Consider the following 57671-nt stretch of genomic DNA (forward strand, 5'->3'; position numbering starts at 1 on the left):
TTGCATTGAATGATTTCAGCTAAGTTCACACCCTCAAAGCCGTCACTGAAGCAGTAAAATACATCATGGGTTGCGGTATTAAAGTGAAGAATAGTGCCTGAACGATCAACAACAATCAGCGCATCGTTTACGGCTTCAACCACCTCACTTATAAAAGATTTGTCTTCTTCTAACTTATCTAACTTGTAGATAACCTGCTTTTCTCTTTTCATTTGACGAACACGCATTTCATTAACAACGCCCGCCAAAGCGCCTATCTCATCATTCGAGGTGGACGAAACATTCAAGTCGTACTGCTTTTGATTGTTAAAAGACTGCATGCCTAGACTTAGGCGATGTAAAGGTTCCAAAATAATCTTATCGATCATGATGTAAAGCACACTCACCGCTACAATAAGAAGGACTAAGAAAAGCAGACTGTTATACAAGGCGGTGTGATAATTCACCTGAAATGAAGCATTGAATGGCGCGGCAAATAGCGCATAGCCCTGCGCCAAAACAAACATTCCTACGCTTACAACAACGATCGGAAGTATAAGCTTGCTCTTAAGTGATAGGTTTTTGAGAAGCTTCATGTTTGACTCCCACTGCGCCAGCTACTGCTAAAAAACACTGAAATAAAATAGAATTCTGATATATGCCGTCATTGGCTGGATTATAAGCGTGACCGACACTCCCCTTCGACCCAAACCCGCCGTTATTGAATAGTCCATCGCAGATTCAATAAATTGCACGTGATAGAACTATCGATTTGATTTCGAAAAAGAGATCGAATAGTCGTGCGCTGTGTAGAGAGTCTTGAATGTGCCTGTGTTCAAAAACTGGGGACTTTCAGCGCTAATTGGCATGAATTCGACTAAATTTTGATTAGAAAAAATAAGAAATGCGTTTGGGCAGTGATGAAAAAACCTAGAGCATTCGTACATCCCTCCATCGAGCGATACAAAAAATTGATACTATCCAGCTTATCGAGCAAGTAATTGATTAAAAAATGAAATTGATCACTGTTTGGAACCTGATTTTACAACATCGTTATAACACAGCGGTACAAGGAAAATGAAACCATGAAGAGTAATCCGATTAGCTTAAATTGCGATATGGGAGAAAGCTACGGCCATTGGAAAATGGGTAACGATGAAAAAGTGATGCCATTTGTCGATCAATCTAGCATTGCTTGCGGATTTCACGCATCGGATCCCGTTATTATGAGTAGGACGATTAGGCTAGCGTTGAAATACGACGTTCAAATTGGTGCTCATCCTAGTTACCCAGACATGCAAGGTTTTGGTAGACGAAGTATCCCAATGACGATAGAAGAAATTACGAGCATGGTTATCTATCAAGTTGGTGCTTTAAAAGCCCTGTGTGAAAGCGTTAACGCGGAGATAAGTTACATTAAGCCTCATGGCGCGTTGTATAACGACATGCTTAAAGACATTCAAATTTTCGAAGCCGTGGTTGATGCTGCCTCGTGTTTTAACGTTCCGCTGATGATGCTGGCGATTCATGATAAACAAGACTGGCTGGATGTGGCGGATAACTATGACGTACCGCTTCTATTCGAAGCCTTTGCCGACAGACGCTACTTGGCGACAGGTCAGCTAGCACCGAGAACGATGCCTGGCTCAGTGATGACTGACGAAGATGAGATCTTAAATCAGGTCACTCAAATCGCACGCTACGGTAAAGTCAGAACACTGGACGGATACACAATTTCATTGGAAGCAGACACGATTTGCGTTCATGGTGACAACGATGACGCAATCAATATGATTGAAAAAATTCGACAAACATTAAAAATGGAGGGATCGTAGTGGACATTGAAACAACCATAGACCCTGTCGCGGAATGTTCTGTATTAATTCGCTTTGAGGCAGAGCCAAGCCATCAACTGTCATGGGTAATTGGTGAAATCAGCCAATATTTGAGGAACCAACTCGGTCATTGGGTTATGAATGTAACTCCCTCATTCAACACCATTCTTATTGATTATCTTCCCCATCGGGTCTCCATTTTCGAATTTGTCCCCTATTTAGAGAAAATCGTCACCGAAGCACTCTTACATTTGCCCGACAAACCAGAATTCGAGTGCGTTGAGCTTCCTGTCTATTACCACCCTGACGTAGGGCCTGATCTACAGCTTTACTACGATAGAGGGTTGACGTTGGAACAAGTGATCGACTTTCACAGCAGTAAGACATATACCGTAGGTGCCATTGGGTTTACTGCGGGTTTTGCCTTTCTTTCGGAGGTAGATGACAATCTGCATCTCGCACGCAAATCATCACCAAGATTAAAGGTAGTGAAAGGCAGTGTTGGTGTTGCGAATAATCAAACCGCCATCTACCCAAGTGAATCTCCCGGTGGATGGAACATCATCGGCAATTGTCCCGTTGATATTTACAACCCTAACTCTTCCAACATTTTGCCTTTCAGAATTGGAACGCAGATAAAATTTAAACCCGTCGATTTAGAATCATTTTTGCAACTTGGTGGACAGATTACCGGGGGATGGCAATGAAAAAAACAAGCTTAATAAAAGTCATAAAGCCCGGACAGCAGACACTACTGCAAGACTTTGGTCGATATGGTTTATCCCACTTAGGAATTACGCAAGGTGGACCACTGGACGATTATGCTTACAGTTGGGCCAATCACCTCTTGGGGAACTCAACGCACTCCCCAGCACTTGAAATTACATTAGGACAAGCAGAGTTTTTGGTCGAAAACGACTGTGAACTCGCTATCGCAGGGGGGGATTTGAATGCGAAATTGGATGGAAAACTGCTAACTAATTGGTCAACATTCCCCGCATTTCAAGGTCAAAGACTCACATTCGGCTTACCTCGGAATGGTCTAAGAAGTTACTTAGCTGTCAAAGGAGGATTTATCGCGAAACCTCAACTTGGTAGCTGTGCCACCGTGTGCCGAGATCAACTCGGCGGCCTCCATGCGGGTTTGCCTCTAAGCGCAGACGATGAACTCCATTTTGAATCCCACAAGGTCAGAACCAAACCCATACAAATGACCTTCCGATACAAGCCAGATTACGACCTAACGCTTGAGCTAAGAGTGATTGAAGGATATCAAGTTGATGATTTCGCTAAATCAGAGCTAGAAGCCTTTTACTCTCAAGAGTTTGTTGTTAGCCAATTTATTGATCGAATGGGTTACCGTCTTAATCAAGGACAAGTCAAACCGCCGAGCAAAGAGTACCTAAGTGAAGGCATTGCACTAGGTACAATTCAAGTGCCACCCAATGGCGAGCCTATTGTTCTCTTCAATGATCGCCAAACTATTGGTGGATACGCGAAACTAGGATGCGTGGCTAGAATTGATCTGCCAAGACTGGCACAAGCGAAACCGGGGCAAAAAGTTCGGTTCGTGAAAGGAGACCTACTAGGCCTGCAAGAAGCTTGGTGTAAATGGGCGAACTATTTCGGTTATTAACTAGTTTAGCTATTAACCGTATTAGTTCTGAACGACTTTGATGGCTGCAACCACTATCCCAGTTCGTACATATAGGCTGGGATAGTGTTAAACGCAGGTTACTCGCCGTAATACTGAGCAAGTTCCGGTGGGTAATCTCTATTTAATGCCATGTCCTTTGCTTTCTCTTCCACCTGCTTCGAATCTAAAGACATACTTACCGGGTGCAGCTCTTCAATTGTTCGAGACTGATAGTCATATAAGTGCCATTGTTCGACCAATTTTCTGGCCGCTTCAAGCGCTGATGAGCCCTTAACCACCTCTATTCGAGCATAATGTTTACCTTCAAAGGTGACATCCGCCGCACGCAGAGTTTCGTCATTTCCTGGAATCTGTTGCGCACCAAATAATGGCGTTCCATATTCGACTGCGTGTTGATAGTCAGGAACAAAGCGTGCCATATGTTCAATTGCGCGACGTGAACGCTCTGCGACGACCTGTTTATCCCACCCTGATGTGATTTTGCTCTTTAATCGCCCAGGTAGTTTAGGCTGCGACGAACGCTCGCAAGACGAGACTAATCCATCATCAAACAAAGTAATGTCTTTTGTCATGCCGTGAAGCTGGAACACACCATTCGCATAAGGAGTCAGCTGAGCCATTCCTTGAGGCGTGCCGCGTGGGCCGTGGAAAATCACCTCTGGCCATAACTCATTGTGTTGAGGCCATTTGGTGACGTAAGCGGCTTTAAACTCAACCAAACGATTCCGGGGCTTGTCTGCAAGATCATCAATGGTGCCTGTCTCATATCCACATGCGTTCACCAAATAGTCGATGTCGATAGTGTATGACGCACCTGCTGAGTTCTGGCAACGCAATGTCCATCCGTTTTCATTTTCTACCAGATCCGTCACTTCCGTATTGAGCATCAACTGGCAATTTTGAATTTTCTCGAGCGCTAATTCTGCAGCCGCACCAATTCTGAACACACTCCAACCTGGCTCTTGAACGACGGCGATTGGGAATCGTAGCGTTTCAAGGTTGGTATACTTTGCGAACGGAATAAGCCAGTCATCAAAGCTTTTTGGGTGTTCGGGTTGGGTTTTCTCTTTCAGAGCTTCTATTTCATCACGCGAATAGAAACGATAGTACTCTTCGGGCTCACCCAGCACCTTGTTCGCAGGGTCTTGCACAACAAGAGCTTGATAAGCGCTTTGGACTGAGATGAGTCGCTCGTACAACTCTTCAGGCGTTCCACCATCTAAGTAAGGGACAGCAATAATCGTTGGTCGATTGTTTACGGTATTAGGATATAAGCGAGCCGTATCGATAGACTGCTTTAGAAGGACTAGACACTGCTCGGTTGAGATTTCACGGTACAGATTACCACCTGCGTGCAAATGGCAAATTGGCGGACCAGAAATCAATCCGTCTTTCTTTTCGATAAGAGTTACGTTGAGACCGAGTTCAGCAAGGTGAACCGCTGCGGTAGCGCCAGCAATACCACCGCCAATAATAGCAATGGAAGGTGCACTTTTATGGGGAAAATCAGGCTGCATTTATATGGTTAATCCATTCATTCTAAGTGCATTTTACTGTTTATAGGCTTATAAGAAAAACACAATTTTTTCAGGGAGAAGTAAAATGAATTTGACGACAAAAAAGTAAAAAAAATCTTGACTCAAATTCTGGGAAATCCGATTTTTTAGCCAGTGTTAATAACAAACACGCCCAACACATTCATAATACAAGGGCTAGACGACTTTCATAGTTATCTACAGGCTGAGTTATCCCAAACTTTATCCACTGTTTTTGTGGATAAGTGAATAACTCAGCGCTATAGAGTTTAGCTAAATGCTTTATTTATAGGGATTAGCAGTCTTTTTATCATACTGTTAACAACTAATGCTAAAGTCAGGAAAGTCAGTATTGGTAACGCCAACCAAATCGAATAATGCAGTGTTGGTGAGAGATCAAAACCAAACTTCATTAAGGCCCCAACCACCAACTCTGCACCTAAGGCCGCGATAATGCCTGCGATAAGAGCCATAAGACCATACTCAGCCCAAATCGTTTGTGTGACTCGTTTCTTACTCGCACCCAGCGTTCGGTAGAGTTGTATTTCCGATTGACGCTGTCCTAGGCTGAGTCTTAACAACGTAAATATCAGCATTACCCCTGCTACAACACCTAACGCTGCAAGGACGGTGATCGACCACACAATCTGAGTGAGCAACTGCTGGATCTTAGCCCCCATACTGCGAATATCCATCAAACTCACTGTCGGATATGAGCGCGAAAGCTGGTTTATTAAGCCGTTATCTTTGTCTTGCAGTCTAAAGCTAACTAAGTAAGTCGCAGGAATATTAACTAACACATCCGGCGTAAAGATAAAGTAGAAGTTCGGTTTCATATCCCGCCACTCCACTTTACGAATCGAATTGACGCGTGCACTGACTTGTTGGCTATTGATAACAAATGTTAAATCATCACCAATTTCTAAACCCAGATCGCTCGCAACATCGGATTCCACAGAGACACCATTACTGTCAGTCCACGCCCCATCTAGCACCTCGTTATACGATGGGATAGCGCTGGCAAAGGTAAAGTTGATCTCTCGCCTTAGAGCATCAGTCCCTTCTCCGCCTTGCGCGTGTTCCTTAGCATCCTCACCATTAATTTCTGCTAAGCGCCCACGGATAATTGGGTAATCGTTGGAGCGCGCTATCCCGTTTTGATCGAGTGCTGACAAATACGCGTCTCGTTCATAAGGCGCAATATTGAGTGCAAACGCATTCGGTGCATCTGCAGGTAACGTTCGTTTCCAGTCAGTAAGAAGATCGGTTCTGACTAACCACATTACCGCCAATAACATCAAGGAAAGTGCCAACGCGCCAAACTGTATTCCTGTCGCGACCGTCGATCGGTTAATACGGCTAAGCGCGAGTTTAACAGCAGGTTTAAGGGGCATTTTTGCAATTGAACGGGTAATCAATAAACTTAAAACAGCAAGGACAAAAAACAGTACGAGCATGCCACCCAAAACAATCCAAACCATGGTGTTTTGATAATACGCAACAAGCATTGGCAGTAAAGGAACCACCACCAGCCAACGATAGGATTTACCACTCTCATAGTCCGAAGAAGACTGCATAACGTTTGCCGCACTCACATTCAATAGACCAAGAAGCGGGATACCCAAAGCGGGGACAGCGATCAATACGCTTGTCATAATCGCTATGACTGCTGGGCTTATACCGTAAGTGGGAAGTGGATTAGGCAACAAATCAACCAGTGGTATTCGTAGCACGACCTCCAGCCCTATCCCAATCGCAACACCAAAAACCGCCGCTACGCCCAACAAGATAAGCACTTGAATTGATAGCCATCGCCCAATCCAAGCACGGCTCGCACCCAAGCTTTTCAGCATCGCGATGGTCTTTTTTCGGGTACTAACATAATGCTGGCAAGTTAACACCAGTGTCGTTGCGGCCATAATTACAACAATGGCAACCGTCAAAGATAAATACTGCCCTGTTCGCTGGAATACTTCGTTTGTTCTGCTTGCGCTGTTTTGGTCTCGCCATCGCTCACTCGGTGTAAGCGTCACTTGCTCCTTTACTGCGTTAATCGCCGTATCCTCACCGTTGATAAACAAGGCGAAACGAACCCGACTACCTAACTGTACTGCCCCTGTTTTTTCAAGGTCTGATTCGTGGATAAACGCCGACGGAATTTGACGAAAAGGATTGAAGCTCAGTCCAGGCTCTTCAACGATACGACCTGAAACGATAAAATCCGCATCACCCAGTGTGACGCTGTCACCCACCTTCACGTCTAATTGAGCAAATAGACGTTCATCCAGCCAAAGCTCACCAGGGTTTACATGCGTCACGGTGTCGCTGCCATTAGAAAGCAGCAGTTCACCACGCAAGGGGTATTGGCTATCAATCGAGTTGACCATAACGAGCTTCATTGACGTGTCGCTAAATGCCATGGTCGCAAAGCGAGTTTGCTTAGAAGTAACTAACCCCTGCTGCTCGGTTGCTATGATCAAAGACTCGGGAATTGGATTTGAAGATATAAAAACGGTATCCGCCGTCAGCGCGTCTTTTCCCTGTTTGACGACGACTTGCTCCATTCTTTCTGCCAACGCGGTTAACGCGAAAATACACGCAATGATTAATGTCAAAGCAATGGAAACTGGCCACAACTGTCCGTGTCTGATTTCACTTAAGCTCCATCTAAATAGACGCTTATTGAGGGAAGAAGCTGTCTTCATATTCATCACTGCTCCTCTAATCTTCCTGCATGCATACTGATTCGGCGGTCACAAAGCTCTGCAAGCTGCATATCGTGGGTAACCAGAATCAATGTCGTGCCATGCTGCTTATTTAAATCAAACAGCAATTCAACGACTTTTTCTGCCGTGTGCTGATCTAAGTTTCCCGTTGGCTCGTCAGCAAACAATATTTTGGGTTGGATCATAAAGGCTCGGGCCAAAGCGACGCGTTGTTGCTCACCACCGGATAACTGCGCTGGTGAGTGCTCCATACGATGCTCCAGACCAACGGCTTTCAGCAATGATTTTGCACGTTCGATATCTTCGTCATCGCCTTTGAGTAAACAAGGCAGCGTCACATTATCCAATGCACTTAAACTTGGAATCAGCAAAAAGCTTTGAAAGACAAATCCGACAAACTCACTACGGATAGCCGCGCGCTCTTCATCACCCAGCGCGGTTAACTCCTTTCCTAAAAGCTCAATTTGTCCGCCGCTTGGCGTATCCAAGCCAGCTAACAAAGTCATCAAGGTCGACTTCCCTGCCCCAGAGCTGCCGACAATAGCGACACTCTCTCCGCTTTTGATATCAAGGTTTATCTCTTCAAGGATTGTTAATTGCTCTTGTTTAGTAGAGACTACTTTGGACACAGAGTTTGCTTTAATCACGGATGTTTGCATGTTTCGTTTACTTTCCCTTGCCATTATTGTTGTTTTTGCTTTCCCAGTTAACGCGAGTAAATTGTTGATTCTGGGTGATAGTCTTAGTGCAGGCTACCAAATGCCTATCGAAAAAGCATGGCCAACTTTATTACCGGATGTGTTATCACAAAAAGGTAAAGCCGTTAATGTTATTAATGCCAGTATTTCAGGCGACACGACTGGTAACGGAATCGCGCGCTTACCCCAATTGCTGACACAGCACCAACCGGACTATGTGCTCATTGAACTGGGTGCAAACGATGGTCTTCGTGGCTTTCCGCCAGCACTGATTCAAAACAATCTTGTACAACTGATCGATATGGTTCGCGTCTCTAATTCTACGCCAATTCTTATGCAGATTAGAGTGTTACCCAACTACGGTAAACGTTACACCGAAGCATTTGCCGCGCTTTATCCGACTGTGGCAACACAAAGCAACGTCCCTCTTCTTCCCTTTTTCCTGGAAGGCGTGATCTCCAAACCCGATTGGATGATGGATGACGGACTTCATCCAAGGTCCGAAGCTCAGCCTTGGATTGCAGAATTTGTTGCTAATGAACTAATTAATCACCTCTAATTGGTCTAGCTCAATAAAATTTACTCAGTTTTACGTTAACTTGTTCCAATCCCTTGAAGTAAAGGACTGAAACATGATTATTGAGCCTGTTATCAACGGCGTAGTCGCACGTACGGCACATCCTCTAGGTTGTGAAGAATCGGTACTTAGACAAATTAACTACGTAAAGCACGCAAAGCCTATCACTCTAGGACCTAAACGCGTTCTTATCATTGGAGGCTCGTCGGGCTTTGGATTAGCTGCCAGAATTGCTCTAGCATTTGGCGGCTCTAAAAGTGACACAATCAGCGTTTCTTTTGAGCGAGGCCCATCAGAAAAAGGCGTTGGCACAGCGGGCTACTACAACAATATTTTCTTTAAAAAGTACGCAGAAGCAGAAGGTCGGATAGCAGTAAATATTCACGGTGACGCTTTTTCCAAAGAATGCAAGGCAGAAGTGGTTGAAGCTATTGAGACTTACTTCGAAGGTGAAGTAGATTTAGTTATCTACAGCGTTGCTGCGGGTGTTCGTCCGAACTCTGAAACTGGAGAAATGCTGCGCACCGCAATAAAGCCAACTGGAGAATCTGTTTCAGGAGCGATCATTTCACTCGAAGATGATACTTGGCATGAAGTGACACTCACACCAGCAACAGAGCAAGAATCTGAAGACACGATCAAAATTATGGGTGGCGAAGACTGGGAAAACTGGGTCGATGCGCTCATCAACGTTGAATCTATCGCAAACGGATGTAAAACCATTGCTTTTTCTTATGTTGGTCCAGAGATAACCCACCCTATTTATTTAGATGGCACTCTCGGGCGCGCAAAGATCGACTTACATCAAACCAGTCACTCACTTAATTTAAAACTGGCTAACTTTGGTGGCGGTGCGTATGCGACGGTTTGTAAAGCATTAGTGACGAAAGCCAGCGTGTTTATACCTGGGTTAAGCCCCTATTTGATCGCGCTATACAAAGTAATGAAAGCGCAAGGCAAACACGAAGGCTGTATAGAGCAAATGCAGCGCCTGTTTAGTGATAAGTTGTACGGCAATCAACGTATTCCAGTCGACTTCGAACGCCTAATTCGCATGGACGATTGGGAACTTGATGCCTCTACCCAACAAGAAGTCTCTGCATTGCTGGATCAGATGAACAGCGACAACTTTAAACAACTTGGGGATTATCAAGGTTTCAAGAAAGCATTCATGCAACTCAATGGTTTTGGTTACGAGTCCATCGATTACACTCAGCCCTTCAATCTCGAAGATTTTATACCTGAAGAATCAGATTAGCACTTGGGATCAGACACACATCAAAAAAGCCCTTATTCACGTGAGGGCTTCTCATTAGTTGGACATTAGACGTATTTGGCACCACAACCATGTGAGTCGATAGGATAAGTTAATTCAAACGTAGCTATATTAGTAATGTGTCGGGATTGCGCTGGATAATATAAACGCTATGTAGGGATTACGTATGTCAAAACTGAACACTGCCGATATCTGTATTCCACACGAAATGCTTGATAGTTGGCAGATCATTGCGAACCTATTGGCAGAGACAGTGTCTGTGCCTGCTGCATTGATCATGCGTATTCACGAAGAACACATTGAAGTCTTTACCGCCAATAACAATGTGGCTCATCCCTACCACCCTGGAGAGAAAGAACCGCTTAATCAAAGGTTATACTGTGAAACAGTCATAGAGACGGGTCAAAAACTCCACATCCCCAATGCAATCATCGACCCAGAATGGAAAAATAACCCCGACGCTGAGTTGGGCTTTATAGCCTATTACGGATTGCCGATCTATTGGCCAAATGGTGAGCCTTTTGGCACGATCTGTGTCTTGGACAAAAAAGAAAATCATTTCTTACAGACCTATCAAGTACTGTTAGAGTCTTTCCGCGACACCATAGAAGCGCAGTTGAAAACACTGTATCAAAACAAGCGTTTGCAACAGTTAAATACCGCACTCAAGTCGAGAATTCAAACACGTACACAAGATCTTGTTGAACTGAACTACTCACTTAACATTGAAATGGACAAACGGCGCGCTGCTGAGCAGAAAATTGTTTTTCAGCAGAACCATGATTTGGCCACGGGGTTTTTAAATCGGGCTGCCCTCGAAAGCGAATCCAAAATACTGCTAAGAAGTACGACAGACCAAAATGAGAAACACGTTGCGCTCTTGCATGTGGGATTTGCGAATGGCCGGCGCATTCAGTCAAAATATGGTTATAGCGCTTGGGATGAGGTACTGATTGAATACCGGCAAAGACTCGGAGATTTAAGCGCATACGACATTGTCACTGCCAGACCCACCTCCACTGACCTCGCCTTTCTTCTGTATTCCAACAACCTTGATGAAGACATTCAGCAGCTTTGCGATCACTTAGTGGAAACCAGCCACTCCGAATTTTCAGTTGAAGGTGAGCAACTCCACCTACACAGTTTTATTGGTATCGCGACCTCTAAAGACACCATCAGTAGCAGTAAACTATCAAAGTTCGCCTTTGAAGCCATGCTTTCTTGCAAAGACTCGGGACATAAATTTAGCTTCTACTCACAAGATTTATCAGACATCCACAAGCACCTCAACCAGTTAGAAAGTTACCTTTTACAAGCAATAAGAAACGATGATCTGCTGCTCTATTTCCAGCCTAAAGTTTCGCCTGTTACGCACAAATGGATCGGTGCAGAAGCCTTACTCCGTTGGAGACACCCCGTTTTAGGCGATATTTCTAACGAACCGCTTATTCACCTTGCAGAACAAAATGGACTTATCTTTGAACTGGGTAATTTTGTCCTGCGCTCTGCTATTGAAAAAGCCAGTGAGTGGGTAGGAAAAGTCGATAACTTTAAACTGGGTGTAAACATTTCGGCAGTGCAACTCCAAAGCCCTCACTTTGTCGACCAAGTACAAAACCTTCTGACCACTTATCAGTTGCCCGCTCAATTTCTAGAGCTGGAAGTGACAGAAACGGGGCTAATTGCCGATGAACAAATCGCACAAAAGACATTAACCTCGTTAAGCCAACTTGGCGTGACATTGTCACTAGATGACTTCGGAACTGGCTATGCCTCTTTTAATTACCTCAAAAAATTTCCCTTCGACGCAATTAAAGTCGACAAAAGCTTTATTAATCAGCTGGAAGATAATGAGGAAGATCAGGAAATCGTTCGCTCCATCATCAATATCGCGAAAAAACTTGGCTACAGAGTGACAGCAGAAGGTGTAGAGACACAAAAGCATGAAGCATTCATCGTCGCAGAAGGTTGCGATGCTGGGCAAGGTTACTTATATGGCAAGCCCATGCCCTGTGATGAATTTGAAGCCAGTTTAATGCTTAAACGCACTGATGTTTAAATGATAAGCCGATTAGCTGTTGTTGAGCTCGCATAACCGCTACAGTTAGGTATATAATTCCGCCCTTTATTTTATCTGGCTTGTGAAGGTCTTATGGATCAGTTAACCGCAACACTTAAGAAAATCGAAAAACAAAACTATCGTGCTTATCAACAAATCAAAGGTCAGTACGACTTCAGCGATTACACGTTTTATATTGACTACGTACAAGCCGACCCATACGCCTCCGCTTCTCGTGTTCGTGCTGTAAGACCATGGTCGGTAACAGGCCTAGACTGGCTGAGAACAAAATCTGAAGCTTACCAAATCGCAGCGCGTGATTTTATCGCTCGCCGCTTCGCGGAACTTTCGAAACAAGAAGGCAGCTTGAGTATCGCATTAACAGGTCAGGCTGTAATGGATAACACCGCTGTTCTGTTCACAGAAGAAGGTATCGAGCTACGTTTTAGAGTGAGCTTGCCTGCTGAGGGACGCTCCGTTCTAGGAAAAAAAACCGACAACCTTCTTACGTTTTATTTGCCTAAATTCATTCGCCGCGCAACATTAGAGCGCGAGTTAGATAAAGACGCATTGATCCATCACTGTGAAGTTGTGGAAGACCAAGAGTACATGCGTTCACAACTCGATCAACTCGGCTTATTGGCCTTTGTGGGTAACGGCTCTATCCTACCTCGTATTGCGGGTAACTGTGACCTACCGATGAAAGAAGCCGTTTCGTTTAACGCCCCAGCGTCATTGGAAGTAACCATCAACACGCCAAACCAAGGGCCAGTGACAGGCTTAGGGATTCGTAAGGGGATCACGCTGATTGTCGGCGGTGGTTTCCATGGTAAGTCAACGCTGCTCAATGCAATAGAACGCTCTATCTACAACCATATTCCAGGTGATGGTCGAGAGCATATTGTAACGAACCACAATTCGATGAAGATTCGTGCGGAAGATGGTCGCAGCGTTCACAACTTGAACCTGTCTAACTACATTAACCATTTGCCTATGGGTAAGAATACGGCGGACTTTTCTACCCAGGATGCGTCTGGCTCAACCTCACAAGCGGCTTGGCTTCAAGAGTCAATCGAAGCGGGTGCAACTGGGCTACTCATCGACGAAGATACTTCGGCAACCAACTTCATGATTCGTGATGAGAGAATGCAAGCACTTGTCAGTAAAGGCGATGAACCGATTACCCCGTTGGTGGATCGTATTGGGCAACTTCGCGATGAGTTAGAGATTTCTACGGTTATCGTTATGGGTGGTTCGGGTGACTACCTAGATGTGGCGGACACGGTTATCCAGATGCACGACTACCAAGCGGTTGATGTTTCTGAAAAAGCCAAAGAGGTGATTCTTCAGCACCCTACTGAGCGCCATAATGAGAGCGAATCACCACTTGAAACATTCAGACCTCGCGCGTTGAACCGCGCCGCTCTGCAAAAAATTCTTGCTGATGGTAAATTCAGAGTATCAGCAAAAGGGGTCGACTCGCTAAGATTCGGTAAAGAGTTCACGGACTTGAGCGCACTTGAGCAATTAGAATCCAGCTCCGAGGTCAATGCAATTGGCTGGTTGTGGTTCCAATTAGCCCAACTTCCAGGTTGGTCTTCTAACCCAGCGAAAGAGATCGAGCAGATGCTTGAAGGTGACTGGTCAAAACAAATGCCAAACCAAGGTGATCTTGCTAAACCTAGAACACTGGATGCGATGGCAGCATTAAATAGAATGCGCAAGTCTCAATTTAAAGCATCAAACTAATCGCTTAATAAATCATCATGGATAAAAGCGTCACATTGTGGCGCTTTTCTTCAAACATCAATGCTTTAAACATCACATCAACAGTGGAATACGACTGTCCTCTCCACGCTCGCGTCAGAGTTAGATGGTTGAAGAGTTAACTCTCAGTACATTCCATGCTTCGCACAAAAGACGAAATTGCTCGCTGTCGCCGCCTTCTCTGTCGGGATGCCACCTAAGCGCAAGCTTTCGCCATTTTCTCCGAATCTCTATAGCGCACGCGTTTTCTGGTAACTCAAACAAATTTAACGCTTGAGCCCTGTCGAGATCAGTATGCTTTCTTGAGCCGACAAAATCCTGATAACGGTTCCAAAAATCGTTCAGTAGCCGTTTTACCTCTCCCTCATCCGCCTCATAGTTATTCCAATCGAGGTAGTAATCTCTTAACGGATCTTGGTGGTCAATTTGATTAGTATACGAATGGCCACTTGCAAACAGGACAATATCCATCGCTTGGACTTGAAGCCAATTGTCTGGGTAGAGTGTTTCCTGCAACTGATAAAGCGCGTTCATAATGAGAAAATTACGCTTAAACAGATCTTTTTCAGCAGAGCGGTCCAGATCAAGGATAAACCCCAACTCACTTAGGTGGGAGGATAACGTATGCACTTTCCATCCTGATGGTACTTTGCGTAGTACCTCAAGTACCGGCCACAGTAACGGATTTTCCATGTACTGCTGATATTGTTCAGTAATTTCCTGACTCATGCGCTCCCCTAGTTCCAATCCACTTCAAATACTAAACTAGCCGAGTAAGAACCTGATACCTATAAAAAAGGCCAGCATTTGCTGACCTTCTAACACTTTCTATTGCGCTTAGATTACGCCTAATTCACGTAAGCGTTCCATTAGGTAGCTATCCGCTGTGTAACGTTCTGATAGCACAACTTCAGGCTTGGGATGCAAGAACAGAGGCAGAGAAATTCGAGACTGCTCCTGACGCTCACCTGTAGGGTTAATAACGCGGTGAGTGGTTGACGGGAAGTAACCACCAGACGCTTCTTGAAGCATATCACCGATGTTGATGATCAAGTTGCCAAAGTCACAAGGCACATCAATCCAATTTCCGTCTTTACCTTTCACCTGCAAACCAGGTTCATTCGCCGCTGGCAGAACAGTCAGCAGGTTGATGTCTTCATGCGCTGCCGCACGAATCGCGCCTGGTTCTTCATCACCCGTCATTGGTGGGTAATGCAGGATACGTAGTAACGTTTTTTGACTGCCGTTTATCATTTCTGACAGCGCAATAGAGAACTTTTGCTGAACTTCTTTCGGAGCGTAAGCCTCAACCCAGCCAAGTAACTCTTCTGCAAACGCGTTCGCGCGATCATAGTAATCTAGGATTTGCTCTTTCAATTCTTCTGGGATTTGTCCCCAAGGGTAAACGTGAAAATACTCTTTAATATCTTTAACAGAATGTCCCTTAGCAACTTCAGAGATTGTTGGTGGGAAGTAGCCATCCTGAGTATCTACATTGAAAGTAAACTCGTTTTTTCTCTCTGACATAAAAAACTTGTACCAATTTTCATAAATTGACTCTACAAGCTCTTTTGGAATAGGGTGATTTTTAAGCACGCCAAAGCCCGTTTCACGTAATGATGTAACAAATAGCTCGGCTGCATTGTCTGCAAGGTAATCGACAGTTTCCAGTTTCATGACTTTACTTTGAATAGTTATAAATTCGTTCGCAAATTCTATGTGCGATGCGTACCCAAATCAAACTTTCATGTAACGAAATTGCACGTTTGTTGCTTAAATGTGCGATACAAAAACGTTTCAACACATTTTGTTATCTCTTTTCATTGCCCTAACACAAAGATAATTGAACAGTGTTTTATTAAGTGGCATGATAAATAGGCTGAAACTAAGGAACTCTATAATAATGCCCAACTCTAAGTCTCCGTTACTTACATCGCTTACTGCGCTCTACATGGCTGTATTTATATTTTCAGCCATTGAACCAGCTTCTCGTGCTGTTTGGGTTGCTGAAATTATTCCAGCAGTAGGAATACTGTCTGTCATTTGGTGGATTTCTTGCTCTTACCGCTTTTCAAACACCGCTTATACTTTGATGTTCATTTGGCTAATACTGCACACCGTTGGGGCGAAATACACCTTTGCAGAAGTGCCGTTTGATTGGTTCAACCAACTGATAGGCTCTGAAAGGAACAATTTTGATCGTGTGGCTCACTTCTCAATAGGGTTGTATGCCTACCCAGTGGCAGAGTATTTAATTCGAAATAAAGTCGCAAAGCCCGCGTTAAGTGTTCCGTTTGCGTTATTCGCGCTTATGGCATTGGCAGCAGGATATGAAATCATTGAATGGTGGTATGCTGCCCTCGCCGGTGGTAACGAAGGCATCGCATTTTTAGGATCACAAGGTGATATTTGGGATGCGCAGCAAGATATGCTTATGGATACGTTAGGCGCGATAACGTCGCTGACCCTGCTGGTATCTCAGCGAAGTGTGTTTTCCTCTAACCATGTCAAATAAGGGTTAAAACCCTCAGCAAATGGGACCTGAACAACTTGTGGAGTTTCGTAATCATGATTCTCCACAATCACGGCCTCCAGTTCTGCATAACATGCTCTGGTTGATTTCATAATCAGCAATGTTTCATTATCGCAGCACACTTCGCCTTTCCATAAGTAATGGCTTTGAATTGGCATTGTCTGAATGCACGCCGCAAGCTTTTTAGACAATACGCTATCAATGATCTTCTTAGTATTCGCCTCATCATTTGTTGTGGTGAGGGTAATACAATATTGTCCTGTCATGATTCAACTCCTCGCTATTTTTGGATGATGACGGGATAGTCTTGCTCAGCAAGTTCTTTCACAAAACTCGACCCAGACCCCTGGTAAGTAATCCATACCTTTTTCTTTGCTCTTGTCATCGCCACATAGAACAACCTACGCTCTTCCGCGTAAGGGAATCGATCTTGAGAGCGGGTCAATGCATTATCTAAGTGAAGTGTTTTCACTCGTGCCGGAAACTGCCCCTCATCAACCGCCAGAATGATGACAAAATCCGCCTCTTTGCCTTTGCTGGCATGGCACGTCATAAACTCAATCGACAGAAGGCCAAACTGTCTTTTCCATTCAGAAAGCAGTTCTGGCTTGTGGTAATGATTTCGCCCAAGCAGAAGTACTGTAGTGGCGCTTTTGGCTTGGCGGTTTAGGTCATCCAAAATTTTCTCAACACGATTGCTCGGAGCTAACACGACAGACTTCGCTTTTTGCTCTTTGTGACTGTTGAGCGCTTTTTCCAGTTGAGCTGGGTTTTGTTGGATAAACTGATTCGCCACCTCGCCCAGCTGGTTGTTGAATCGGTATGTTGTGTCCAGGTGATGTACGGTTGAATTAGGAAAGCGCTCAGAGAAGCCCGTGGTTAAATCAACATCGGAACCCGCAAACTCATAGATTGATTGCCAATCATCCCCCACGGCAAACAGAACACACTCTTGTTGTTTGTTTTGCTGACATAGCGCTTCGATCAATGCGAGGCGCTGTGGTGAAATATCCTGATACTCATCGATCATGATGTATTTCCATGGGGCTTGAAACTTGCCTTTTTCCACGAACTTGGTCGCTTGAGTGATCATGATATTGAAATCTATATGACCTTCCGCTTTAAGCATATCTTGCCATGCGGTATAACAAGGCCATACTAAGGCAAGTTCGCTGTTCAGGCGTGTGTAGTCCACATGCTCAATGAGCTTTTGTTGGATCTCTTTTTTGGTTACTCCCATCGCGCATAGCTGCTCAAGCTGTTTGGCTAACCAAGCGATCAGCTTAGGGTTCTCGACATGGCTCCCTAATTCATCGTCACCAGCCAGATACGCAATAGGCCACTTTTGTAAATGTTTTTGCCAACGCTTAAAATTCGTTGGCGTCATCCAATGTTTCTTTAGCCAATCCACGCACCATGCATTTCTCAGGTTGTCATCCAACGCCAGTGGCGAGATCACCACGTCTTTATCTAAAACTTGTTTGAGGATTTGCAAGCCTAATTGATGAAATGTATTCACTTTGACTTGCTGCGCACTGAGCCCAATCTTGTCTTTTAGTCGTTCTTTCATCTCACTGGCGGCATCGCGCCCAAAGGCCAGCATTAAAATTTGATCGGCTTGTGCAAGATGACTCTGTAACAAATACGCTACTCGAGCTGTTAGTACACTGGTTTTGCCCGAACCCGCACCAGCAAGCACAAGGTTGTTATCGTCGTTCAGTAATACCGCGATCTGCTGAGTGATGTTAAGTGGAGATGACTCAATTTGAGAAAACAAAACTTCCCAGTTTTCTAGCTCTGTTTTCATCCAATTTTGGTTACGTTGAGTCAGTGCCTCATCGGTTTCGAGGATCCAGGGTAATAATTTTTCAACACGTTCAGGCATTCTTAGCTGTGCATCTTCAAGATCCATTTCCATTTTTAGAAAGTCTTGCTCCAACTCATCAAGCCAACTGTCGACCTTAGAATGCGTTAGAAATGCAGGTTGGCGCTCAAACCCTTGGATGGCAGATTCCCACTTCGGTAAATATTTGTTTAGTTGCTCGCATTGACGCTGATGCCACTGCTGATAAGTTGCAATCGCGTGGCGTGCAAAATCGCGACACTGTCGCCAGTCTAACCCCTGAACCAGCCACGACTGCTCTTTGCCATCCTCTGTATGTGCAAAAAACTGCAGGCCTCCCCAAAACAGGCCGCGTTTGAGTTTAATTTTCCCACTCCACACATTAAAGGGAATATGTTCTTCACTTCTGTCTGAGCTTAGAATGATGAAGTCAGCGTCTAGTGACACTTGATGATATTCGTTCTGAACTAAAAACTGTGCAGTCTTGTTAGCGGTTAGCTGCATTCTTGTCATCCCCATAGATTCCATGGCCGCTATAATAACTCAACCCAATTGTAGATTGAAAAAATCCTGTCAATATATGGCATTATAATTTTCCGTATAATTAACCAACAAATGAAATGGTTTCTTTATTCACATCATAAGTTTACCATTGACTATCCGCTAGAATAGTCGCTACCAAAACCAATAAGTTGAAATCACGTGCAATTTGTCAGTCAGTTACGCCTCTACTGGGCTAATAAAACCATTAACTATAGTTTACTTATTCTGGTTACGCTGCTCGGCATCGTCATTCCTGCTTGGTACTATCAACTTAACAATTTAATCATACCGCTGATTTTGGGGTGCATTGCGGCGGCCTTGGCCGAAAGTGATGATAATTTTACGGGTAGACTTAAATCTGTCACTCTGACCTTAATCTGTTTTACTTTCGCGACTTTTTCGATTGAACTGCTTTTTGACACTCCAATCCTATTTGCCGTTGGGCTGTTTACGTCGACCTTCGCCTTTATCATGCTTGGAGCCATTGGCCCAAGATATGCGAGCATCGCGTTTGGTTCTCTACTGATTGCCGTTTACACCATGTTAGGTGCGCATGAAAACACCAGCCTTTGGTTTCAACCACTGATGCTGGTAACGGGCGCAGCATGGTACTTTTTCATGTCATTGATTTGGTCTGCTTTTTGGCCAATGCAGCCTGTTCAACAAAGTTTGGCGCATGTATTTCTGCAATTGGCAAACTATCTCGACACTAAAAGCCAACTCTTTCATCCAGTGACTAACCTCACCCCTCAACCTTATCGGTTAGAGGAAGCGAGACTCAATGCCGCGACGGTGACCGCGTTGAACCACTGCAAGGCAACCTTTCTTTCACGCTCTAAGCGTGGTCATGTAGATGGAGCAAGTGACCGTTTCCTCAACATCTACTTTCTCGCGCAAGACATTCACGAACGCGTCAGTTCAAGTCATTATCGTTACCAGGAACTGAGCCAGCATTTCGAGCGTTTCGATATTTTGTTTAGATTTAAATATTTACTCGAAACCCAGGCAAAAGCTTGCCGAGAGATTGCTAAGTCCATCCGTTTGGGTAAGGAATACCAGCACAGCGGTGATTCCATACTCGCGCTTGATGAGCTGGCCAACTCTTTAAGTTATCTACAAGAGCAAGATAAAGGCCAATGGCGCTCGTTGATCAATCAGCTCAACTACCTATTCAACAACCTGTCTACCGTTGAAAAGCAGTTAAGTAATGTCAACAACCCTGACGCCAATAAGCTAGAAGAAGATGTCTTAGACGATACAGAAGCGCACACACTTAAATCGATGTGGGAGCGTATTAAATCCAACTTGACGCCAGACTCTATGTTATTCAGGCATGCCACTAGGATGTCAATCGCCCTGACCCTTGGTTACGGAATTATTCAGTTTTTTGATATCGAACGTGGCTACTGGATTCTGCTCACGACCCTATTCGTTTGCCAGCCCAACTACAGTGCTACGCGTCAAAAACTAGTGGCGCGCGTAATAGGCACTCTGGCTGGTTTACTGATCGGTGTGGTACTGCTTATTTTCTTCCCGAGTCTAGAAAGCCAGCTCGTGTTTATTGTTCTTTTTGGTGTTGCGTTTTTTGCATTCCGTTTAGCCAACTACGGCTATGCCACTGGTTTTATCACCCTTTTGGTCTTATTTTGTTTCAACCAACTTGGGGAAGGTTATGCCGTCATTCTCCCAAGATTGGCCGATACTTTGGTCGGGTGTGCGCTCGCAGTATTGGCTGTTATTACGATATTCCCAGACTGGCAGTCCAAACGATTACACAAAGTCATGGCCGAGACCGTTTCAGCCAACAAAGCTTATCTCGCACAGATTATTGGTCAGTACCGCATAGGCAAAAAGGACAACCTTTCTTATCGAGTGGCACGTCGTAACGCGCATAACCAAGATGCTAACCTAACAAATGCTATCAGTACGATGCTAGCAGAGCCTGGTCGATATCGTTCGGCCACTGAAGAAAGCTTTCGGTTTTTAACGCTCAGCCATGCTCTGCTGAGTTACATTTCTGCGTTAGGCGCACACCGAACAAGGATCGACAAAGATGATACACATCAGTTAGTCCTTGATGCCCATCGAGTTATCCACCAGCACCTTGAATTACTGTTCAATCAGTTAAATGACCACTGTGATGATTGCGACACGTCTCTAATCGGCGATCCAAACCTAGAGGCGCGCTTATCAGAGTGGAGAGAAGAAGATGAAAACTCAGTAAAAATGGTGCTCCAACAGCTTTACCTGATCTACCGAATGCTGCCAGAGTTACACTCGCTCGCAAACAAGTTTGCCGTTCGAGTATCTAAAAGCTAAGCAAAACATTCACCCTGAGAATAAAAGAGTATTTTATCACTCCTTTACTCAATACTCACACATTCTAACAATACTCGGACACTTATTGACCTATTACTCATAGACTGAAATTAAGTCAGAGATAGGAGTCTGGATATGAGATCGAACACCATACACGAACAAGGACGTGAGTCACAACGACCATCAAAAAGTTCGCTAGTGTCCATTATCACTTTCGAATTATTCAGAGAGCAAATCCAAACTCTGACACCTGATCAGCTTAAAGCCTTACAAAGGGACATTAGTCAAAGACTTAACCACTCGGACGAGCCGATAATTACCGAAGAAGAGCGTCAGTTAATTTCGACCCTCTTCTCATAAAACTCGTTTTTAGACGGTTGTTACATTCACAGGACAATTGGTTGGACTCTAGAATTATGCATATCTCCCATACAAACCACCAAATTAATGATAGAATGAACAACTAAATCACCAGGAAGTGAAACTTAGCGCAAATAAAATAAGCAATAATTCATTGACATTGCTAATAAAACCCATTTAACAAGATACTTAACTTGAGTTTAATTATGCCCAAACTTAATTTGTCTCAACGTCGTAACAAACCTGTATTTAGCCAGGTATCGGACACTAACAAATTAGAAAAGTTACTCACACCGCGTTTTAAACGCCCTGCTGTACGTTTAACTCCGAGCCCATACATCACTGAGAAAAACATAACGAAAAGATGGGAAAAGCTGACTTCTCTGACAGATAAAAATGCGCTTCTCGACAGCCAATCTTTGAATGATGCAGATCTATACAATAAGAACATTGAACACTATATCGGTACAGTGAAACTTCCTGTGGGTATCGCTGGTCCACTAAGGGTCAATGGTCTGAACGCTCAAAATGACTTCCTGATCCCATTAGCCACAACAGAAGCTGCATTAGTGGCATCATACAACCGAGGCTCACAGTTGATCACTGCGGCTGGTGGTGCGAGCGCCATTCTTCTTAACGAAGGTGTGACACGTACTCCTGTGTTTGCTTTTCAACATTTAGCGGATGCTGGTCAGTTTGTAAGTTGGGTTGTCACTCAATACGATCACTTTAAGCAAGTCGCAGAATCGACAACGTCACACGGAAAGCTTCACGACATTAATATCAATGTTGATGGCAACCAAGTTTATTTAGTGTTCGAATTCCATACTGGTGACGCATCGGGTCAAAATATGGTGACCATCGCGACCAACGAGGTGTTTCGTTACATCTTGGAGCACTCGCCTATTGAACCTAAAGATGCGTTCCTTGATGGAAACTTGTCTGGTGATAAAAAGCCAAATGCACACACAATGCGCCATGTAAGGGGTAAAAAGGTTTCTGCTGACGTTCATTTATCTCGTCAACTGGTAGAAAAGTACTTACATACGACACCTGAAGCGATGGTGAAATTTGGCCAAATGACGACGACAGGTGCAGCATTAAGTGGTGGTATTGGTGTTAATGCTCATTACGCCAACGCGCTTGCTGCCTTTTACATTGCATGCGGACAAGACGCTGCCTGCGTTGCGGAGTCCGCAATCGGCATGACGCGGATGGAAGTGAGTGAGCAAGGTGGCCTATATGCGTGTGTTACTCTACCTAACCTGATGGTTGGAACAGTAGGCGGTGGTACAAGCCTACCGAGCCAGAAAGCCTGCCTTGATATCATGGGACTTCACGGTAATGGCAAAGCAAAAGCATTGGCAGAAGTAGCCGCAAGCCTATGTTTGGCTGGTGAACTTTCTATTGTGGGTGCATTCTGTGCGGATCATTTCTCACGTGCACACCAAAAGCTAGCCCGTTAAATCAAAGATTTAAAAACCAAAAGATCCAAAAAGCGGAGAGTACATTCTCCGCTTTTTTGTTTGCTAGGCTCTTCGTCGGCTAATTTTTTGTTAGCGACCTTTGTAGAAATTTTCTTTGAAATGGATCATGGCCTTATTTAGCGCCAATTGTTTGATCGGCTTAACCAACACATAGTCCGCGCCATTCGTAATAAACGCTCGCTTTGTTTCTTCCAGACCATCTGCGGTACAAGCATAGATCGGCGTATTGAGCCTCAGTTCATCCCGAATTATTCGGGTTGCTTCAATGCCATCTAAGTTCGGTAATTGGTTGTCCATAAGTATCAGTTCGACATCTGAGTTTTCCCGTAAGAAGTCAATCGCATTGTATCCATCTTGAACCCAAGTGACCTTCATTCCATACTTTTCACAAAATGCTTTAGCAATAAAGGCATTGGTATGGTTGTCCTCAACCAATAATGCATGGATTGATTCATCAAATAACTCTGAAGGCTCAACCAATAAACTGGTCGTTTCGGGGTTACGTTCACCATACGAAATTTTGATCGGTAAGGCCACAGAGACACTCGTCCCTTTACTCACTTCACTGCTTAAACGTATCGAACCATTCATCAACTCAACTAAGCTGTGGACAATGGCTAACCCTAGCCCACTACCACCATATTCTCGAGTGGTGGTCGCTTCCGCTTGAACGAACGGTTCAAATACGTGATCAATCTGCTCTTCGGCAATGCCTATCCCGGTATCTGCAACAATGATTTCTAGTTGATGGCCTGAGTTTCGAGCAAAACAATTTAAACTTACAGTAACCGAACCAGTGTGTGTGAACTTCACTGCGTTACTGATTAAATTAAAGAGAATTTGATTGAGCCTGACTTGATCACTGTCTGCCCACATATCTTGTCGAACGTCGCTATTGATGTTGAGCGTGATATTTTTCTCAACACACAGAGGACGGAATATCTTTTCCGCCGTATTGAGCAGATCCGCTAAACGGAACTCACTATGCTGGATATGGAATTTTCCCTGTTCAATCTTTGAAAAGTCCAAAATATCGTTCAAAACCGCAAGCAGATGTTCGCCGCTGTGACAGAGTACATCAATGTGCTCTAACGCCTCTTTCCCTTTGCTATTGTGCTTAAGCAATTGGGACACTCCCAAAATACCATTCAGCGGGGTACGTAATTCATGGCTCATTTTCGCCAGAAAGTCCGCTCGTACTCTGGCCGACTCTTCGGCTTCTTCTTTGGCTGCTTGGCTTTGCTTTTCCGCTTCAACAAAGCTAGTTATATCCTGCCCTTGCGCCATAATTTGCTTGGTTGAGTCGTCACTAATAATAGGAGATAAATTCCACCGATACGTTTTACCGCCAATTGTCGTGTTGACCCCGGTCAAGTTAGAGCCGCGTGCACACATTCGTATATGAGGCTCTAACGCACAAAGCAAATGGTCCCGTGTTTCGTTATCTCTAAAACTTTTTTCTGCCGCAGAGTTATATCGAATGAGCTCGCAGTCCCGACTCCACAACGTGATCGGTGTCAACGAAAAATTAAACAAATCAGCAAACTGCTTTTCTCGCTCTTTTATTCGTTTAAAGGAGAGATCAAAGTTCTCCCCAATACGATTGAACTCTTCAATGGACGATCCTTGAAACGTATCTGTTTTTTGCATGCTGACCGTGGTTTGTATGTATGTCATCAGCTTATTTAGCTCAACAGACACCCTCTTACCCAACCAGAGACGAGTGTAAAACGCCACAAACGCAATCAAAATACCGGTCACAGCCATCCATAAGTAATGGCTTTTCACAAACTCTTCGATATGTTCATTACTTTGTACTGTGTAAACAGAAAGGTAAGTCGCAACACCTGAGATCGTCAGATCGGTTTTAGAAACCATATAACGACTGGCGTTGAATGATGTTGAATGCTGCTCCAACCATTTTATATGGCGCGAGTCGACAGTTTTTGTGCTCGAAGCCACCACTTCTGAACCCACCGTAAGGAACAACTCATCAGCATTGCTGCCTTTTTCAATGACATTGATCAGTGAGAAGTTATTATTGAGTACAACACCTATGTATAAGTGCGCAACCACTTCACCAGAAGTCAGATTAACAACAGGGGTTCTGCGCACCATTAAATAACGTGTTCCCATTGAAGAAGGTGTCTGAGAAAGATGCCAATCATTACCAAAAACCGCACCTTTATTCATAGCAGACAACTGCTTATGGGATAAGCCATAGAATTGATAATTCCCATCATCCCACACAACGCCGTCACTGGTTGCGAGTAATCTAAAGTCTGGGGAAAGGTTAGGGATAGTCTGGTCTAATGCAGTGAAGAACCGATCTACAGCGTTTGCGTCTTCGCTTAATACCGCATCAACTAAAGATTCGCTACGGCTATAGCTATCTTGGTGAATTACCAACGACTTAAGGTGAAAGTTAAATATTTCTTGTACTAGGCTTTGAGTCTGAGTCTTCGTGCGCTCAACTTCTTGTGCAACGACTTCTCGATTGACTTGATAGTTTTGTAGCACCATCACCAATATCAACACCCCGATAACCAGAAATATTGAATTGGTAAGAAGCGTAGCAAGTTGGTGACGTTTACTACGCTTAAATAGCGTTTTCATTATTGTCCAGAGTACCTAAAGGCACGCTTTTCGAGCTCTTTAATTTTCTCGGCGCTATCATGGGATGTAACTAACTCAAAATCTCCAGAATATACTTGAGGAACCGGCTTCCCTTCGAGATCCCACTTGATCGCTTCTGCCATGGCTATCCCTATATCATCGTTCATTCTCATTACCGTCACGTCCAAATCACCACGCGTAATCGCTTCCAATTCAGCGGTGCCTCCTCCCCAACCGTTGATAACAACATCTTGTCGACCTAACGTGCTAAGTGCATCCGCAGCGCCCAATGCGACATCGGTAGAACACGCATACATAAAAGATAAGCTTGAGTCTTTCTCTAGCGCATTCATTGCTGCTTGGTAACCAGACTCTCTTGTTGCCGTAGTATAAAAAGAAGAAGAAAGTTTAAAACTGCTATTGCGACTCATCTCCTCGATGAAGGTATCTCCACGAGCATTACTGATGTAACCTTCAGAAAAATAGAGGACAGAATAACGGCTATCATCCTTAATATTCGTTTTATAGTAATCCTCGAGCATTTTTGTGCCGTTAAGGTGATCAAAACCTACGTACATAAAAGGTTGGCGATCTTCCCAGGCTTTTACTGGTGTCGTGATATTTTGCAAAATGAGTTTGGTGTCTGTAGAGCTCATAACATGTTCTACAAATTTACGATGTCGAGTCGAATCTAGTGTAAATATTAGGTAATCAGACTTGTTTTTTACAGCCGCAAGTAAAGAGAGGCTCTGTTGTCGTACGTCCACACTTGGACGGGTAAATACTTGGTTGATGCTATAACGAATACCGATTTTTTCGAGTCTTTTCTCGAAAGCTTTAATGTTACGACTCCAATAGTCAGAGATTTGATGACCAGGATAAACAACAGAAATGGTGATTGGCTTATCTTGCGTGACGGTAATGGGTGTCGGATTCTCACGTACAACAGTAGACAATTGCTCGGTGAGCGCTTTCTGTTTTGGGTATGCCTTTAAATAGTCGTCATACTGCCAATAACCGCTGAGCGCTTGCATGCTTGAGGCGTAGGAAGTAAAAGAAACAACAGAAAGTAAAGAAAGCAATGAGGCTTTGAACATAGATGAGTATTCCATCGCCAGTTTAAGTACAGTGTAAAGTATAATAAATGGAGCAAGTGTTGGTAATCAGACACGCTATAAATACCACACACAACTCAATCTATTTCAGCAACTCCATATCCATAAGTTATTAAAAACCTTGCCAGTCCCTAAGCATGGACTACAAAACTAGCACAGCTTACCACACTTAACGAGCAGTTTTTTAGAGTTAACATTGGGTTATAAAATCAAGTTAATTAATAGTCTTACTAATACACAAGCTAAGCAGCGATAGTGAGGTTTACATCTACCAGCTCCGCTAGATCTTTCTGCTGTTTGATTAATTGCTCTTTTTGCGTTTTTTTTAGCCGCTTAACCTTATACTCGACTTTTAATGCTAGGCCACGAGAAGCGCCTACCTTTTCACTCCACACCAGCTCCAAAGGCCCTTTGCCCTTTAAGGCTTTTGCACCTTTACCAGTACTATGCTGAGAAAATCGGCGAGCTACATCAGTAGAAATGCCGCAATACAAAGAATTATTTCGATCACGGATAAGATACACATACCAATCCGAGACCGATTTAAGCGCTGGCGAGTCCATTAACTCGTTATCTGCTCGACTAAACTGCGTAGCTCTGCGATTTCTTGTTTCAGCGACGCGACTTCATTTTCAAGAGATTCTAACCTTTCATTACCTGCCGCAGCCTGCACTGGCGTACTTTCTGATGACGCAAACGTAGATACGTCGACATCTCCCGAAAATAAATGCATATAACGCGATTCACGTTTACCCGGTTCACGCGGCAATTTGACCACCAATGCGCCATCCTCTCTTGTTGCCATGGATTCCAGTGTCGCTTCGACCTCTTTGACGTCTGAGAAATCCGCTAATCTGTTCGTCCTTGTACGCAGCTCGCCGGGTGTTTGCGCACCACGTAATAGCATGCAGCACGCAATCGCCTTCTCTTTCGCTGATAACTTCAGGTCACCAAACTCGGTATTGCAGAAGCGATGCTGAAATTTGCTCGCTCGACTGTTGAACCCACTTTCATCACTGACTAAACGACGAGTGATTAACGCATCAACCGCCTCCTGTACATCCACTTCACTCAATGCCATAACTGGCTCTCGATTACTCTTCTGATTACATGCAGAGGTCAAACTATTCAAAGTTAACGGATAATAATCAGGTGTGGTCACCTCTTTTTCAATTAGACAGCCGATAACTCGCGCTTCAACAGGACTCAATTCGATGTTCATTTTTATTTCCTTATTATTTGCTTCCTGAATGACTGATCAATGTTCAGAAAGAATCGTAATCTTTTTCATATTACCATTTTCATCAATCATTACGATCTTAGTTCGGTTTAATTCGACTTCCGTTATCTCTTGTCTTTTCAATTCCTTCCGGTACGCATCTATAATTTTACTCGAACGCTGAGGAGTAGGTTTAGATTCTTCCGTAGGTACGATAATGTGAGAAGTTCTCATGATTTCTGGGATCACATAAAGGTCAATGTGCAAATCATATATCGAACGTCAAAGTTGCTCAATCATCAAGGCAACACATGACTACAAAAGCGTCAACACACTGTCTTGATTGATCTAAAAGACTGTTATCAGCGTAAATGATGTGATTTAATCTTTAACAGTTAAGGTAATAATTAGGAAAGAACCTATGAGTGGTGTATTTGAAATCGTAGCGCAAGCACGTCGTAAGAATAAGCTTAAACGTGAGCTCATCGACAACGAGAAAAAAGTTCGTGACAACCGTAAACGCGTTGATCTCCTAGAAAATCTGCTTGATTACATTAAGCCAGAAATGACTCATGATGAAATCGTAGCGATTGTGAAAAACATGAAAGCAGACTACGAAGATCGCGTAGATGATCATATCATCAAGAGCGCTGAAATCTCTAAAGAGCGTCGTGATATCAGCCGCCGTATCCGCGAGCTAACAGAAGCGGACAAGCAAAACGTACAAGGTAAGAAAAACTAATCTTAACCTAGCCAGATCAATTGAAGGCCTGCATATAACGTGCGGGCTTTTTATTGGATAGCGAACTTTATAGGGTACCGTACTGTTTTTCGAAAGCTATCAACAATTTTGGTTATAATAATTTAGTAAATAGCGTTAAACGTTTGCGTAATCGCTAACCTTCTCCGTTAGCATACTTGGGGCTTTTGTCACACATTTGACCCTGTTATATTTCATCTTAGTTAAATAATTCAAACCATTCGAGGCACGGAGCTCCCTCATATATCTCAAGAAGAGAAGAAATGGTACCGACACAGCTCGGCAAACTTTAGAGGACCAATGTATGGATATGAATGTGATTGAGATTCTTGGCTACGCTGCTTCAATCATGGTGGCAATTTCTCTAACCATGAAAGATATCGTTAAGCTACGCATTATTAACTTCGTTGGCTGTGCATTGTTCACAGCATACGGCTTAATGATTGATGCTTGGCCAGTCGTTGTGACCAACGGCTTTATTGCTTGTGTAAACATCTATTTCCTAGCAAAAATGCAGAGCGAAAAAAAAGTAACAAGTAGCTAAGACATAGCGCTATAGAATACAAATCGCCCCAGGTAGTGTTTACTCCTGGGGCGTATTTATAGGGCGTAAGAAAAATAAACGGGTCTAAATGACGTTAGCTATCCGACACAATGAAGACTAACTCAACACGTCTGTTACACGCCTTACCTGCTGTAGTCGCATTGGTACAAGTCGGTACATTCTCTCCGTAGCCTCGTGTGAAAATAGCATTTTTATTTACATGATTACGGATTAGCTGCTGCTTAACTGCGTTTGCACGACGAACAGATAAACCATCGTTAAAAGCAGTAGTGCCAGTACTGTCTGAGTGCCCATCAATCACGACATTAACATCTGGTTGTGACGACAAGTATCTGCCAATAATGTCTAGCCAGTGTCTAGATTCAGACTTCACCGTCGATGAGCCTGTATCAAACCTAACCGTATTCTTTAGTTTAACCATAATATGGTTACCGGGTAACACTTCGTAATCTACGCCATTCTGCAAAAGAAAGTTCTGTAGGCTGTCACTATTCACTCCGCGCGAAGCTGGAGCAGCATTAGGTCGTGCCTGAGTTGGCGTATGGTCCATTGATGGTGTTCGATACATTGCCGGCGACTGGACGCCTGTCGTTAATCTTTTGGACGGATAGCCCCATTCTGGGTGCCTGACATCAGCGTCACTTTTGGGAGCTGTATCTAGCATGTCCTTCATGAAATAGGAAGAACTTAAATTATTTGTACTGCTGCACGCTGACAGCAATAGAATCAGAGGTAAAGCCAGATATTTCATCTCTCCGCCCTAGTTTTCTTTTTACTACCACTACTTTATCGGCAAGATTTGAGTTTCTTTAGTTATAATTTAGCCCTCCTTTCCAACACTGCTTATATCAACCAGTAACAATTTGCTAAGGAATTGACACGTCGTGCTATTTAGTTCTTAAGGATGAAAGGGTAAAATTCGCTTCACTATTACTTAACTGATTGCCGCGTCTCAAATTTTATTCAAAGACGCACAAGCGATCTAATGAGATTTCACATGAACAAGATTCTGTCCCTATTTTTGATGGCTACCATGGCCCTACTTGTCGGCTGCTCAGACAATAACGATCCGAAAGAAGGTGTGCAATATGAAACACTGGCTAACAATCTCGCGACTTATCGACTCCCACCAGTTACCGAGGTGTTCTCATTAAACTGTGGGCACTGCCGTACAATGGAAGAAGTCATTCCACAATTAGAGTCATTAACGAATCAGTCTATTGGTAAAGTACACGTCACTTTCAACGAAAGCGCTACCGTTGCAGCAATGATTTACTATACCGCTGAAATGCAAGTGGGTGGAAAGCCGGACCGCGACATGGTGAATGAGTTATTCGCCGCTCTGCAGATGGGTAATGGCGCAACCATGGCAGATAAGCAAAGAGCCATAGAGTCAGTGTTTCATTCCCGTGATCTTGTTAGCCCATATGAATTGGATAAAGCTCAACAAGCGCAGATGCTCGGAGCTATAAAAATTGCCGAAGAGATTACAGAAAAAGGCCAATTCAAAGGCGTGCCAACATTTGTTGTGAATGGAAAGTATGTCGTCCTCACTTCAGGACACCAGAACGCCGAAGGCATTGCTGATACAATTAACTACCTAATAAACCTAAAATAAGTAACTGGACTTCACTCATGTCAAAAATCATTTTTCCTATTATTATTTTCATTCTCGCGGGTTTTATGATCTACCGCACTTGGACCAACAATAAAGTAAGCGAAGAGAACTTTGCAGCAGGTCAAGCATTCCTACTGGAAAACGCCAAGCAAGAAGGTGTTATTACCACGGAAAGTGGTCTTCAATACCAAGTTATCCACAAAGGTGAAGGCACTGAACACCCTACCAAAACCAATACGGTAACTGTGCACTATCATGGCACGCTGATCGATGGAACGGTATTTGACAGTTCTGTAGAGCGCGGTGAGCCTATCAGTTTTAAACTAAACCAGGTGATCAAAGGCTGGCAAGAAGGCCTGACTTATATGTCTCCGGGTGACAAAGTACGCTTGTTTATCCCGAGCCCACTTGGCTACGGTAAGAGCGGTACTGGCCCTATCCCACCAGCTTCTACATTGATTTTCGATGTTGAGTTATTAGAAATTAAATAAATGAGTACAATAAAGCCAATCATGATGATTGGCTTTTCTTTTTATTTTGATTTGGTTTCTGTACTAAATCACTGTGGAGTTTTGCGTACAAAACTTAGCAAGTTGAGTTTGAATGAAATTCACGTCTGCAGTATAGAACTCATCTAAAGGGAGTTCATCGTGCGCTAACCAATTAAACGTTTGTTGACGATCTTCGCCGACTGGAATAGGTTGTTCTCCATCGGCCGCTTCGAATACTGCGTAATAAATTCGACCACCAAATTCGTTTATCCCTGAGAAGGTCGCTAGGTGTTTCAAACCCTCTAAACGCGTCTCTTCGTGTAACTCCCTGATAGCAGCATCGGTTCCTGTTTCATTTTCATTGACTTCGCCTCCCGGAAATTCAACCACCATCCCCTTTGAGTCTCTGTAACGCTCTTGTACTAACACTTTCCCATTTCTGACAACCACGGCCATCGATAAGTGTGTCATTTCATGCTCCTCAATTCTTTTACTGCTACATGCATGCAGGACGTCACAATTTGCTACGCTTTTGTGACCTTGGCTTAATTTCAGGTTGGATCATATCTTAATGCTCACGTTAGTGCTTATGGGTCAACTCACATTTATGGTTTGAAAAACAAAAAAACCGATATCATTTCTGATATCGGCTGAATATTACGAGATATATTACTTGTGCTTGTCTTGAATGTAGCTTTCATCCACATCGATAACGGCCACACCTTTAATAAAGCTACGTCCTAGGAGCAGCGGATATCTAAGATGCGTTCGATCCGCAAGCGTAAATTCCGTTTTTTGTTTCAAGTCACCGATTTGAATCCAAGCTTCTACCACGGCGCGACGTTGAGAGTCATCGGCTGTAGACTGAAGGATTTTCACCCTGCGCTTTACAGGCAACTCAATAGAATCACTTTTTATACCATCGTGCTCAACTTTAAACCTTACCCACGACTTCCCATTGCGTTTGAACGTTTCTATATCCGTTGCACTAATAGAAGAGGTCGTTGCGCCCGTATCCACACGGGCTCTAAAGTTCTGCTTAAGGTCAGGAACGTAAACCCACTCCCTTGCGCCTAAAATCAGTTTTCCATCACTGGTCTTTTGTGCCTTAAGCACCATTTTCGGCCGTTCGCTTTTCACCGATACTTGTTCGGCTTTCACTTTCTGCTCAGATTCTACTTTTTTTGGCTCTTCGGCCAAGCACGCGGTAACACTACCAGCGAGCAAGATGAGAGTTAGAGTTCGTAACGACTTAATCATTCAACCACCTGTTTTCGACGAGACTACGCTAAAAATCAATCAGGCCCGTATTAACGAGCCTGATTCTAATTTTAAGCCACTTTCACTATCGCGTCGGCTACGTAAGGGATATCTTTTTCCGTTAACCCCGCGATATTAATTCGACCATCGCCAACGCCATAAATTCCATACTGTTCTCGCAGTTGGAGCATTTGGTCTTGGCTAAAGCCCAGCACAGTAAACATGCCTTTGTGGCTTTCGATAAAGTCGAATTGTGAAGTATCGTGAGAATTTCTCAATTCTTGGCACAAAGTTTGACGAAGGTTTAACAAACGCTGTTGCATTTCACTCAACTCTTGCTTCCAAATTGCAGTCAACGATTGATCTTGCAAGATAGTTTTGACCAGAGCCGCACCATGATCAGGCGGCATGGTGTAAGTCGCACGTGCAAGTGTCAGTAGCTTACCTCGTGCGTTCGTCACATCTTCCACCGATTTGCCGACAACAATCGCCGCACCTGTACGCTCACGGTATAAACCAAAGTTCTTAGAACATGATGTGGTGATTAACATTTCTTCGACATTCTCTGCCATATGGCGCAGACCTTTTGCGTCTTCTTCAAGGCCGTCACCAAACCCTTGGTAAGCAATGTCGACAAATGGTGTGAAGCCGTTTTTCTGAGCAAGCTCAGTGATCACTTTCCATGCTTCAAAGTCGATATCAGCCCCTGTTGGGTTGTGACAACAACCATGCAGCAGAACAACATCGTCTGGACCAGCATTAGACAAATCTTCCAGCATGCGCGTAGTATCCACTTGTTTAGTGGTCGGGCTAAAGTAGCTGTAGTGTTTCACTTTCAAACCCGCCGCTTCCATTACCGGGCGATGGTTCACATAGCTTGGGTTCGAAATCCATACTGTCGTATTCGGTTTCGCCACTTTCATCAAATCACCCAGCATACGCAGTGCGCCACTTGCACCTGGAGTTTGAATCGCAGCGACACGATCCATCGCGGACGTGCCTTTAAGAAGCAGATCAACCATGCTTTGGTTAAACTCTTCGCAGCCAGCTAAGCCGACATATGATTTGGTTTTTTGCGTCTCAACCACAATGTCTTGCGCTTTGAGAATCGCTTTCATGATTGGTGTTTGCCCTTCACTGTTCTTGTAGACGCCAATGCCCAAGTCCACTTTTTCAGGACGAGGATCATTACGGTATGCAACAGAAAGCGAAAGAATTGGATCTAGTGTTGGTGTTGGTAAATTAGAGAACATGAAAGTCACAACCCTTTGAAATTCAAGTAACGGGCTACACGTTATCATCTTACTTATAGAACTAGAAATAAAATTTTAACGCTTGAACCAAAAACAGAATAAAAGGCCAAGTTAAATTTACACTTTCGTAACATTAATGTGCCGGGCAGTATATTTCACTATACTTCGCCCTGTATAAAACAGGCTAGAGCTTGAATCGATGGATCACCTGATTCGAGCTCCCTCTCCACTCTAAATTTAAGTCTTTCTTGTCTTGCTCAAATTTTCCATCAATCAATACATCAATATACTCAACCACTTTACGTTGCGATTCATTAAGCTCACCAAGTGTGTAGCCCGTCCAAAGCCAGATGTCCTTTCCTATACATTCTGATTTGACTCGCTTGACTAATTGGAGAATGGTGTCGACATTTGCTGGATGCAGCGGATCGCCACCAGAAAGGGATAAACCTCTGCGCTTTATACGAGTATCTTGCAAATCGGCAATGATTTGATCTTCCAACTGCTGAGTATATGGATGACCCGAATTTGGGTTGAACGTCGTCTGGTTATAGCATCCACGGCAATTATGCTCGCACCCTGACACAAACAGGGTGCAACGCGTGCCTTCACCATTCACCACGTCAACTTGATGATATTTTTGGTAGTTCATTGCGCTATAGGTGTTTCACTCGACGTTTCACTTCTTCTTGTTTACCAAAGTTAAACGGACGTGCGTCTGGACTACCTAAGTAACCACATACGCGGCGTGTTACCGACACTTTGGTAGAATCATGGTTTCCGCAACTCGGGCAAGTGAAACCTTTGCTGGTACATTCAAACTCACCCATGTAGCCGCATTCGTAACATTCATCGATCGGCGTGTTTGTTCCGTAATAGGGTACTCGGGTGTAGCTGTAATCCCAGACGTTCTCTAGCGCTTCAATGTTTCTCTGCATATTCGGAAACTCACCATAACAGATGAACCCACCGCTGGAGATTTCTGGGTAAGGCATCTCGAAGTCAATTTTGTCGTATGGGTTAACCTTCTTCTCTACATCCAAATGGAAGCTGTTTGTGTAATAGCCTTTGTCTGTCACTCCCTCTACTACGCCAAACTCTTTGGTATCAATACGGCAGAAACGGCTGCACAAGTTTTCACTCGGCGTCCCATACAGGCTGTAGCCGTACCCAGATTCTTCGCTCCAGCGGTTGACCGCTTCTTTAAGGTGTTTGATGATTGCGATTGCTTTATTACGTAACTCACTGTCATCGTATAGGTGAGTTTCTGCACCGAACAATGCATTGATCGTTTCATGTACGCCAATGTAGCCCAAAGAGATAGACGCACGACCATTCTTAAAAATATTCGCGATTGGCTCGTCCGCTTTTAGGCGAGTACCACACGCACCTTCCATATAGAGTATTGGAGCGACACGCGCTTTTACGTTTTCAAGGCGTGAGATACGTGTCTCTAGCGCACGACGGGCAATTTTTAGTTTTTCATCCAGTAACTCGTAGAATTTCGCTTCATCGCCACCTGCTCGAAGCGCAATCCTAGGCAAATTCAAGCTGACCACACCCAAGTTGTTACGACCTTCGTGAATAAGCTCGCCATTCTCTTCATAAGTGCTCAGGAAGCTACGACAACCCATTGGCGTTTTAAACGATCCTGTCACTTCAACCACTTTGTCGTAGTTCAGAATGTCTGGGTACATGCGTTTAGACGCGCACTCCAAGGCCAGTTTTTTAATGTCGTAGTTTGGATCGCCAGCTTTGTGATTTAAGCCATCTTTAATGCCAAAGACTAATTTAGGGAATACCGCAGTTTTGCTGTTCTTGCCCAATCCCGCAATTCGGTTTTTCAGTATGGATTGTTGAATCAGGCGAGATGCCCAAGTTGTCCCTAAACCAAAACCAAACGTTACAAACGGCGTTTGCCCATTAGCGGTGTGCAGTGTGTTTACCTCATATTCAAGCGACTGGAAGGCATCAAAGCACTCTTTCTCGGTGCGATTTCGAGCAAACCCTTCTGGATCGCGGATGTCCCACTCTTTGGCAACACTAAGATGTTTCTCATAGCTTGCCATTACGTAAGGCTGTAGCACTTCATCAATTCGGTTGATGGTGGTTCCACCATAAATGTGGCTTGCGACCTGTGCGATGATTTGGGCAGTGACGGCGGTGGCGGTAGAAATGGACTTAGGCGTGTCTATTTCTGCATTGCCCATCTTAAAGCCGTGCGTCAGCATGCCTTTTAAATCGATCAACATACAGTTAAACATTGGGAAAAAAGGTGCGTAGTCTAGATCGTGGTAATGGATGTCGCCGTGCTCATGAGCTTGAACAATATCTCGTGGAAGAATGTGAGTTTTAGCGTAGTGTTTCGCCACTATACCTGCGAGTAAATCACGCTGCGTCGGAATCACCTTCCCGTCTTTGTTGGCATTTTCGTTGATCAGATCAACGTTGCTTTCCTCAATCAACCCTTCGATTTCACGCGTAAGCACGCTCTGCTTCTCGCGTGCAATATCACGATCATGACGGTACTCAATGTACGAACGTGCAAGCGATTTAAATGGCCCTTGCATCAATTCATTTTCCACCAGCGTTTGGATTTCGGCGATATGGACTTCATCGTGATCTTTTAGCTGCAGTTCGACCGCTAAGGCGACATTAAGTGCATATATCGCGATCTCTTTATCGACATGTTCTGCAGCAGCTTCCACTGCGGATTGAATGCGATCTCTACTAAACGGAGCCCTTGAGCCGTCGCGCTTGATTACGATTGGTTTCACCTTCTCTCCTTACCCTTAGCATACTCACAGACTTATCCACAAAGACACTATATAGGGTCGATAATTTTAAATTAAGCACTATATATTGTGGCGTATTTAACGAGATGCGCTAACCGTGAGTATTGATATCGATCAATAAAAAACGTAGCTAGATTAAGATCAAATCGATCTTAGTGGCGCTGATCTCAGAGAAAATAAAAATTAAGAAAATTGTAATTTTGGCGGTTTTTCGCTTGCAATTTTTGAAGCGCTTATAGGATAAAGGAGTAACCAACACTTGTGAGTCTAGACGAATGAAAAGCCATAAAATTTACACAGCAATAGTCCAATTGTTCGTACTATTTGTCATTTACCCCTCTTTCGCGTTTGGGACAACATTCACCACGTGGAATATCGAATGGCTAAGTTCGACGCCGTCACAAAAATTTGAAGAGTCGCAGCGAAAACCAGATGATGTCGAAGCGCTCGCTCGTCATTTCCGACTGACGAACAGCGATGTGTTCGCCTTCCAGGAAGTGAATGACCTGAAAGCAATCCAAGCAGTCGTTGGCTCTGACTATCAAATTTTTCTTTCTGATCGCAGCAACATGTCATCACGAAAGAACCAGTTTGAGGACATAAACCAGTACACAGGTATTGCGATTAAAAAAGGCATTCCCGCTCTCGATCTGCCAGATCTTAAACTCGATAGCAGCCCAACAAGTAAGCTAAGGTTTGCAACCCACCTTGTTCTTTACCCTGATTCTAAAAATCCAATACATGTGCTGTCCCTGCACCTAAAATCTCGCTGCTCAGGCGCTTACAAAAACAATCGCCACTGCAAAACCTTAAAATCTCAAGGTGCTGAGATTAATCAGTGGTTACGTGAGCGAGAGGCCAATAAACAAACTTATGTTCTTCTGGGTGATTTTAACCATAACTTAAGTTACCAAAATGATTGGCTTTGGAAGCAAATGTCACATGGCACGGGCGCAGTACTGGCAACCAGAAATACGCCAGCAACATGCAAAGTGAGATCGAAACAACAACCTAATAAGCTGCATCAGTTTCGTTCACTCATCGACCATATTGTTGTGAGTAAAGAGATCGCCTATCACAGCGTACAACAAGTGACTTTTAAGCCCGATGACGTGTTTAAGTTTCATCTCAGCGATCACTGCCCTATTCAACTGACCGTTGAGTGAGTAGTTTAGTCGAAGGGTGGTTTGCTATTGAATCACCTCGTCTATTACTTGATAAACCAGCCTGTTTTCTTGGTACACGCTTTCCATCAAAGCGATTGAGTAAACACTGATTTGTCGAGGCTTAATGTGGATGTCTTTTAATTGAGGATTACCAGGCACACGACGGACAATGGTAATATGTGGAATGTAGGCTTTTGATTCAGTACTAAAGCCTTGCTCTATTAAGGCTGTGACGAGCTCTTTTTGTAGCCGTGTTAATGCACGGTTGTTTGCCATTCCCAGCCAAACCAACCGACTTCGCTTTTGCCGAAATGAGCCTAAATGGTCAATGCGTAAAGAGCCACAGCCTGATTTCAGTTGTCGCAAGATATCAATTAACGTTTGCTTTTGATTCTCTGTGCATTCACCAATAAAAGCCAGTGTGATATGCAAGTTCTGTTTAGGCGTAACGCGGCCGTCCATACCATGAACGCGTAATAGATTCTGGTAAGTCATCAAATCGCTTTTGGCTTTATTATCGAATGTCAGAGCAAAGAACAATCTCATGTGAACACCTCAGTCACAAACAGGTTCAAACGATGCCAGTTTTACCGTTATGTGTATGCATCCAGACTCTTGGGTGGATATTTTATGAAATAGCCCCGCAGCAATACGGGGCCATCTCTTAATAGCAATGGACCTAGTTCACTTTGGCCTCAAATCGCGCCTTCATCACCACATAATAAAGAACGGGAATCACTAACAGAGTTAACACTGTCGAGACAAAAATACCAAAAATCAAACTGATGGCTAATCCATTAAAGATTGGATCATCCAAGATAAACACCGCACCGATCATAGCCGCTAGCGCTGTCAGCATAATCGGTTTGGCTCGAACTGCGGCAGACTGAATCACGGCTTCACTAAACTCGACTCCCTGCGCCACTTGTTGGTTAATAAAATCCACTAAAAGTATTGAGTTCCGTACAATAATGCCCGCCAACGCAATCATCCCGATCATGGATGTCGCTGTAAACTGCGCACCAAGCAGAGCATGACCGGGCATAACACCGATGATAGTCAGCGGGATCGGGGCCATGATGATAAGAGGCACCAAGTAGGACTTAAACTGCGCTACTACTAGTAAGTAAATCAGAATCATGCCCACAGCGTAGGCGATACCCATATCTCTGAACGTTTCGTAGGTTATCGTCCACTCGCCGTCCCACAATACCGAAATACCCTCTAAGCCATCAGGCTGGTTGATGTAGTACTGCTCTAAGTTCATTTCGCTATCAAGCGTACTGCCGATGTTAAACATGCCATAGAGAGGGCTGTCTAACGAACCCGCCATATCACCCACTACCATCACCATTGGTACCATGTTTTTGTGTACGATATAGTCATCCATTCGAGTTTGACGGATTTGCACCAAGTCAGACAATGGGTAGATATTCCCGTTGATACTGCCTACTTTCATATTCAGTACTTGTTCCAGTCGCACTTTTGCTGTCTCGCTAGCTTGGATTTGGATAGGCACCGGATATTTATTGTGTTCGCTGTGCAGATAAGTGACAGGTTTGCCACCGACCGATGTCGCAAGCGCATCCACAATTGACGCGTAAGCGACTTGATAGTGTGATGCTTTACTGCGATCAATCACCACTTGCCACTTTTGATGGGTTTCAGGTAAGTACATATCCACATCAACGATGTCTTCCGTAGAACGGAATATTTCCCGTATCTGCCTCGCCGCTTGCTGGCGGATTTCTGGTGTTGGACCGTATACCTCTGCCAGAATTGGCGACCAAACTGGTGGCCCTGGGGGAACTTCCACCACTTTTACTTTACCGCCAAACTTTTCCGCAACTTGATTCAAAATTGGTCGTACGGCTGTCGCAATCTCGTGACTATCCCGATCTCGCTCTTTGCGGCCTGCCAGATTGACCTGTATATCACCCTGATTGGACTGGTTACGCATAAAGTAATGCCTAACTAATCCGTTAAAATTAATAGGCGCGGCCGTACCGGTATAGATCTGATAATCTGTGACTTCAGGTACGTCATTCAACTCACGACCTAGCTCAAACAACACTCGCTGAGTGCGTTCAAGCGCGGTGCCTTCTGGCATATCTAACACCACCTGAAATTCCGATTTATTATCAAAAGGCAGCATTTTTAATACAACAGCCTGGAAAACTGGCAACAAAACGGAACCCGCAATCAAAGCCAATATTGCCAATAACAACATAAAACGGTTTCGGCCCTGTGCTTTTGCCGTTACAAACGGTGACATAATACGATGAAAAATCGAACTAGAGGTCGAGCCTTCCTCATGAGCAGCAGGTTTCAAAAAATGGCGCGCTAACCAAGGTGACACGACAAATGCCACCACAAGAGAGATCATCATCCCCATAGAAGCGTTAATTGGGATTGGACTCATATAAGGTCCCATCAATCCACTCACAAATGCCATCGGTAACAAGGCTGCAATCACGGTGAACGTTGCCAAAATCGTCGGGCCACCGACTTCATCTACTGCGGCAGGAATCAACTCGTTAATGGCGGTTTTTCCTTTCGCCATATGACGGTGGATGTTTTCGACCACAACAATCGCATCATCGACCAAGATACCGATCGAGAAGATAAGCGCGAACAACGAGACTCGATTGAGTGTGAATCCCCACGCCCAAGAGGCAAACAAGGTGATCATCAAAGTTACCACGACAGCAAAGCCTACGATCAGTGCCTCTCGCCAGCCCATGGTGATGAGCACCAAAACCACCACTGCGGTTGTCGCAAACGCAAGCTTACCAATAAGCGTATTGCTCTTATCCGCTGCGGTTTTACCATAGTCACGGGTGATCTCGATGGCGACTCCCTGTGGGATCAGTTGATTCTCTAGTTCAACCAATCGGCTTTCGATAGCATTCGCCACGTTGACCGCGTTTTCGCCACTTTTCTTCGCGATCGCTATGGTGACTGCTGGGTATATACCCGATTTATCGCTTGTCCAAACATTGTGTGTAGGTGTGTCTGTACCTAATTTGACATCAGCGACATCTTCTAGATAAACCGGAGTATGGTTATGTAAACCCACGACAAGCTGCTTAACCTCTTCAACACGCGTCAAAAACTGGCCAATTTGTACCGGAAATTCCTGATTATCGTGCGTTAATCGCAACATAGGTGAGCTTGTATTGGCTGCGGGTAGATGCTGGTTGAGCTGATCCAGCGTAATACCAAAACTATTCATCTTCACAGGATCGAGTCGAACATCGACAATGGTGTTGTGTCCACCGATGGTATAGATGTCTCTGGTTCCTTTGATACGCTTGAGTTCCGTTTCAAGCCCATGAGCCACTTGCGTTAGTTGCTGCTGATCTAAACCACTTGTACGGTCCGAAAGCGTCACACTGACGATAGGGACATCTTCAATGCCTTTGGGCTTGATAATAGGCTCGCCCACCCCAACACCTTGCGGCATCCAGTCTTTGTTGGAATACAGCTTGTTGTAGAGTCTGACCACGGCGTCGTTTCGACTCACACCGACTTCGAAGATCGCAACAATCATCGCACCGTCAGGCTGAGAAAAAGAGTATATTTTATCAATCCCTTGGATTTCAGAGACAATCTGCTCTGCGGGATTGGTGACCAAACTTTCTACCTCTGCTGGTGATGCGCCAGGAAAAGGAATGTAAACATCCGCAAAGGTGACATCAATCTGGGGTTCTTCCTCTTTGGGCGTGATGATTACCGCAAATAACCCCATCAACAACCCAACAAGGGCAAGCAATGGCGTTATGGCTGAGTTCTGAAAGGCCGCTGCAACGCGACCCGAAATACCGAGTCGTTTATCCATCATTACTTCCCTTCTACAGCTAATGCGACACTCGAAATAACATCACCCTCTTCTAATCCCGAAAGCACCTCGACTGAGTCTCCGTATGTCTGCCCGAGTCGTACTGGATTGAGAACTTTGTTTTCTCCGTCTAAACGGTATACAGAGCTTAGCTCTCCTCGCCTAACGACAGCACTATTGGGAACAAGCAAAGTCATGCTTTCACCGTATCGAAACTCTGTTTTTACCCACATTCCTGGAAACAATGCGTCCATTTTTTCAGGGAGTTCCAAACGCATTTTGAACGTATGTGATTGCGGATCAGCGTAACTGTACAGGCTGTACTCTGTGGGTGAAATGCGCTGACCTTGAGGAGAAATAACGTCAAATTGTCCGACATTGTCGACATAGGTTTGATAGCGCTGAGGAATATCCGTTTCTACTCTTAGCATTTCCAATGAAAAGCCACTCAACAACGGAGTGCCGGGAGCCACTGTTTCTCCCAATTCAACATGGCGTTTCGTCACGATGCCGTCATAAGGTGCGGTGACACTGGTATAGCCGAGTGATTCTTTCGCTTGTGCTACTGACGCCTGCGCTGCTTTTACTCCTGCCGCTGTACTGCGGGCGCGAGCTTCAGCATTGTCCATTTGATCTCTAGAAATAGCGCCCCGAGGGAATAGCTGGCGATAACGAGCCACCTGAGCCTGCGCTTCTCGGTTTTGGGCAATTGCACTAGCTAATTGAGCTTGAGCTGCATCCAGAGAGGCTGATTGCTGCACCGCGCTAATTTCAAGTAGCACAGTGCCTTGTTTTACATAGTCATTCACATCAACATGCAAACCGACAACTTGACCAGAAGTTTGAGCGGCAACCGTACCTTGGTTCACTGGCTGGACAACACCATCCAAGTGGATAACCTGAGATATTTGCTCACTTTTTACTGTGAATTGCCCTTCTTTATCTTGCGCATTCACCTGACCTGATGCAGCCAAAGTGATTGCGATACTCCAAGTTAACCATTTCATTGCTGCCTCTCCCTTGTTGCTATTCCATTTTTAGCATAGTCTCTATGCGGTCTGAGTCTGTGATTCCCGGCCGTTTTTCAGACAAATCAATAGGTTTGTTGCGCCTAGACCCACCATCATGCTCGCAAAGAAAATCCAAACCCCAGAGTTCCCAAGCGCTAGGCTTGAAAGTGCAGGTCCTGGGCAAACCCCAGCCATTCCCCAACCTAAACCAAAGATTGCTGCTCCGCTCACCAGCCGAGCATCAATTTTTTTGTTTGTCGCTAAGCAGAACTCTTCCGCAACCACTGGCTTTTGCTTTGGCTTGATAAGCAAGAAGTAACTCGGCATGAACACCAGCAATGCACCACCCATCACAAACATTAAACTGGGATCCCATTTACCTGCTACGTCCAAAAAGCCTATAACCTTTGCTGGGTCTGCCATGCCTGAAATGATCATGCCAAGCCCAAATAAAAAACCTGAAAACAACGACGTTAAACAAAAGATAACTTTATCCATTTTTGACCAACCACGAATTAAATTAAGTGAAGACGAGCATAGACAGTGACAGCGGCAACAAACATAAAAATACACGTTGCAACCATTGAGCGCTTGGACAGACGCCCGATACCACATATTCCGTGTCCGCTAGTACATCCGTTACCTAAACGCGTACCCACCCCAACTAATAAACCCGCAATGGCTAACATTGCTGTGCTGCTGGAGTAGACTTGCGGCACATCACTTGAGAACCCCCATACCCCGATAACGCCACCAGCGACCATTCCAATGGCAAAAAGCAAACGCCATGCAAAGTCGCGAGTTTTTGGCGTCATCAATCCTGTCAAAATTCCACTAATGCCCGCTACTTTGCCATTTACCAACAACATTAACGTTGCCGATATACCCAACAAAATGCCTCCTGCCAACGATTCCCAAGGAACAGTAAACGTCATATAAACCTCATAGAATTAAAAATAATTAGCCACAAAAAGTGGTCTGTAAATTTTGAATAAGTTGAATAACACGAGGGTCATTCAATGAATAAAATACCTGCTGTGATTCTTTACGGGACTTAATCAGCCCATGTTTACGCATCACCGTCAGATGCTGAGAAAACGCAGACTGACTCAGCGTAGAAGCACTTTGTAGCGCACCTACCCCAACTTCTCCCTGAGTAAGCTGGCATAGCACCATAAGCCTTTCTGGGTGCGCCATCACTTTGAGTAGCTCGGCGGCTTCTACCGCGTTTTTCTGCATCTCTGCCAGATTCACTGTTTGATCGCTCATGATTTACCTCTAGCAACACATCTATATTAGATAATACTGAACAACATTGATTAGTCAATTCTAATTTAGATATTTTAAATTTAGACAAATTAACATTAGACAAAACTAATTTAGAGAACTATAGTCTTATCCAACAGAGGAAATCGATTCGTAAGGAGAACGATTATGACTTTAGAAAATGCTGTTCGAGTTTTTGCTGGAGTAATGGTTTTACTGTCTGTGATATTGACGGTCACCGTTCATAGTGGTTTTGTATGGCTTACTGTGTTCATTGGCGCTAATTTGATCCAAAGTGCATTTACAGGCATATGCCCTGCGGCCTTTATCCTTAAAAAGCTAGGCTTTCATTAACGGAGTTTCAAATGACTAGAATTCTTATTGTTGGTGGTGTTGCTGGCGGCGCGTCAGCTGCTGCACGTGCTCGCCGTCTTAGCGAAGATGCGGAAATCATCATGTTTGAGCGAGGCCCCTTCGTATCTTTTGCTAACTGCGGCTTGCCTTACCATATCGGTGGTGACATTCAAGAACGCAGTAAATTATTGCTTCAAACACCAGAAAGCTTCCTAGCGCGTTTCAATGTTGATGTTCGTGTGATGAACGAAGTGGTAAGTATCGATCGCAGCACCAAATCCGTTACCGTCAGGAATCTGATCGACAATAGTGAATACACAGAAAGCTACGATTTTCTGTTACTGAGTCCGGGGGCCGGCCCAGTCGTTCCACCCATCCCAGGCATTGATAACCCGTTAACTCATTCCTTGCGTAACATCCCGGATATGGATCGAATTATCCAAACGATCCAAATGAACAAACCTGAACACGCAACGGTTATCGGTGGCGGCTTTATTGGTCTGGAAATGATGGAAGCCTTCCACCAGCTTGGCATCAAAACCACCCTAGTCGAAATGGCAGACCAAGTGATGACGCCTGTAGATAGAGAAATGGCAGGCATCGCACACGCCGAGATCCGCGAAAAAGGGATAGATTTGAAGCTGGGGGTTGCACTACAAGCGGTCGAGTATGCCCCGAACGAGCATATCGCGAGTTTTGGCTCTGGTGAAAGTGAAGAGCACCAGCACATAGAAGGTGAACTGAACTTAACCCTTAATAACGGTGAAACCCTCACAACCGATATCCTCATTATGGCAATTGGTGTCCGTCCTGAAACCAAACTCGCCTCTGAAGCTGGTTTAGAGATTGGTCAGTTAGGTGGTATCTGGACCAATGAAATGATGCAAACCAGCGACCCATTCATTTATGCGGTGGGGGATGCCGTTGAAGAAAAAGACTTCGTGACAGGATCACAAACATTAGTGCCACTCGCAGGCCCTGCAAACCGTCAAGGTCGTATGGCGGCAGACAACATGCTTGGCCGCAATGAAACTTACCAAGGTACACAAGGTACAGCGATTTGTAAGATATTTGACCTTGCGGTCGCGTCCACAGGTAAGAATGAGAAACAACTGAAACGCGATGGCATTGAGTACGAAAAAGTATACGTACACACAGCAAGCCATGCGAGCTACTACCCTGGCGCTGAAGTGGTGTCATTCAAAATGCTGTTTGACCCGAAATCTGGCAAGATTTTAGGGGCCCAAGCGGTTGGTAAAGACGGCATCGACAAGCGCATTGATGTTATGGCAGTAGCACAACGTGCGGGTATGACTGTTGAGCAGCTACAGCACCTTGAACTGACCTATGCGCCACCTTACGGCAGCGCGAAAGACGTGATAAACCAAGCGGCCTTTGTCGCAAGTAACATTATCAAAGGCGATGCAAAAGCAATCCACTATGATGAAATTTGCAACTTAACGGAAGACCAGATTCTATTGGATGTTCGCAACCCGGGTGAGCTTCAAGCGGTAGGCTGTTTGGAAGGTGCGATCAATATCCCAGTTGATCAGCTACGCCATCGAATGAACGAACTGCCGAAGGACAAAGAGATCGTGATTTATTGTCAAGTTGGGTTACGAGGTAACGTTGCGTATCGTCAGCTTGTTAACAATGGATACAAAGCGCGTAATCTTATCGGTGGTTATCGTACCTACCTTCATGCAAAAATGTAATCACTGTTAAAAGCACTGTCAAAACATTGATAGCCAGCAAAACTATTGCTGGCTATTTGTCCCATTTTTCTTGTTACCCGAGATACTGCCTCGTTTGTTTACCCTAAAGGGTGGAAAAACCTATTTTGCGCCTGTGTCATCTGTTTGAGCTAAGATTAAATGGGCAAACCAGAGCACCGCCGTAGAAGCTTATGCAATGTGACCAAAAGAACACCTGCCTATGCCAAACGATGGAATCCGAGATTGCATATAACGATTGTCAAATGTGTGTAGATGCCTTAGTTGAAGATACAAAAAACCTAGTCAGGAACGCCATCGAACATAACAACACCATCACGCTAGATTAGTTACAAACTTAGAACAAGGATATAAATTATGACGCACATACTTCCACAAGACGCTGCTGTAGATGTACTAGAGTCTGTATTTGGTATAGGCGAGATAGAACCAATGAATAACCCCCTAACTATTCGCTTCTCTCCTAAATCAACAACAACGGGATTGGACATACAAGTTCTCTCATTTACCATCGACCCTCATGGCCACTGCGTTAAATCCGATATCCTTGCTGAATACCAACAAAAAACTGTCGAAAAAGAAATGGACAGCGCCAATTTTGAGTTAGATCTTAAAAACAAACGGCTTATGTTTTTTAACACCCCAATCACTAGCTTTGCCGATTTCACAGCGGTTTATATCGAGCAGCTAATAAATACCTAAACTTCACACCATCACATTGACGCACGCCTGCCCGACGGTAAAGGTCGCGTTTTTTACTGGGATGGTGCGAATCATTCAGACTGTATACTTACTTATTATCTGAAAGCAGGTTTAGAATGAAAGCTTGTCCAGTATGCACCGCTCAAATCACACCAACCTAATCTCTACTCTCTCTTTGCCTTTACCTACGTTTTTGCGCTTTAACGCAATCTGGCCAACTTCTTTGGTGCGTTTTAAATGCGTGCCGCCACACGATACTTGAGCAAAGCCTTCGACTTTCCAGTATCGTCGTTCTTCGGGTTCATCTGAGAAAGCACTTTCGATAACAGAATCCGAGTCTAGTAATGCTTGGGCTTCGCGCTGAATCTCTGGAAGTATCGCCCCTATATTTTCAGGCCATTCGAAATCAATTCGGCTTTTATCTTCAGAAATATGCGCGCCAACTTTGTGAATACCATTAAAACGTTGGGTAAACAGTTCTAACACCACTTCTGCTGCGAAATGCAATTTCATCAGCGCATAACGTCTCGACCAGTCTATTTCTGTCAGCACTTCATCCCCAACATTGAGCTCGGATGCCGACTCCAAGGAATATACGATCCGCGTACCCGACTTATGGGCTTTAACCACAGGTACACCTGCAATCGTACCTTTGTCACTCTCTTGTCCGCCGGATTCTGCGTAAAAAATCGTTTGAGATAACTCAATGTCATCCCCTGATATTTGAGTCACGATGGATTTTAGCTGCGTTTTGTAAGGGTCAATCCAGAATACCTTTTCTGTCATTTTTGCTTCCTATGCACATGAATTTGAAGTAACTCGAAATAGCCTGTCGAGTATGAGAACTTTTAACATTACATGATGGAAAGAGGCATACAGTCTGACAATTTTTCTTTTTATTCAAGACCATAGTCGTCCTCTTCCTGTTAGCTTTGTTGCGTCAGCAATGCGCTACGTAATCACGTAGTCGTCAGTAAGCTAACTTAAGGATAAATCATGAAACGAAAGATAAACCTACCTTTATTCGGTTTAAGTGCGATCGCGGCACTTAGCCCATTACAAGCCAATGCTCATGGTTGGGTTGAATTCCCAAGCGCACGTCAAAATACCTGTTATCTGGATGGCGGATTTTGGACAGACCAGATCCCGAACCAAGCGTGTAAAGCGGCGCACGAAATCTCTGGCGCTTTCCCATTCATTCAACGTAGTGAAATCGCAGCAAACGTGCCAAACTATCGCGATATGGCACACGTTCAAGCCGTTGTGCCTGATGGCGAGCTATGTTCTGCTGGCGACGCTGCGAAAAAAGGGTTAAACGTCCCGTCACCGCATTGGCAGCGCACAAACATCACGCTAGATGAAAACAACCAAATTGAGTTAGTGTTCTTTGGACACGCTCCACACAACCCATCTTACTGGGAGTTTTACCTCACCAAACCAAGCTATGACCCAACAAAGCCTTTAACTTGGGATGATTTAGAGCTCATTGATACGGCAGGTAACATCTTCGTTGACTCTGAAAAACGTTACAGAACCAAGGTGACGTTCCCAGCGGATCGTTCCGGTGACGCCATTCTATACACCCGCTGGCAGCGCAATGATGTGGTAGGTGAAGGTTTCTATAACTGTAGTGACATTACCCTTTCAGGCTCTGGCACAACAACACCGACCGAACCAGTAACACCAACTGAGCCAGGCAATAACCTCTCTGCACTTGGCTACTTTGTACAGCAAGGATTCGGGCCTGTCGCCTCTGGTGATACCATTCGCTTCCGTACCTTTGATGCCACAGGTTCAGAGATTGTTGATTTGTCTCTGCCAATCACCGCAACCAACACCACAACTTGGGCTGCGGAAATCGCAGATATGTTTAACTCTCAACAAACTGGCGATTGGTACGTGGGTTTCTGGCATCAAGAGATGGATCACTACATGTTCGATGCCAAAAACATTTACTCTAACCAAGTGTTAGCGCCAAATGAGTCGTTCAGTTACGCGTTATCACACATCAAAGCCGAAATACCAAAACCAACAGAACCAACCAACCTTTGGGATAAGGGTTCTGTCTACAACAAGGGCGATACTGTGACGCACAATGGTCAAGAATGGACAGCTCAGTGGTGGACACGAGGCGAAGAACCACGTACCGCGGGTCAATGGGGAGTTTGGCGCTAATATTTAGTCACTTAGTTTAGCGACTCAACCACTTGATTACACCGACTTAAGCCCTTCTAACTCAATAGAAGGGCTTCTTCTTTTAATTTGACCATTCAAATATACGTTCGACTAACACAAACAAAGATGAACCTGTTAAAAAATGAGCAATCAAACATTAACCACAATTTAATCCAATATAAGAAACCAAATTAATATCGTTAAATTATATACCTGAATTAACTGAATTTAATTACCCCTAAAATATTTAAACGTTGTTTAATTTAATAATTGTTAATAATTTAATTTCAGACACTTGGTTTTATTGATCAGTCAGATCATATAAAATTCAGCTCCAACACTAAAAACTTAAATGGAATTTAATTAAAAACAATAAAAATCAATTAATTACAAAGAACAAAAACACAGACATCATAACGCCAACTCACTATTAATCCATGAGATGCATATCTCTTAACTCTATAATTAGAATGGATTTCATCTAGGTGAATAACGAATGTGCGTTATATAAAAACATTCGAAAAACAAGAAAATTAATAATTTAAAATGAAAACAATCATTGCACTGGTACTTTCGGCGTCGGTGATCTTTGCCGTGCCATCTTATTCTAAAGACTCAATTACAAAGCAGGAAGGATTAGTTACATTTCAACTTGTTGAAAACACGTATAAAGATGCAAAACTTGATGGTGTTGTGGATTACCAATTATTCAACCGAGCGTATATTGCTTATAAGAATACACCCGGAAAGAAAAAACCATTATTAACCATCATAGACTACAGTAAGCCCTCGACAGAAAAACGTTTTTATGTCGTAGACTTAAATAAGAAGAAGTTAGTTTTCAATACTTACGTTGCGCACGGTGTAAATAGTGGCCAAAAAGTAGCGACACAGTTTTCGAACATCATCAACTCTCGTAAGACATCGCTTGGGACATTTTTGACGGATTCTACCTACTACGGTTCGAACGGCTATTCCCTTCGATTAGACGGCCTAACCGCAGGTGTTAATGATAAGGCAAGACAGCGCTACATCGTTATTCATGGTGCCAACTATGCGAATGAGTCATTCATACGAAAACACGGATATCTTGGCCGAAGCTGGGGATGCCCTGCACTACCGAAAACCTTGTCTCGTAAGATCATTGATACCATCAAAGGTGGCAGCGTAATCTATGCAAGTGCATAGCTCGCACTTACCGCTCATTTGTAGATACTTCCATGATAAAAAAACGGCCGATAATCACTATCAGCCGTTTTTTTTATTTGTTTACTTACTCATTTATTCACTCGTTACAAGCGAGATTTCATCCGATGTTGATTTTTCCAACTTGATCGCGATGAACTTCGATGTTGGTGTAAACGTTCTGTCCCCGTAGCTATCGAGTGGCACAAGAGGGTTAGTTTCTGGATAATAAGCGGCGGCTTGACCAGCTGGCACGTCATACGCAACCAGCGTAAAACCGCTTACTTTACGTTCGATACCGTCTTCCCACATTGACACCATGTCGACTTTGTCTCCCGGTTCAAATCCGAGCTTTCTAATATCGGCTTCGTTGATGAACAGCACCTCTCTCATGCCAAACACCCCACGATAACGGTCGTTTAAGCCGTACAGCGTAGTATTGTACTGGTCATGTGAGCGCATCGTCTGAAGTATGAGATCCGGCTTTTCGCCCTTTTCCAAAATCGCTTCGCTAATCAGCTGCTTAGGCAACGGACTTGCACCGAACTGAGCTTTACCACTTGGTGTGTTCCATGTACGCTGCGCGGCTGGGTTAACCAGATGGAATCCGCCCGGATTTTTCAGCTTTTCATTGAAATTAGTAAACCCTGGGATGGTGTCTGCAATCAAATCACGAATACGATCATAATCTTCAATCGCCCAATTCCAATCTATTGGATGCGTACCAAGCGTAGCATTCGCTATACCCGCGATAATCGCAGGCTCTGAACGCAGAGACTCCGAGCGTGGCTTAAGTTGACCATATGAAATGTGCACCATGCTAAAGGTGTCTTCTACCGTCACCCCTTGCGGGCCATTTGCCTGAGTATCGACCTCTGTGCGCCCCAAACACGGAAGTATCAACGCATCTTTACCAGTCACTAAATGCGAGCGGTTCAGCTTAGTAGAAATGTGCACGGTTAAATCACAATTTTTCATCGCCTTGTGCGTGCGTTCTGTGTCTGGCGTTGCTTGAGCAAAATTACCGCCTAAGCCGATAAAGACCTTGGACTGAAGCTCTTCCATTGCTTTAATCGCTTGCACAGTGTTATGACCAACACCTCTTGGAACCTCGAAGTTAAAGCGACGTTCAATGCTATCCAACAACATATCTGATGGCTTTTCATCGATCCCCATCGTGCGGTCGCCCTGAACGTTGCTGTGTCCACGTACAGGTGACAGTCCCGCGCCTGGCTTTCCGACGTTACCTCGTAACATCTGCACATTGGCGACTTCTTTTATTGTCGGTACTGAGTGGCGGTGCTGTGTCAGTCCCATAGCCCAACAGGTGATTACTCTTTCCGCACGTCGATACATACTTGCGACCATTTCGATCTCACTGAGTTCTAAGCCAGATTGCTCAGTGATATGCTCCCATGTCGTCGCATCGACTTCCGCAAGATATTCATCAACACCAGTTGTATGCTCGCTCAAGAACTCGCGATCAAATACTGCCTTTCCATTGGTCGCGATCGCTTCACGCTCCCACTGAAGTAGGAACTTGGCGATCCCCCTAAATACTGCCATATCCCCCCCCAGAGATGGGCGTATATAGGCGGTGTTAGTCGGGGCAGAACCGTTACTCAGCATTTCAACCGGCAATTGCGGATTCTGAAAGCGCTCCAATCCACGTTCTTTTAGAGGGTTAATGCAGATAACCTGCGCGCCACGTTTTACCGCTTCACGAAGAGGCTCAAGCATGCGCGGATGGTTTGTTCCCGGATTTTGGCCAATAACAAAAATGGCGTCTGCTTTCTCGAAATCATCGAAAATGACCGTGCCTTTACCTACTCCGATGGTATCTTTCATGCCAATTGCGCTCGCTTCATGGCACATATTTGAACAATCAGGGAAGTTGTTTGTACCAAATGCGCGCACAAATAACTGGTACAAAAATGCAGCTTCGTTACTCGCACGGCCAGAGGTGTAGAACTCAGCTTGGTGAGGAGATTCAAGTTGGTTAAGGTGCAGTGCAATTAACTCAAAAGCATCCTCCCAATTGATGGGAACATAGTGATCGGTTTTAGCATCGTACCTCATTGGATGAGTGATGCGGCCCTGATACTCCAGCCAATAATCCGTCTGCTTCAACATAGAAGTGACACTGTGATGAGAAAAGAACTCAGGATCGACGAGTCGTTTAGTCGCTTCCCAGTTGACCGCTTTAGCGCCATTTTCACAGAAGTTAACTTTTCCGCTTTCAGGCGATTCTCCCCACGCACAGCCGGGGCAATCAAAGCCACCGTTTTGGTTGGTTTTCAGCATGGTACGAATGTTCTTAACGGCATTCTCGCTACCCCACCAGCTTTTAGTGACCGCTTTTAATGCTCCCCAACCACCCGCAGGACCTTTATATGCTTTTATTTGTTCTTTTTGGCTCACGACTTTACTCCTCAAGAATAGGAACGTCAGAAGACAGGCTGACCCGAGGCAACAAGCGCGTTATAAAGATAATGCGTAAGTAATGAAAGGGCGTTAACGCAGTGGAAACTGATACCTGCCGACTATTTATAGATTTTGATTTGCATCCAGCGATGTCTCGCTTTGATCTAAATCAAAGATTATGCCGTTATCAAATATGAGTCCAATTGATATCCCTGACCGCATGATAGACAAAATCTATCACTCGCTGATTTATTTGATGGGCATCACATTTACAATCAATTTTATTGATGGCACTTCTCAATCATACGCCCACTGGCCAGTCCAACTTAAAGAGAATGCCCGTAGCGACAGGTTAAATCGTAATAGATTACATCTATCACACTATAGATACTTTAGATTTGACCCCTACCTTCATCAGGAATAACCTTGATTTAGATCAATTTTAAGTGCTGTTTTGCCATGACTTGGATGTTTTGAATCCAATGATCAACTAAAAAAGCGGAGCACTTTACTTATGCGTGCACGAGCGTCGACAAAAAGGTGAAACCTCTCCCTATGGATATTAAACAGCTCAAATATTTGATTGCATTAGAACAGACCAAACACTTTGGCCAAGCAGCGGCATTATGCCATATCACCCAGCCTACGCTCTCTATGAGAATACGCAGCTTGGAAGAAGAACTCGACCTTGAATTAATACAAAGAAGTCAAAGATTTGAAGGATTTACAGAAGCCGGCGAAAGAATATTGGCTTGGGCGAAAACGGTATTAGCCGCTCACGATGGGTTACAGGCGGAAGCAGCCAATTGTCGAGGGCAGCTTGTCGGTTCTTTAAGGCTTGGTATGGTACCGCTAGCAAGCCAAAACCCTATGCAATTGCTAAAACCCCTTGCTGAGCGTTTCCCGGAGTTACGGTTTCAAGTACTTTCGATGACATCTGAACAGATCATAGACCAGCTCAATCGTAATCAGCTGGATTTAGGCATGTGCTACGTTGACCAAGTCAACACCGCCTATTTCGACGTGATAGAGCTCAACGCCACCAAACTTGGCGTGTTGTTCGATGAACGACATTTTGATTTTGCAGAGTCAGAAATTATGTGGGAGTCACTCAACACGATACCGCTTGGACTCTTATCAAAAGGCATGCATTACCGCCACTCCATTGACCTCAGTTTTGTCAGTAAAGGACTGGTTCCACAAACCGTCATTGAGAGCAACTCGACGTTCCATTTAATTCAAGCGGTAACGAGTGGGTTATGCTGCGCGATTATGCCACTCAACTGTGGTCTTGAGGAATTAAACGACACGCTCCGTATTGTTCCGATTGAAGAAGCCGTTGTTCACGCGCCTTTGGGGTTACTAAAACGAAAACAAGAACCGTTTTCTGCCCTGACAGACCAATGCTTCTTAGAAGCTAAAAACATATTTAATCAATAATACGCGCTAGCGAGTAATCATGCCCTGTAAGGCTTGTGAGGTGAATTCATGAGATGTACAACTCAACCCTATATTGAACCAGAAAACTTCAATCAAGAACCACCTCAGCCAAGTGAGTATAACTATCGCGAATTAACCGATGGGCAACCTTTGCACTGCACACCGCTTGCCAGTGAATCGCCACTCGCCATTAGTTACAATGGTATTAGTCAAGCCGTGATGATGGTCACTCCGGGTCATTTAGAAGACTTTGTGAAAGGGTTTAGCTTAAGTACCGGTATTGTCCATGATTTTAAAGAGATCAAAGGCATCGAAATTGGCGGTAACAGCGAATCCCACTATGCTGACGTTGAAATTAACAATCGTGCATTTTGGGCACTAAAAACCCAGCGACGAAATCTGGCGGGAACCACAGGCTGTGGTATTTGTGGCGTTGAAGCTCTGGAGCAAGCGCTGCCCGATCTAGAGCCGCTGACTCCAACACTTCCTCCTCGCGTGTTCGTATTTGAAGGGCTAAGGGAAAAAATAGCCGAGCAACAAGAGGCTGCAAAAGAGTCGGGCGCACTGCACGCGGCTCTATTTGCCAACCTACAAGGGGATATTGTGGCGTGCCGTGAAGACATAGGACGACACAACGCGTTAGATAAACTTATTGGGGCATTGGCGAATAACCACATTGCTCCTGAAAGTGGATTTGCGATCATGACCAGCCGTTGTAGCTTAGAACTCATTCACAAAGCTGTGCGTGCTCGCATTCCCACTTTAGTCTGCTTATCCGCTCCAACCGCGTTGACCGTTGAATGGGCGAGAAAGAACCACTTAAACCTTATCCATCTACCCAAAAATGGGGCACCGAGACTGTACAGCCCTGCCCCTTAATCGGTTTAAGCCGTCAGTTTTTGAGCTTTGTAGGTATTCAGACCAAATAGCAATATGACGGCGATAACAAATGGAAGCACGTAGATATTCATTGATTCCCATCCGATTGTAGACTCTAACCAGCCTGACAAAAGCGCGGTAATGGTCACACAACTGAATACAAAGAACTCATTAAAAGCCTGAGCTTTCGATTTGTTATGTGCTTCATAGGATTGACTAAACAAGCCTGTTGCGGCAATGAACATAAAGTTCCAGCCTACACCAAGTAGGATAAGTGCGGTTGAAAAGTGCCAAATAGACTGGCCATGTATGTTCACCAGCACACACAACACAAATAACACGCCACCAAGCAAAATCATTTGCCTTGCTCCGAATCGCTCAATCAACTTACCGGTAAAGAAAGCAGGAACAAACATGCCTAGCACATGCCATTCAATGACACCCGCCGCTTTATGAAAGTCAAAACCACACCCTATCATTGCCAATGGTGTTGCAGTCATCAGAATGTTCATGACCGCATAAGAAACCATTGCCGCAAACACGGCCATCATAAAATTCGGAGCAGAAACAATGTCTCTTAGCGAGTCCGCTTTGGGCGCATCTTGGTGGTGAACTACGTCTGGGAAGCGAATGGTCTGGAGAAGGAGCAATGCGCAGATATTTAAGACGATAAGCGCCATAAATGCACCGACATAAAGACCGTCTGGAGACCATTGCTGAGAATAGATGGCCAAATTCGGTCCAAGCATCGCCGCGAGTACGCCTCCTGCCATGGAAATAGAAATCGCACGGTGTCTTGCATCCTCATCGCACACCTCAATCGCAGCAAAACGGTAAAGCGTACCAAAACCAATGCCAACACCAAGTAGCAAAGTACCCAAACAAAACAAGAAAAAGGCTTCGGTCGCTAACGCATAAGTCGCAATACTGGCCCCGGTGATACCAACAATGTTGCCAATGCTAAACCCTTTTCTTCGCCCTAATCTTCCCATAATAAGGGACGCCGGAATAGTTGCTGCCATCAAACCAAGAAACTGCACCGCAACTGGCAAGGTAATCATGCTTTCGCTCGGTGCGAGCGTTTTCCCCACTAAACCAATCACTGATATTAGAAGGATGTTCCCTGTCATCAATAATGCTTGGCAAATAGAGAGCAACCAGACGTTTCGATTCATTTCAACGCCTCGCGGATAGCCGCTTCCACATGCAACTGAGCGGTATCAAATAGTGCGACGTCCGTATCTTCCTGTTGAATGAGCATTCCGATCTCTGTACAACCTAGAATTACCCCTTGAGCGCCATTCTCCACAAGATCGTCGATGATGGCTCTGTAGTCTTGCTTTGAAGTTTGGTTGATCTTACCCAAACAGAGTTCATCATAGATAACATCGTGAACCAAGCGTCGCTGAACACCATTTGGCACAATGACTTCAATACCAAATTTATCGGTTAAACGCTGTTTGTAAAACGCTTGCTCCATTGTAAAGGCCGTTCCCAGTAAGCCAATCTTAGAAATCCCCTGCTCAACTAATTTTTGGCCAGTTGCGTCTACGATATGAATCAGAGGAATGTTGACGGCTTCTTCGACCTGATCCGCGACAATATGCATGGTGTTCGCCGCAATGAGTAACAAATCTGCACCCGCTTTTTCAAGCGATTTGGCGGCATCACACAAAATGGTGGCTGCTTCGTCCCATCTTCCTAACCGTTGCAGCACTTCGATTTCCGCAAAGTCTATGCTATTGATGATCACCTTAGCTGAGTGAAAACCGCCTTCTATATGCTTAACCGCCTTATTTAGTTCTTGGTAATAGGTAACCGTCGATTCCCAACTCATACCACCGATGATTCCGATCGTTTTCATACCATGTCCTTACTCATCCATAACTGATTATCAATTAAGCAAATCTAGATGTAATTTGCAAACGCTACTCATTATCTAACTTGTCAGTATTTCGCCTTCCAAAAACAAAAAAAGCCCCAAAAAATTGGGGCAATATTTCCTAGGGAGGAAGAAGACCGTTTAAACTTGTTCTTCTTTCACTGGCTGCTCGACTTCAATCGGTAGCACTTGTTTCACATAACTACCTGGCGCTGGTGCAAGCACTGGGAATTCATCATTACCAACGCTAAACGGCTCTACCTGCTCTGCAGGGTTAAAGCCTTGTAGCCATTGATTCCAATGTGTCCACCAAGAGCCTTCAGTATGCTGCGCATTTGCTAGCCACTCGTCGGCATTTTCGTCTAGCGATTCGTTCACCCAGTAACCGTATTTGCCTTTTGCTGGATGGTTAACGATACCAGCAATATGACCAGATTCACCAAGTACGAACGTTTTATTACCACCTACTTTCAGTGCGCCACGATAAGTGCCTTGCCATAGTGCAATGTGGTCTTCCTTAGCTGAAACAAAGTAGCTAGGCACTTTGATCTTATCTAAGTCGATCCATACACCACCAACTTTCACGCCTTTATCTTCAATTAATTTATTCTGAAGATAGAGTTCACGTAGCATAAAGTTGTGGCAAGCCGCCGATACGTTTGTACTGTCGCTGTTCCAGTACAGCAGATCGAAGTCCACTGGGCTGTTACCTTTTAGGTAATTATCAA

At 44.4% G+C, this 57671-nt stretch carries 53 protein-coding genes (2 of these 53 cut by a window edge); 23 read left to right on the top strand and 30 right to left on the bottom strand.

Annotated elements, in window-relative coordinates; all coding sequences use genetic code 11:
- Positions 1-575: the 5' portion of a diguanylate cyclase domain-containing protein gene (locus NP165_RS13555; RefSeq protein WP_257086261.1), read on the bottom strand. The gene continues 1063 nt to the left of window position 1, outside the view; 575 of the gene's 1638 nt are visible here — the first part of the coding sequence; it begins with the start codon at positions 573-575; its stop codon lies beyond the left edge, outside the window.
- A 489-nt stretch (positions 576-1064) separates the two neighbouring features.
- Between NP165_RS13555 and NP165_RS13560 the strand changes: the two genes are divergently transcribed.
- From NP165_RS13560 to NP165_RS13570, 3 genes are read left to right on the top strand one after another with little or no spacing between them, the layout of a single operon-like run.
- Positions 1065-1814: a 5-oxoprolinase subunit PxpA gene (locus tag NP165_RS13560; RefSeq protein ID WP_257086262.1), complete on the top strand. Its 750-nt coding sequence runs from the start codon at positions 1065-1067 to the stop codon at positions 1812-1814.
- Positions 1814-2521, top strand: a complete 708-nt coding sequence (locus NP165_RS13565) for a 5-oxoprolinase subunit B family protein (RefSeq protein ID WP_257086263.1) — start codon at positions 1814-1816, stop codon at positions 2519-2521. Before NP165_RS13560 ends, NP165_RS13565 begins: the two co-directional genes overlap by 1 nt.
- On the top strand, positions 2518-3450 hold the full coding sequence (locus tag NP165_RS13570; protein WP_257086264.1) for a 5-oxoprolinase subunit C family protein: 933 nt from the start codon (positions 2518-2520) through the stop codon (positions 3448-3450). Before NP165_RS13565 ends, NP165_RS13570 begins: the two co-directional genes overlap by 4 nt.
- Before the next feature lie 98 nt (positions 3451-3548).
- On the opposite strand, the gene NP165_RS13575 is transcribed toward NP165_RS13570, so the two are convergent.
- The 3 genes from NP165_RS13575 to NP165_RS13585 all read right to left on the bottom strand — a co-directional run bounded on the left by NP165_RS13575 (position 3549) and on the right by NP165_RS13585 (position 8391).
- On the bottom strand, positions 3549-4988 hold the full coding sequence (locus tag NP165_RS13575) for an FAD-dependent oxidoreductase (RefSeq protein WP_257086265.1): 1440 nt from the start codon (positions 4986-4988) through the stop codon (positions 3549-3551).
- A 287-nt stretch (positions 4989-5275) separates the two neighbouring features.
- A complete protein-coding gene (locus NP165_RS13580) occupies positions 5276-7717 on the bottom strand; it encodes an ABC transporter permease (RefSeq protein WP_257086266.1) in 2442 nt (813 codons plus the stop codon).
- Positions 7717-8391: an ABC transporter ATP-binding protein gene (locus tag NP165_RS13585; RefSeq protein ID WP_257086267.1), complete on the bottom strand. Its 675-nt coding sequence runs from the start codon at positions 8389-8391 to the stop codon at positions 7717-7719. Before NP165_RS13585 ends, NP165_RS13580 begins: the two co-directional genes overlap by 1 nt.
- Here NP165_RS13585 and NP165_RS13590 point away from each other — a divergent pair.
- The 4 genes from NP165_RS13590 (at position 8390) to NP165_RS13605 (ending at position 14091) form a co-directional block, all read left to right on the top strand.
- On the top strand, positions 8390-8989 hold the full coding sequence (locus NP165_RS13590; RefSeq protein ID WP_257086268.1) for an arylesterase: 600 nt from the start codon (positions 8390-8392) through the stop codon (positions 8987-8989). The genes NP165_RS13585 and NP165_RS13590 overlap by 2 nt on opposite strands.
- A gap of 73 nt (positions 8990-9062) precedes the next feature.
- Positions 9063-10265, top strand: coding sequence for an enoyl-ACP reductase FabV (gene fabV, locus NP165_RS13595; protein WP_257086269.1), 1203 nt, complete (start codon positions 9063-9065; stop codon positions 10263-10265).
- A gap of 184 nt (positions 10266-10449) precedes the next feature.
- Positions 10450-12342, top strand: coding sequence for a sensor domain-containing phosphodiesterase (locus NP165_RS13600; protein WP_257086270.1), 1893 nt, complete (start codon positions 10450-10452; stop codon positions 12340-12342).
- 93 nt (positions 12343-12435) lie between these two features.
- Complete coding sequence (locus NP165_RS13605; RefSeq protein WP_257086271.1) at positions 12436-14091, top strand: ABC-ATPase domain-containing protein; 1656 nt, start codon at positions 12436-12438, stop codon at positions 14089-14091.
- A 120-nt stretch (positions 14092-14211) separates the two neighbouring features.
- On the opposite strand, the gene NP165_RS13610 is transcribed toward NP165_RS13605, so the two are convergent.
- Both NP165_RS13610 and NP165_RS13615 read right to left on the bottom strand, forming a co-directional pair.
- On the bottom strand, positions 14212-14838 hold the full coding sequence (locus tag NP165_RS13610; RefSeq protein ID WP_257086272.1) for a DNA-J related domain-containing protein: 627 nt from the start codon (positions 14836-14838) through the stop codon (positions 14212-14214).
- 108 nt (positions 14839-14946) lie between these two features.
- Positions 14947-15786 (bottom strand): isopenicillin N synthase family dioxygenase, encoded by an 840-nt coding sequence (locus NP165_RS13615; RefSeq protein WP_257086273.1) that lies wholly within the window; start codon positions 15784-15786, stop codon positions 14947-14949.
- 226 nt (positions 15787-16012) lie between these two features.
- Between NP165_RS13615 and NP165_RS13620 the strand changes: the two genes are divergently transcribed.
- Positions 16013-16624 carry a DUF2238 domain-containing protein gene (locus NP165_RS13620; RefSeq protein ID WP_257086274.1) on the top strand — a complete coding sequence of 204 codons (612 nt, stop codon included), beginning with the start codon at positions 16013-16015 and terminating at the stop codon, positions 16622-16624.
- Here NP165_RS13620 and cutA read toward each other — a convergent pair.
- Both cutA and helD read right to left on the bottom strand, forming a co-directional pair.
- Complete coding sequence (cutA, locus tag NP165_RS13625) at positions 16588-16908, bottom strand: divalent-cation tolerance protein CutA (protein ID WP_257086275.1); 321 nt, start codon at positions 16906-16908, stop codon at positions 16588-16590. The genes NP165_RS13620 and cutA overlap by 37 nt on opposite strands.
- A gap of 14 nt (positions 16909-16922) precedes the next feature.
- A complete protein-coding gene (helD, locus tag NP165_RS13630) occupies positions 16923-18989 on the bottom strand; it encodes a DNA helicase IV (RefSeq protein WP_257086875.1) in 2067 nt (688 codons plus the stop codon).
- Positions 18990-19187: 198 nt separating this feature from the next.
- Between helD and yccS the strand changes: the two genes are divergently transcribed.
- The 3 genes from yccS (at position 19188) to NP165_RS13645 (ending at position 23173) form a co-directional block, all read left to right on the top strand.
- On the top strand, positions 19188-21347 hold the full coding sequence (gene yccS, locus NP165_RS13635) for a YccS family putative transporter (protein WP_257086276.1): 2160 nt from the start codon (positions 19188-19190) through the stop codon (positions 21345-21347).
- 135 nt (positions 21348-21482) lie between these two features.
- Positions 21483-21707 carry a hypothetical protein gene (locus NP165_RS13640; protein ID WP_257086277.1) on the top strand — a complete coding sequence of 75 codons (225 nt, stop codon included), beginning with the start codon at positions 21483-21485 and terminating at the stop codon, positions 21705-21707.
- A 206-nt stretch (positions 21708-21913) separates the two neighbouring features.
- Entirely contained in the window at positions 21914-23173 is a 1260-nt protein-coding gene (locus tag NP165_RS13645) for a hydroxymethylglutaryl-CoA reductase (RefSeq protein ID WP_257086278.1), read from the top strand.
- A gap of 90 nt (positions 23174-23263) precedes the next feature.
- Here the strand turns inward: NP165_RS13645 and luxQ are convergent, their stop codons facing one another.
- The 5 genes from luxQ to NP165_RS13670 form a co-directional block, all read right to left on the bottom strand.
- Positions 23264-25810 (bottom strand): quorum-sensing autoinducer 2 sensor kinase/phosphatase LuxQ, encoded by a 2547-nt coding sequence (gene luxQ, locus NP165_RS13650; protein ID WP_257086279.1) that lies wholly within the window; start codon positions 25808-25810, stop codon positions 23264-23266.
- A complete protein-coding gene (locus NP165_RS13655; protein WP_257086280.1) occupies positions 25810-26907 on the bottom strand; it encodes a substrate-binding domain-containing protein in 1098 nt (365 codons plus the stop codon). Before NP165_RS13655 ends, luxQ begins: the two co-directional genes overlap by 1 nt.
- Positions 26908-27167: 260 nt before the next feature.
- Complete coding sequence (locus NP165_RS13660) at positions 27168-27488, bottom strand: GIY-YIG nuclease family protein (protein ID WP_257086281.1); 321 nt, start codon at positions 27486-27488, stop codon at positions 27168-27170.
- Positions 27488-28147 carry a YceH family protein gene (locus NP165_RS13665; RefSeq protein WP_257086282.1) on the bottom strand — a complete coding sequence of 220 codons (660 nt, stop codon included), beginning with the start codon at positions 28145-28147 and terminating at the stop codon, positions 27488-27490. Before NP165_RS13665 ends, NP165_RS13660 begins: the two co-directional genes overlap by 1 nt.
- Positions 28148-28183: 36 nt before the next feature.
- On the bottom strand, positions 28184-28378 hold the full coding sequence (locus tag NP165_RS13670; RefSeq protein WP_257086283.1) for a hypothetical protein: 195 nt from the start codon (positions 28376-28378) through the stop codon (positions 28184-28186).
- A gap of 187 nt (positions 28379-28565) precedes the next feature.
- On the opposite strand from NP165_RS13670, the gene NP165_RS13675 reads away from it, so the two are divergent.
- Both NP165_RS13675 and NP165_RS13680 read left to right on the top strand, forming a co-directional pair.
- The gene (locus NP165_RS13675) at positions 28566-28886 is read left to right on the top strand and encodes a DUF496 family protein (protein ID WP_257086284.1); all 321 of its coding nucleotides are present in this window, start codon (positions 28566-28568) and stop codon (positions 28884-28886) included.
- 322 nt (positions 28887-29208) lie between these two features.
- A complete protein-coding gene (locus NP165_RS13680; protein ID WP_257086285.1) occupies positions 29209-29448 on the top strand; it encodes a YgjV family protein in 240 nt (79 codons plus the stop codon).
- Between the two features lie 94 nt (positions 29449-29542).
- On the opposite strand, the gene NP165_RS13685 is transcribed toward NP165_RS13680, so the two are convergent.
- Positions 29543-30220: an OmpA family protein gene (locus NP165_RS13685; protein WP_257086286.1), complete on the bottom strand. Its 678-nt coding sequence runs from the start codon at positions 30218-30220 to the stop codon at positions 29543-29545.
- 246 nt (positions 30221-30466) lie between these two features.
- Between NP165_RS13685 and NP165_RS13690 the strand changes: the two genes are divergently transcribed.
- Together NP165_RS13690 and bamJ are read left to right on the top strand one after the other, a co-directional pair.
- Complete coding sequence (locus NP165_RS13690; protein WP_257086287.1) at positions 30467-31087, top strand: thiol:disulfide interchange protein DsbA/DsbL; 621 nt, start codon at positions 30467-30469, stop codon at positions 31085-31087.
- A gap of 17 nt (positions 31088-31104) precedes the next feature.
- Positions 31105-31578, top strand: a complete 474-nt coding sequence (gene bamJ, locus NP165_RS13695) for a BamJ family beta-barrel-assembly machinery protein (RefSeq protein WP_257086288.1) — start codon at positions 31105-31107, stop codon at positions 31576-31578.
- Between the two features lie 63 nt (positions 31579-31641).
- Here the strand turns inward: bamJ and NP165_RS13700 are convergent, their stop codons facing one another.
- From NP165_RS13700 to nrdD, 5 genes are all read right to left on the bottom strand, one after another.
- Positions 31642-32049 carry an NUDIX hydrolase gene (locus tag NP165_RS13700; RefSeq protein WP_257086289.1) on the bottom strand — a complete coding sequence of 136 codons (408 nt, stop codon included), beginning with the start codon at positions 32047-32049 and terminating at the stop codon, positions 31642-31644.
- A 198-nt stretch (positions 32050-32247) separates the two neighbouring features.
- Positions 32248-32838: an ATP-dependent zinc protease family protein gene (locus tag NP165_RS13705; RefSeq protein WP_257086290.1), complete on the bottom strand. Its 591-nt coding sequence runs from the start codon at positions 32836-32838 to the stop codon at positions 32248-32250.
- Between the two features lie 71 nt (positions 32839-32909).
- Positions 32910-34091 carry an amino acid aminotransferase gene (locus tag NP165_RS13710; RefSeq protein WP_257086291.1) on the bottom strand — a complete coding sequence of 394 codons (1182 nt, stop codon included), beginning with the start codon at positions 34089-34091 and terminating at the stop codon, positions 32910-32912.
- 184 nt (positions 34092-34275) lie between these two features.
- On the bottom strand, positions 34276-34743 hold the full coding sequence (gene nrdG / locus NP165_RS13715; RefSeq protein WP_257086292.1) for an anaerobic ribonucleoside-triphosphate reductase-activating protein: 468 nt from the start codon (positions 34741-34743) through the stop codon (positions 34276-34278).
- 4 nt (positions 34744-34747) lie between these two features.
- Entirely contained in the window at positions 34748-36868 is a 2121-nt protein-coding gene (nrdD, locus tag NP165_RS13720) for an anaerobic ribonucleoside-triphosphate reductase (protein WP_257086293.1), read from the bottom strand.
- Between the two features lie 293 nt (positions 36869-37161).
- On the opposite strand from nrdD, the gene NP165_RS13725 reads away from it, so the two are divergent.
- Positions 37162-38052, top strand: a complete 891-nt coding sequence (locus NP165_RS13725; protein WP_371133748.1) for an endonuclease/exonuclease/phosphatase family protein — start codon at positions 37162-37164, stop codon at positions 38050-38052.
- 24 nt (positions 38053-38076) lie between these two features.
- On the opposite strand, the gene thpR is transcribed toward NP165_RS13725, so the two are convergent.
- From thpR to NP165_RS13755, 6 genes are all read right to left on the bottom strand, one after another.
- Entirely contained in the window at positions 38077-38598 is a 522-nt protein-coding gene (gene thpR, locus NP165_RS13730; protein WP_257086294.1) for an RNA 2',3'-cyclic phosphodiesterase, read from the bottom strand.
- Positions 38599-38731: 133 nt separating this feature from the next.
- Positions 38732-41893 carry an efflux RND transporter permease subunit gene (locus tag NP165_RS13735; protein WP_257086877.1) on the bottom strand — a complete coding sequence of 1054 codons (3162 nt, stop codon included), beginning with the start codon at positions 41891-41893 and terminating at the stop codon, positions 38732-38734.
- A 2-nt stretch (positions 41894-41895) separates the two neighbouring features.
- On the bottom strand, positions 41896-42900 hold the full coding sequence (locus NP165_RS13740; RefSeq protein ID WP_257086295.1) for an efflux RND transporter periplasmic adaptor subunit: 1005 nt from the start codon (positions 42898-42900) through the stop codon (positions 41896-41898).
- 42 nt (positions 42901-42942) lie between these two features.
- Positions 42943-43401 (bottom strand): YeeE/YedE family protein, encoded by a 459-nt coding sequence (locus NP165_RS13745; protein ID WP_257086296.1) that lies wholly within the window; start codon positions 43399-43401, stop codon positions 42943-42945.
- A 17-nt stretch (positions 43402-43418) separates the two neighbouring features.
- Positions 43419-43838: a YeeE/YedE family protein gene (locus tag NP165_RS13750; RefSeq protein ID WP_257086297.1), complete on the bottom strand. Its 420-nt coding sequence runs from the start codon at positions 43836-43838 to the stop codon at positions 43419-43421.
- Positions 43839-43863: 25 nt separating this feature from the next.
- Positions 43864-44172 carry an ArsR/SmtB family transcription factor gene (locus NP165_RS13755; protein ID WP_257086298.1) on the bottom strand — a complete coding sequence of 103 codons (309 nt, stop codon included), beginning with the start codon at positions 44170-44172 and terminating at the stop codon, positions 43864-43866.
- A gap of 165 nt (positions 44173-44337) precedes the next feature.
- Between NP165_RS13755 and NP165_RS13760 the strand changes: the two genes are divergently transcribed.
- The 3 genes from NP165_RS13760 (at position 44338) to NP165_RS13770 (ending at position 46958) form a co-directional block, all read left to right on the top strand.
- Positions 44338-44523 (top strand): YgaP family membrane protein, encoded by a 186-nt coding sequence (locus NP165_RS13760; protein ID WP_257086299.1) that lies wholly within the window; start codon positions 44338-44340, stop codon positions 44521-44523.
- Positions 44524-44534: 11 nt separating this feature from the next.
- Positions 44535-46238 carry an FAD-dependent oxidoreductase gene (locus NP165_RS13765; protein ID WP_257086300.1) on the top strand — a complete coding sequence of 568 codons (1704 nt, stop codon included), beginning with the start codon at positions 44535-44537 and terminating at the stop codon, positions 46236-46238.
- A gap of 375 nt (positions 46239-46613) precedes the next feature.
- Entirely contained in the window at positions 46614-46958 is a 345-nt protein-coding gene (locus tag NP165_RS13770; protein ID WP_257086301.1) for a hypothetical protein, read from the top strand.
- A 147-nt stretch (positions 46959-47105) separates the two neighbouring features.
- Here the strand turns inward: NP165_RS13770 and NP165_RS13775 are convergent, their stop codons facing one another.
- Positions 47106-47744, bottom strand: coding sequence for an alanine--tRNA ligase-related protein (locus NP165_RS13775; protein WP_257086302.1), 639 nt, complete (start codon positions 47742-47744; stop codon positions 47106-47108).
- 210 nt (positions 47745-47954) lie between these two features.
- On the opposite strand from NP165_RS13775, the gene NP165_RS13780 reads away from it, so the two are divergent.
- Together NP165_RS13780 and NP165_RS13785 are read left to right on the top strand one after the other, a co-directional pair.
- A complete protein-coding gene (locus NP165_RS13780; protein WP_257086303.1) occupies positions 47955-49133 on the top strand; it encodes a lytic polysaccharide monooxygenase in 1179 nt (392 codons plus the stop codon).
- A gap of 546 nt (positions 49134-49679) precedes the next feature.
- A complete protein-coding gene (locus NP165_RS13785) occupies positions 49680-50321 on the top strand; it encodes a murein L,D-transpeptidase catalytic domain family protein (protein ID WP_257086304.1) in 642 nt (213 codons plus the stop codon).
- Between the two features lie 93 nt (positions 50322-50414).
- On the opposite strand, the gene NP165_RS13790 is transcribed toward NP165_RS13785, so the two are convergent.
- The gene (locus tag NP165_RS13790; RefSeq protein WP_257086305.1) at positions 50415-52739 is read right to left on the bottom strand and encodes an FdhF/YdeP family oxidoreductase; all 2325 of its coding nucleotides are present in this window, start codon (positions 52737-52739) and stop codon (positions 50415-50417) included.
- Positions 52740-53297: 558 nt separating this feature from the next.
- On the opposite strand from NP165_RS13790, the gene NP165_RS13795 reads away from it, so the two are divergent.
- Both NP165_RS13795 and fdhD read left to right on the top strand, forming a co-directional pair.
- Positions 53298-54182 carry a LysR family global transcriptional regulator AcsS gene (locus NP165_RS13795; protein ID WP_257086306.1) on the top strand — a complete coding sequence of 295 codons (885 nt, stop codon included), beginning with the start codon at positions 53298-53300 and terminating at the stop codon, positions 54180-54182.
- A gap of 48 nt (positions 54183-54230) precedes the next feature.
- Positions 54231-55061: a formate dehydrogenase accessory sulfurtransferase FdhD gene (fdhD, locus tag NP165_RS13800; protein ID WP_257086307.1), complete on the top strand. Its 831-nt coding sequence runs from the start codon at positions 54231-54233 to the stop codon at positions 55059-55061.
- Between the two features lie 5 nt (positions 55062-55066).
- Here fdhD and NP165_RS13805 read toward each other — a convergent pair whose 3' ends face one another.
- From NP165_RS13805 to phaC, 3 genes are all read right to left on the bottom strand, one after another.
- The gene (locus tag NP165_RS13805) at positions 55067-56236 is read right to left on the bottom strand and encodes an MFS transporter (RefSeq protein ID WP_257086308.1); all 1170 of its coding nucleotides are present in this window, start codon (positions 56234-56236) and stop codon (positions 55067-55069) included.
- On the bottom strand, positions 56233-56925 hold the full coding sequence (locus NP165_RS13810) for an aspartate/glutamate racemase family protein (protein ID WP_257086309.1): 693 nt from the start codon (positions 56923-56925) through the stop codon (positions 56233-56235). The genes NP165_RS13805 and NP165_RS13810 overlap by 4 nt, the downstream gene beginning before the upstream one ends.
- Positions 56926-57084: 159 nt before the next feature.
- A protein-coding gene (gene phaC / locus NP165_RS13815) for a class I poly(R)-hydroxyalkanoic acid synthase (protein ID WP_257086310.1) crosses the window boundary here: on the bottom strand, positions 57085-57671 show its end. It continues 1213 nt past the right edge of the window; only the last 587 of its 1800 coding nucleotides appear in the window; the start codon falls outside the window, past its right edge — the gene reads right to left on this strand; the stop codon is at positions 57085-57087.

Source organism: Vibrio japonicus (assembly GCF_024582835.1).
Classification (GTDB): Bacteria; Pseudomonadota; Gammaproteobacteria; order Enterobacterales; family Vibrionaceae; genus Vibrio; species Vibrio japonicus.

Bases quoted from the DNA above. Each gene is read 5' to 3' on its own strand.
- NP165_RS13560 (WP_257086262.1), top strand. From the start codon at position 1,065: ATGAAGAGTAATCCGATTAGCTTAAATTGCGATATGGGAGAAAGCTAC.
- NP165_RS13570 (WP_257086264.1), top strand. From the start codon at position 2,518: ATGAAAAAAACAAGCTTAATAAAAGTCATAAAGCCCGGACAGCAGACA.
- NP165_RS13575 (WP_257086265.1), bottom strand. From the start codon at position 4,988: ATGCAGCCTGATTTTCCCCATAAAAGTGCACCTTCCATTGCTATTATT.
- NP165_RS13580 (WP_257086266.1), bottom strand. From the start codon at position 7,717: ATGAATATGAAGACAGCTTCTTCCCTCAATAAGCGTCTATTTAGATGG.
- NP165_RS13590 (WP_257086268.1), top strand. From the start codon at position 8,390: ATGTTTCGTTTACTTTCCCTTGCCATTATTGTTGTTTTTGCTTTCCCA.
- NP165_RS13585 (WP_257086267.1), bottom strand. From the start codon at position 8,391: ATGCAAACATCCGTGATTAAAGCAAACTCTGTGTCCAAAGTAGTCTCT.
- fabV (WP_257086269.1), top strand. From the start codon at position 9,063: ATGATTATTGAGCCTGTTATCAACGGCGTAGTCGCACGTACGGCACAT.
- NP165_RS13600 (WP_257086270.1), top strand. From the start codon at position 10,450: ATGTCAAAACTGAACACTGCCGATATCTGTATTCCACACGAAATGCTT.
- NP165_RS13605 (WP_257086271.1), top strand. From the start codon at position 12,436: ATGGATCAGTTAACCGCAACACTTAAGAAAATCGAAAAACAAAACTAT.
- NP165_RS13610 (WP_257086272.1), bottom strand. From the start codon at position 14,838: ATGAGTCAGGAAATTACTGAACAATATCAGCAGTACATGGAAAATCCG.
- NP165_RS13615 (WP_257086273.1), bottom strand. From the start codon at position 15,786: ATGAAACTGGAAACTGTCGATTACCTTGCAGACAATGCAGCCGAGCTA.
- NP165_RS13620 (WP_257086274.1), top strand. From the start codon at position 16,013: ATGCCCAACTCTAAGTCTCCGTTACTTACATCGCTTACTGCGCTCTAC.
- cutA (WP_257086275.1), bottom strand. From the start codon at position 16,908: ATGACAGGACAATATTGTATTACCCTCACCACAACAAATGATGAGGCG.
- helD (WP_257086875.1), bottom strand. From the start codon at position 18,989: ATGCAGCTAACCGCTAACAAGACTGCACAGTTTTTAGTTCAGAACGAA.
- NP165_RS13640 (WP_257086277.1), top strand. From the start codon at position 21,483: ATGAGATCGAACACCATACACGAACAAGGACGTGAGTCACAACGACCA.
- NP165_RS13645 (WP_257086278.1), top strand. From the start codon at position 21,914: ATGCCCAAACTTAATTTGTCTCAACGTCGTAACAAACCTGTATTTAGC.
- luxQ (WP_257086279.1), bottom strand. From the start codon at position 25,810: ATGAAAACGCTATTTAAGCGTAGTAAACGTCACCAACTTGCTACGCTT.
- NP165_RS13655 (WP_257086280.1), bottom strand. From the start codon at position 26,907: ATGTTCAAAGCCTCATTGCTTTCTTTACTTTCTGTTGTTTCTTTTACT.
- NP165_RS13660 (WP_257086281.1), bottom strand. From the start codon at position 27,488: ATGGACTCGCCAGCGCTTAAATCGGTCTCGGATTGGTATGTGTATCTT.
- NP165_RS13665 (WP_257086282.1), bottom strand. From the start codon at position 28,147: ATGAACATCGAATTGAGTCCTGTTGAAGCGCGAGTTATCGGCTGTCTA.
- NP165_RS13670 (WP_257086283.1), bottom strand. From the start codon at position 28,378: ATGAGAACTTCTCACATTATCGTACCTACGGAAGAATCTAAACCTACT.
- NP165_RS13675 (WP_257086284.1), top strand. From the start codon at position 28,566: ATGAGTGGTGTATTTGAAATCGTAGCGCAAGCACGTCGTAAGAATAAG.
- NP165_RS13680 (WP_257086285.1), top strand. From the start codon at position 29,209: ATGGATATGAATGTGATTGAGATTCTTGGCTACGCTGCTTCAATCATG.
- NP165_RS13685 (WP_257086286.1), bottom strand. From the start codon at position 30,220: ATGAAATATCTGGCTTTACCTCTGATTCTATTGCTGTCAGCGTGCAGC.
- NP165_RS13690 (WP_257086287.1), top strand. From the start codon at position 30,467: ATGAACAAGATTCTGTCCCTATTTTTGATGGCTACCATGGCCCTACTT.
- bamJ (WP_257086288.1), top strand. From the start codon at position 31,105: ATGTCAAAAATCATTTTTCCTATTATTATTTTCATTCTCGCGGGTTTT.
- NP165_RS13700 (WP_257086289.1), bottom strand. From the start codon at position 32,049: ATGACACACTTATCGATGGCCGTGGTTGTCAGAAATGGGAAAGTGTTA.
- NP165_RS13705 (WP_257086290.1), bottom strand. From the start codon at position 32,838: ATGATTAAGTCGTTACGAACTCTAACTCTCATCTTGCTCGCTGGTAGT.
- NP165_RS13710 (WP_257086291.1), bottom strand. From the start codon at position 34,091: ATGTTCTCTAATTTACCAACACCAACACTAGATCCAATTCTTTCGCTT.
- nrdG (WP_257086292.1), bottom strand. From the start codon at position 34,743: ATGAACTACCAAAAATATCATCAAGTTGACGTGGTGAATGGTGAAGGC.
- NP165_RS13725 (WP_371133748.1), top strand. From the start codon at position 37,162: ATGAAAAGCCATAAAATTTACACAGCAATAGTCCAATTGTTCGTACTA.
- thpR (WP_257086294.1), bottom strand. From the start codon at position 38,598: ATGAGATTGTTCTTTGCTCTGACATTCGATAATAAAGCCAAAAGCGAT.
- NP165_RS13735 (WP_257086877.1), bottom strand. From the start codon at position 41,893: ATGGATAAACGACTCGGTATTTCGGGTCGCGTTGCAGCGGCCTTTCAG.
- NP165_RS13740 (WP_257086295.1), bottom strand. From the start codon at position 42,900: ATGAAATGGTTAACTTGGAGTATCGCAATCACTTTGGCTGCATCAGGT.
- NP165_RS13745 (WP_257086296.1), bottom strand. From the start codon at position 43,401: ATGGATAAAGTTATCTTTTGTTTAACGTCGTTGTTTTCAGGTTTTTTA.
- NP165_RS13750 (WP_257086297.1), bottom strand. From the start codon at position 43,838: ATGACGTTTACTGTTCCTTGGGAATCGTTGGCAGGAGGCATTTTGTTG.
- NP165_RS13755 (WP_257086298.1), bottom strand. From the start codon at position 44,172: ATGAGCGATCAAACAGTGAATCTGGCAGAGATGCAGAAAAACGCGGTA.
- NP165_RS13760 (WP_257086299.1), top strand. From the start codon at position 44,338: ATGACTTTAGAAAATGCTGTTCGAGTTTTTGCTGGAGTAATGGTTTTA.
- NP165_RS13765 (WP_257086300.1), top strand. From the start codon at position 44,535: ATGACTAGAATTCTTATTGTTGGTGGTGTTGCTGGCGGCGCGTCAGCT.
- NP165_RS13770 (WP_257086301.1), top strand. From the start codon at position 46,614: ATGACGCACATACTTCCACAAGACGCTGCTGTAGATGTACTAGAGTCT.
- NP165_RS13775 (WP_257086302.1), bottom strand. From the start codon at position 47,744: ATGACAGAAAAGGTATTCTGGATTGACCCTTACAAAACGCAGCTAAAA.
- NP165_RS13780 (WP_257086303.1), top strand. From the start codon at position 47,955: ATGAAACGAAAGATAAACCTACCTTTATTCGGTTTAAGTGCGATCGCG.
- NP165_RS13785 (WP_257086304.1), top strand. From the start codon at position 49,680: ATGAAAACAATCATTGCACTGGTACTTTCGGCGTCGGTGATCTTTGCC.
- NP165_RS13795 (WP_257086306.1), top strand. From the start codon at position 53,298: ATGGATATTAAACAGCTCAAATATTTGATTGCATTAGAACAGACCAAA.
- fdhD (WP_257086307.1), top strand. From the start codon at position 54,231: ATGAGATGTACAACTCAACCCTATATTGAACCAGAAAACTTCAATCAA.
- NP165_RS13805 (WP_257086308.1), bottom strand. From the start codon at position 56,236: ATGAATCGAAACGTCTGGTTGCTCTCTATTTGCCAAGCATTATTGATG.
- NP165_RS13810 (WP_257086309.1), bottom strand. From the start codon at position 56,925: ATGAAAACGATCGGAATCATCGGTGGTATGAGTTGGGAATCGACGGTT.